Origin of the sequence: Cohnella boryungensis (assembly GCF_042651945.1) — a bacterium.
GTDB classification, from domain to species: Bacteria; Bacillota; Bacilli; order Paenibacillales; family Paenibacillaceae; genus Cohnella; species Cohnella boryungensis.
This window is the reverse complement of record NZ_JBHSED010000035.1, coordinates 287,905-343,755: the sequence shown is the minus strand read 5'-3', so window position 1 is coordinate 343,755 and position 55,851 is coordinate 287,905. Positions and strand designations below refer to the sequence as shown.

The following is a 55,851-nucleotide window of genomic DNA, read 5'->3' as shown; positions in this document are numbered from 1 at the left end:
CATCGTCGCATTTCGCGACTATACGCGCCCGCCTCACCTCTCCACGCGGCCCATCGTCGCATTTCGCGACTATACGCGCCCGCCTCACCTCTCCACGCGGCCCATCGTCGCATTTCGCGACCATGCGCGCCTCCCGCGCCTCTCCACGCGCCTCATCGTCGCACTTTGCGACTATACGCGCCCGCCGCGCTTCTCCACGCGCCTCATCGTCGCATTTCGCGACTATACGTGCCCTCAACGCCTCTACGCGCGCCTCATCGTCGCACTTTGCGACTATACGCGCCCGCCGCGCCTCTATGCGCTCCCCATCGTCGCATTTCGCGACTATACGCGCCCGCCGCGCCTCTATGCGCTCCCCATCGTCGCATTTCGCGACTATACGCACCCACCGCACCTCTTCGCGCGCCTCATCGTCGCACTTTGCGACTATACGCGCCCGCCGCGCCTCTATGCGCTCCCCATCGTCGCATTTCGCGACTATACGCGCCCGCCGCGCTTCTCCACGCGCCTCATCGTCGCATTTCGCCACCATGCGCGCCCGCCTCGCCCCATCGCAAATAAGAGATCGCGGAATCGTCTCGACCCCGCGATCTCTTATTTGCGATGCTATTGCGAAGATGGGCTCACGCCTCAGGAGCTCCGATCAGTAGCCGAATACCCGCCACTGCTCGATGCCCGTAGAGAAGCCGGATTTCGCCGTGATATTCAAGCGGATCTTGTTCGTCGAAACCGGCGTGAAGGTCGTCGTATTATACTGGTTGCCCAGCACTCCGAGACCCGAAGGATTCGCCACGTTCACCCAAGCGGTGCCGTTCCAGTACTGCAACGAGCAGGAGGCCGGCAGATCGATCCCTTGATCGTCGTCGAACCAATACACCTCGGCCTTCGACAGCGTCTTGTTGGACGCAAAATCATACTGAACCCACTGCGTCGTGCCCGGGTTGTTCCAGTTGCCGTATACCGGATGCCCCCGGTCGCTCGAGCTCGTCACATTGTACCCGTCGTTCAACCCGGCCAAGCTTTCCCAGGACGAGACGAACGAGGTCGATGCGGTCGCTTGCGATGCGATGTTCGTCGGCGTAGGCGACGTTGTCGCAGGATCGAGCTGAATGTAATCCAACTCGGCGTATCCGGTCGCCCCTTTGGTCAACCGAATCGTATTCGCTCCGGCGTTGAGATTCACCTGAACGACTTTATCGGCGAATTGACCCCAGCCTGACGTTACGGGATAGGAGACCGTCTGAGCCGCCCCCCCGTTCACGCTCAGGTTGTGCGTAGAGCTGCTGCCGCTTCCGTTCGCGTAACGAATCGTCATATCGTAGGCGCCCGCGCTCGGAGCCTGAACGGCGAATTGCACATAGCTCGTCGCGCTGTCGATGCCCCCGACATAAGAGCCCCCGGATGCGCTGCTGCTTGTCGTGACGTTCGCCGAGTTTACGGTCGCCGTTTCCGCCTCGTATTTGTTCGTGCCCGTCGAAGGTCCCGTATTGATCGTGAACGTCTTGACGACGGGAGAGCTGAAGGCGTCGTAATCGCGGAGCTGCACGCTGAACGTATAAGAGGATTGCGGCTGGCTGCTGGCCAGCGTTCCGCTGATCTTGCCGGTGAACCGATCCAGGCTCAAGCCGACCGGAAGCGATCCGCTCGTAAGCGTCCAATCGTAGAACGGAATGCCTCCCTTGACCTCCAGCTTCTGATTGTAGGCTTGACCCGGAGTTCCGGCAGGAAGCGAGGTCGTAACGATCGACGGCGCCAGAAACGGAGTCAGGTTTTTATTCAGCTTCCAGCCCGCGTTTTCCGCAATCAGCAGCGACAGCTTCGTGTGCATCCATCTCTTCGGATGGAATAGGTTGTTCCTTCCGCTGCCCATGCCGCTCAGCCGGTCGAAATTGGCCGGATCGGTGTCGGGAATATGATAGCTGCTGTCCAGCGGCACCGCATGTCCTTGATACGCGATGACCTCTGGGTCATTGGTTCCGCCGGCATTGACGTAAGCCCTCATGCCCTGCCAGTCGCTGTGGAAGGCGACCGCATGCCCGAATTCGTGCATAATCAAGCCCAGCACGTCCGTCTGGCAATTCGAGGTGCAGCTCGAACCCGGCATTTGCGTCAAATACCATTCCTCGTCGTTCAAGGAAGTGAACGGGGTGAAGTTCGGATAGAAGTCGAGAATCGTGCCGAGAGAACGGTGGATCGGTCCGGGCACTTGAACGCCGTTGCGCTTATGATAGTTGCCGTTGTTCGCCGGCCACCCGGTCGAGTAAGGGTCGTTAAGTCCCCTGAATACGATCCACATTCCGTTGTATGCCTGGTTGTTTCGCACGGTAATGTGATTTTGCCAGTTGTCCCCGGACACCGACATGCTTTCCGCATTAACCGGAACGGTATCGAAGGACTCCATATCGAAGAAATAGAACCAGTCCTTGACGGCCTGCTCGGCCGCTGCCTTAATTCCCGGGTTGCTGAAATAGCCGGTGATCGTATCGAAGCGATAATCGAATAGCAGCGGCATCGTCGGCTCCGCGTTATCGTCCTGATCCGTTACCCGAATCGGAATCGTCTGCACGTTCTGAGTTCCGTTGTTCTGGGCTACGGTTAACGACAGCGTATAGTTTTCGATTTCGTTCGGACCGCCTACCCGGTCGGGGTGAATCTCCAAGTAGAACGATTTCTGATCGTTCGCGTTGGCGAAGGTGAGCACCTTGGTCGCTCCCGTTGCCGAGAGCGTGCTGGGGCTGTCCATCATCAATCTGGACGTTCCCTGTGCCCGAAGCGTGATTGTGACTGGAAAAACGGCGCTAGATGGAGGCTTAACCGTGAGCTTGACGTGCGGATTCGCGAGATAGCCTTGCCAATCCAGCAGATCGATTCCGTAATCGTTGATCGTCCGGCCGAAATTATCCACGACTTCCGCGTAGTTGGCGGCCGCCTTGGCCGGCTGCACCGGTCCCAGTCCTATCAGGAAGCTCAGACCCAATGCCAAGCAGAGAACTACCGACATCACTCTTTTCATCGTCATTACCCTCCCATTCGAATTAAAATGCGGTTAATGCCGTGCCGTCTAGCCGTTCACTCGCAGCCAGGCATAGGCCTCACCCCCTTTCTGTTTCGTCTCCCGCCTCCATTCGGCCCCGAAGCGTAGAAGGAAGAAGCCTTTCTTCCTCCCGATACTTGGCTACGGTTCGGCGGGATATCCGCACCCCTTCCCTGCGCAAAACCTCCGCAAGCTCGCAATCCGAAAGCGGACAGTCCGCCCTCTCTGCCTTGATCAATGCGCGGATGCGATGCTTGACGGATCGCGAGGAAACGCGCTCTCCGTGCTCCGTATCCAGACCGACGGCAAGGAATCGGCTGAGCGGGGCGATTCCGAACGGCGTATCGACGAATTTGTCGCGCACCGCGCGGCTCACGGTGGACGGATGATAGCCGGTTCTTGCCGCGAGGTCCTCCAGCTTTAAGGGCCGAATTGCTTGCGGTCCGCGCAGGAAAAATGCCGCCTGCTCCTCCGCCAGCGCGAGGATGACGGCGTGCAAGGATTCGAGGCGAAAGGCGATCCCCTCCGCCAGCAGCCGGGCCTCCTTGCGTTTGCCCTCCGCTTGACGCCTCCACTCCGGTGTTGCGCCTGCTTCGTTCGTCCATGTCCGGGAAGCGACCCGGACTCGCGGCAGGAAGGCTCTATTCATGCGAATGCAAGGATGACCCCCCTCCATGCTCAAGCGCGCTTCGGGAACGACAAACCGCGAATCTTCGCCGAACCCGTAAGCGCTCCCCGGACGAGGCTCAAGCCTTCGCATATAACGAACGGCATCCTCAATCTCCCCGCTCGTCGCGCTCAGGCTTTGCCCGATGCGGAGCCAACGTCCCCTTGCGACATCCGGCAAATGCCGCTCGATCACCCCTTCGCATAAGCGGGGGGCCAGAGGATCGCGCCTTACCTGCAGCAGCAGGCACTCAGCCAGGCTGCGAGCCCCTACCCCGGCAGGCTCGCAGCTGTGGAGCAGCCGCAGTCCTTCCTCCGCTTGAAGCGTCGACACGCCTAGGCAAGCTGCGGCCTCTTCCAGTCCCAGAGCCAAATAGCCGCTGCCGTCCAGATTTCCGGCCAGATAGCCCGCAACCCGAATCGCCTCCCGAGAAGCGTTCGTCAGCCGCAATTGCGCAAGCAGAGCTTGCTCCAGCGTCTCCGTGTCCCGCGCGCGATGTTCGATCGTCCAGCGGCTTTCCCGCGCTTCGCCCCGCATACGCCCCGCGCTTCGGCCCCCTCGTTCGCGCTCTTCCGGCCAGATCACTTCCATCAAGGGGTTTTCGCTCTCCTGCTCCCGAATGTGTGCCGCCAAATCCACCGCCGGCATCTGCAGCAGCCGCAGCGACTGCCGAAGCTCGGGCGCAAGCACGAACCGTAGCTCCGGCTGCTGCACGAGCGTCATCGCTTGAAGCATGGCCATCCTCCTCGAATCTTGTTAGCCGTATTGAATGGAGCATGTTTTAAGCGCGGAATAAAAATCCAGCGCGCTCTGCCCTTGCTCTCTCGTGTGCGAGCTGGAGCCCTTCATCCCGCCGAACGGCGCTTGATATTCCACACCGGCCGTTTCCTGGTTGACCCGTACCATGCCCGCCTCCATCTCTTCGAGAAAACGGAAGGCGTTCGTCAGATTGGCCGTGAACACCGAGGCGCTGAGACCGAAGACCGAGCGGTTGGCCAGATCGATCGCTTCGTCGATATCCGCCGCCCGCTGCACGACCGCGATCGGGCCGAAGATTTCCTCGCGAACGAGCGCATGCTCCGCGCCGACTCCTTCGACAAGCAGCGGAGCAATGTAATATCCCTCCCCGGAATCCGGAGCGGCGGCGGTCGCAATGATCTTTCCGTCGGTTCTGGCCGACTCCGCGTAAGCATGGACGCTGCGGTATTGTTCCTCGGACGCGACAGGACCCAAATACGCTTTCTCGTCGAGGGCGTGGCGAACCTGCAGCTTAAGCGTCTCCGCAGCCAGCTCCTGCACGAACTCGTCGTAGATCGCGTTTTCCACGATGATCCGGCTCGTTGCGGTACACTTCTGCCCGGCGGAGCGATAGGCTCCGCTAAGCACGGCCTGAACCGCCGTCGAGACTCGCGCATCCTTAAGCACGACCGCCGCGTTTTTGCCGCCCATTTCCGTCTGGAATTTGATGTTTCTGGCCGCGCACGCCGCGCCGATGGCCAGCCCCGTCGCCGTCGAACCGGTAAAGCTAAGCGCATCGATGCCGCATTCCTCCAACAAGGCTTTCCCCAGCAAACGGCCTTTCCCGATGACCAGATTGATCGTGCCTGGAGGGAGCCCCGCATCCGCGAACAGCTCGGCGAGCTTCGCTGCCGTCAGGGAGGCGAATTCCGCCGGCTTCCATACGACGGTATTGCCGCAGATGAGCGCCGGAGCAAGCTTCCAGATCGGAATGGCTACCGGAAAGTTCCACGGCGTAATGAGAGCCACGACGCCAAGCGGGAATCTCTTGGCGTATTGCAGCACGTTCGACTGGGCCGAGGGGATGACATCTCCATCCGATCTGACTCCCTCGGCGGCGTAATACCGCAGCAGTTGAACACCTCTTGCCACCTCTCCGCGCATCTCCACAATCGGCTTGCCCATCTCGCTGCTGGCCAGCTGCGCCACGCTTTCCGCGCTTCGTTCAAGCAGGAGCGCCATCCGGTAGAGACATTCCCCCCGCGCCGCTCCGGTCATTTTGCTCCAGATGCGCCCTACCCGTCTGGCCGCCTCCACCGCCTGCAGCACTTCCTTCCCCGAGGACAGACGAAGCGTGCCTACGGTTTCGCCAATCGCCGACGGGTTCCGCACCTGCGTTTCACCGCTGCCCGGCGTCGACCATTCGCCTCCGATCCAGTTTCTCGTTTCCACCTTACTCTCCCCTTTCACTCCCGGCCTGCGGAAGCCAGCGGAGCCTTCGCGTATTCGTAGGCCTCGCGGATTTGACGCTTCTCCTCCGCGGTCAATGCCAGCCGCGGCGGCCGGGTATCTCCGACAGGTCTTCCGGCCAGCCCCATCACATATTTAATGGCCTGAACGAGACGCGGGCTGGAATCCCAATGGAACAGCGGCAGCAGCTTGCTGTATTGCGCCAGCGCTTCGGTTAACTTTCCTTCCTGGGCAAGCTTGAAGACGCTTTTGCTTTCCCTCGGCAGCGCATTGGCAAGTCCGGCAATCCATCCCGTCGCGCCGAGCAGTCCGCCTTCCATGGCCAGATCGTCAACGCCGATCATAATTTCCAGATCGGTCAGGCGCCGAATATCGTGAATCCGCCGGATGTCGCCGGAAAATTCCTTGACGCCCACCACGTTCTCGATAGCGGACAGCTTGCGCAGCAGCTCCGGCGTCAGATCCGTCGGGTAATCATGGGGATTGTTATACGCAATGATCGGCAGACCTACCTCCGACAGCCTCTCATAGTGCGCGATTATTTCTTCCTCGTTGGGGCGGTAATTGATCGGCGGCAGCGCCATGACGCCTGCGGCACCTGCTTTCTTCGCATGCGCGACCCACTCCGCCGCTTGCCGGGTGGAGGGCGCAGCCGATCCCACGACAACGGGAACGCGGCCGTTCGCGACATCTACGACCGTCTCGACGACGGACGCGCGTTCAGCCGGGGACAGCGAAGCGTACTCGCCCACCGATCCCGTCGGCACGATGCCGTCTACGCCTTCTTGAATCAACCAATCCACATGCTCTCGCAAGCCTTGCTCGTCGATATCCTGATTGGCATGAAAAGGAGTTACAATCGCTACGTATACACCGTTAAAACGGTTCATGGTCTCAACCATCCTCTCGCTATCGTTTTTTGCTAACGCTTCTTTTCTTCTAATAGACAGTCCTTTTATAGAACCAGCAGCTCCTTGGGTGAAGAGTTCAGCACCCTGTTCCCGCTGTCCGTGATCACAATGTCGTCTTCGATCCGTACGCCCCCGAATCCGGGCATGTAAATCCCCGGCTCCACCGTCAGCACGTTGCCCGGCTCAAGCACGGTCGACTCCGCGCTAACCGCAAGCCTCAGCGATTCGTGGATCTCCAGTCCGATCCCGTGGCCCAGCCCGTGACCGAAATATTCTCCGTATCCGCGAGCGGCGATCACGTCCCGAGCCAGCGCGTCCCCGACTTTCCCGTTAATGCCCGGGCCGAGGCCGCGCAGCGCCGTCAGATTGGCTTCCAGAACGACGCTATACAGCTCCCGGTGCCGTTCCGACGGAGTGCCGACGAACACCGTCCGCGTAATATCCGAGAGATAACCGTCCACATTGGCACCGAAGTCGAGCGTCACGAATTCGTTCCGGCCGATCTCCTTGCCGCTTGCGCTTCCGTGCGGGAGCGCCGAGCGTTCTCCCGAAGCGACAATGAACGGGTAGGCTCCGCAATCGGCTCCCAGCAGGCGCATCCGATATTCCAGCTCGGCGGCGATCCGACGTTCCGTAACGCCGGGACGAATCAGCCCCAGCGTCTCCTCGAACGCAGCCTCCGCGATTCGCGCCCCCTTCTCCAGACAGCCGATCTCGTACTCGTCCTTCACGCCGCGCAGCTTCTCGACCGTGTCGGTCATCGGCACGTAATCGAGCTCACCGAGCGCAGCCCGCATGCTATCGAATTGGGCGACCGTTACAAGGCGGCTTTCGAAGCCCAGCCTGCGGATGCCCAGCCTGCGCGTTTGCTCCGCCACGGTTTCCATCGCGTCCGTCGCATGGCGAACGACGTCGAAGCCGTCCGCCTGCTCTCTGGCTTGCGTCATATAACGAAAGTCCGTCAGCAGGAGCTGCTCGTCGGCCGTAACAAGCGCATAGCCGGACGAGCCCTTGAATCCGGTTACATATCTGCGGTTGGGCGGATGCCAGAACAGAAAGCCCTCCACCTGCGTCTTCTCCATCGCTTCCCGCAGGCGGCTTAATCTTGAAGGAATCATCCCATTGCCCTCCTAGCCTTTAATTCCCGTTAACGTGATGCCTTCGATGAAATAGCGCTGCCCAACGAAAAACAAAACGATAATCGGAGCCACCATTGCCATGGATGCCGCCATCAAATAGCCCCATTGCGCGTTGTACAGTCCCTTGAAGGTCGCCAATCCCAACGCCAACGTAAAGTGCTCCTCGCTGTTGAGATAGAGCACCGGCTCCAGAAAATTGTTCCATACGTCGATGAAGGTAAAAATGCCTACAACGAGCAGCGCCGGGGTCGACAACGGCAGAATGATGCGCCACAGCACCGTCATCGGCGTTCCTCCGTCCATGTAAGCCGCTTCGTCCAGCTCCTTAGGAATCGTCAGGAAAAACTGACGCAGCAAAAAAATCTGGAATGCGCCCTGTCCGATATAAGCGCCGCTCCCGAACCACGCGGGCACGATGAGAGGCACAAGCGAATCCAACGCGTTCAGCTCCCGCCAGAATACGAACAGCGGAATAATCGTTACGGCGCTCGGCAGCATCATCGAACCGAGAATTACCGCGAACACGACATTCCTGCCTCTCCATTGCAAGCGCGCCAAGCTGTAAGCCGTAATAACGCTGGTCAGCAGAACGCCGGCGAGCACGAACACTTCGATCGTGACCGTGTTCATCAAATATTTGCCGAACGGCACCGATGTTAGAGCTTCCGGATAGTTGCTCCACTGGAACGGGTCGGGAATCCATTGCGGCGGAAAAATAAAAATTTGCGAATTGTCCATCAACGAGCTTCGGATCAGCCATACCAGCGGCATAATCATCAAGCAGCTTCCCGCAATCAGAATGATGTAGGTCAGCAGCCGGGACGGTCTCCAGGCGAAGCCGCGGACGATTGCGGTCGGTTTGGCGGTTGCCGCCGTCGCGTTCGGCATTATCTGTGCCCCCCCTCGTAATGGACCCATTTTTTCGACGATTGGAATATCAGGAATGTCAGCGTCATCACGATAATGAACAAAATCCAGGCGAGCGCCGAGGCATAGCCGATCTTGGTCTCCGTAAACGCGGTGCGAAACAGATAATACACATAGAACAATGTGGAATTGTTAGGCCCGCCCTGCGTCATGACATACGCCTGGTTGAAGGCCTGAAAGGTCCCGATCAGCATCATGACCAGATTGAAAAAAATCGTCGGCGTCATCGTCGGGATCGTAATATGGCAAAATTTGCGCCAAGCGTTGCCGCCGTCGACCTCGACCGCCTCGTACAGATGCGAGGGAACCGCTTGCAGACCGGCCAGAAAAATAATAACCGTATTGCCCACGGACCAGGTGCTCATCAGCACGATGGAAGGGATCGCCGTCGCCTCGTCGTATATCCAGCGGCTGCCCGACAAGCCGACACTCTCCAGCATGGAATTCAGCAGCCCGAAATCGGGGTTAAACAGCCATAGCCAGAGCATGGTGCTCGCGATGCTAGGCACGATGCTGGGCAAGTAGAAGATCGTGCGAAAGATCGAAAGCCCCCGCACCTTCTGATTCAGAAGAAACGCGATGAGAAAAGCGATCGTCAGGCAGACGGGCACGCTGAACAAAGCATAATAAGTCGTCACGTACAGCGACTTGGAGAAGGTCGAATCGTCTGTCAGGATCGTGGCGTAATTGCTGAATCCGATCACGTTCATCTCCGAGCCGATTCGCCAATCGGTAATGCTGAAGAAGAAGGAAGCGATGACCGGCCCGATTGTAAATAGCAGCAGCCCCAGCATAGCAGGCGTTGCCAGGAGGATTCCCCAGTTGCGTTCCATCCGCAGAATCCCCGATTTCCTGCGTTTCATCCGCGTTCATCCCTTCATGGAGCCGATTCTTTCCTAATGCGGAGCAAAGCGCTGGAATACCGTCGCCCGCTCGGCGGACAATCTTCCCGGGCTTTGCTCCAAAGCCTTTACTCGTTCGGATATCTGCCTTGCACCAACGGCTGAATTTGCGCTTCGAGCTCATCCAGCGCTTCCTGCGCGGACTTCTTGTTCGTCCAGATCAGATCCAGTCCCGGAGCGAGCTTGGCATTGATCTCCGGCCAGTTCTTGAATTCCGTCGATGGCGATTTGACCGCGTAATCTTTCGTGTAATCGATGCCGGCCTGACGGAATTCGGGCGGATGAGCCTCATTGTCGGTCCACGACTTGATCGACTCCTCCTCGGAGTAGTACTTTTCCTCCGTGGGCATCCATAGGCCGGTCCGGTACAGATCCACCTGATCCGGATTGTTATGATAGAGATAGAACTCCAGCGCTTCCTTCGGATGCTTCGTGCTGTTGAACACGACGGTCGTTCCGGCAAGGATGACCGTTTTCGGCTCCTTCAGCTTGGGCAGCACGCCGATGCCCCACTTCAGCTTCTTGTTGTTCGAGAGATCCAGCAGGGCCCACGTTCCGTCAAGCACCATGGCGACCTTCCGCGTCTGCAGCCGAACGTGGTTGTCCGGCATATTCTGCTGCTGGATCAAATCGGGAGATACGTGGTGTTTGTAGATCAGATCCTGAAGCTTCTGGAATACATCGACGGCCTCTGGCGAATTCAGCGCGTATTTCGTGCCGGATTCGTCCAGCAAGTTCGCGCCGTTGCTGGCGAGCAGCGGTCCATACGTACCCCGATCGCTGCCGAACGAGAAGCCGTATTGGTCGATATTTTTCGGATCGAAGCCTTCTTCTCCGGCATGCTTGCCCTTCTTGTCCTTCGTTAGTTGCTGAGCGACGGCTACGAATTCGTCCCAGGTCCATGCCTTCGTCGGATCGGAAGGGGGCAGCGGTACGCCGGCCTCTTCGAAAATCTCTTTATTATAGTAGAGAACCATCACTTCCAACGCCGTGAAATTCGCCACGGCTTTGCCGGGCTCCGTGTACAGATAGGAGGCCTTCAGCTTGTTCTTCAGCGCAGGGTATTGGTCGTAATACTGGCTGAAATCCAGCAGCTTGCCCTCGCTGCCCCACTTGTTCGTCAGTCCGTCTCCCAGATAGGCGACATCGGGGAGCTGATTGGCCGCCATCAGCGTGTTCATCTTCGTGTTGTAGTCTCCCGGAACGTGCTCGCCTTTCACCGTAATGTTCGGATGGCTGTCATTAAACGCCTTGATCATGTTTTCCATCGCTTTTTTCTCGTCATTGCTGCCCCAGTACATAAACTTCAGATCGACGTGCTCGGCGGGCGGAGACTCCGAAGCGCTCTCCGGGGCAGCCTTGCTGCCGCTCGCTTCGGCCGGGCTCTCCCCGTTGCCGTTGCCGCTTCCGGAGCTGCAGGCGGTGAGTCCCACCAACAGCAGCACCATCAGAACTATCAGCCATCTGTTGTTGCGCAGGTTGAGCATGCTTTAATCCCCTCTCGATTTACGGTTATTGGGCCGTTCAACCTGATTATCGAACGTTGGCGGCAGACGAACCATACGAATCCGTCCTGCCCTCTTTGTTTTGGTTCGATCTTTTGCCGGTCAAAGCGATCTCTTGCGAAACTCCGTCGGCGTGTACCCGGTCTGCTTCTTAAATGCGATGCTGAAATAATTCGTGTCTCCGAAGCCGACCGCTTCGGCGATTTCCCCCACCTTCCTCCCGGGGTCCAGCAGCAGCTCCCGCGCCCGTTCGAAGCGGGCTCGGGTCAGAAAATCTCCGAAGCTCTCGCCCGTCACCTGCTTGAACCGGGAGCTCAAATACTTGGGACTTAGATGCAGGTGCTTGGCTAGCGTATTCAAGCTCGGGTCCTCATGCAGATGCTCTCGTATCCATGCCTTCGCCTGTTCGAACATGCGCGGTACGGTCGTCTCCCCCGCCTCCCGAATCCACCTGCCGACCTTCAGGAAGTAATCCGTGACGAAATGAATGATTTCATGGAAGCTGTTCATTCGGGACAAGGCGAGCAGAGGATCCTGACACACCTCCCCTTGCTCCCGGGGCCGGGCGCCTTGGCTTTCCAGAATTCGCATGACGAACAGCACAAGCTGTGTCGCCATCATCTTCACCTGCTTGCACGGCAATTGCTCCAGTTGCGCGGTCCATTCCCTTAATATCGCGTTTACGGCTCCGTCATTGCCCGCCCTAATTTCCGATATCAGCAGCAGCTCCTTCTCCAGCAAGGTCCGCTGCGCGATGTCGGTCGTACGGACGAGCTCGTAAGGAATGATCTGGCCGTTGCCGATCCAACCTTTGTATTCCGCCGCATGCACAGCCTCGCGATAGGCCTCCGGCAGCCGATGCACGTCTCCGACGACCCGGCTGATCCCCATCGTTGCGGATACGCCCAGATAACTCTTCAGGGCAGACCTGATCTGCACGACAACCTCCGCGATTGAAGCCGAAGAGGCGTTCCCGAGCACGACCGCCACGCGATCGGATGCGACTGCAGCGCCAAGCGTCCCCGCTACGGAAGAAGCCGCTTCGATGACCAGCTTGCCGAAGGCGTAGCCGTACAGCTGCTTGCCTCCGCCTTCCTCGACATGAACCGGCATGATATCCAGATCGCAGCAGACGACCGCGCAGCTGACGCCGGGCAGCAATCCCGTTCTCCCCGTATTGATGTCGCCCAGGGCATCGAGTATCGGGCGCCGCTGCAGCAGCAGATCAAGCAGGGCGTATTCCCGTGCGATGGAACGGTGCCGGGAATGCTCCCGCTCCTGCCCCTCCGCTTCCCGTCTGCGCCGCGCAACGCTGTCCTGCGCTCTTCTTAGCCCCTTGGCCAGCTCCTCCCGCTCAACCGGCTTAAGCAAATAATCGATTGCCCCCAAGCCGATCGCCTCTCGTATGTATGCCATCGACTCGTAGCCGGTTAGGAAGAGTAGCGGAATGGTTTCATCCTCCTCGCGAATTCGCCTGGCGACCTCCAGCCCGCTCCTATCCGGCAAATTGATGTCCAGCAGCACGATATCCGGCTTTTGCTCCTCGAAGAGCCGGATCGCCGTCTCTCCGTCCTCGGCTACAGCCGCGACTTCGATAGGAAGCCCGGTTTGAACCACCAGACGCCTCAAGCCCTCTCGGATATGGAACTCGTCATCCACGATTAGCAGCCGCAACATGTTTCCTTCCCCCTTCCGGTCGGTTCATCCACCAAGGCACGGTTAGCGTAACTGTCGTATATACGCCGGGCTCGCTCGTAATCTGCACTCCGTACTGCGGTCCGTAAAACCGCAGGCGGGCATGCACGTTGCGCAAGCCGAAGCCGATCGGCTCCCCCTCTTCTTCCCCTTCCAGCGCCCTGCGGATTTGCGCCAGTCGATCCGGCTCGATCCCGCAGCCGTCGTCGCTCACCGCCAGCTTGACCGCATTCCCTTCCAGCGTGCCGCTCAGCATCACATAAGCCACCCCTTTATGCTTCTTGACGCCATGATAGATGGCATTCTCCACCAGAGGCTGCAAGAGCAGCTTCGGTACGTAGCCCGACAGCAGCTCGTCGTCGACTTCCGAGATCCATTCGAACCGATCCCGGAAGCGGAACTGCTGGACCCGCACGTAAGCGTTTACATGTTCGGCCTCCTCAGCGATCCGAATGACCTCGCTGCCCTGACTCAGCGCAATGCGGAAAAACTTGCCCAGCGCCCCGATCATCTCGGACATTTCGCGCTGATCGTTGGCGAGCGCCAGGCCGTTCAAGGATTCCAGCGTGTTGTACAGGAAGTGCGGATTAATCTGCGCCTGCAGCGCCTTGAATTCAGCCTCCTTCCAGGACAGCATCGCCTCGTAGATTTGATCGTTCAGCTGCTGGTTCTCCTGCATCATCCGTTGCAGCCGTTCGCCGATCTGCCCGACTTCATCGCCCGTATCGAAGATCACCGCCGGAGCGGCCGTGCTTCCGCTGACGGTCATAAGTCCTCTAAGCTTGCGCAGCGGACGGCGGATCGCGTCGCTCATCCGGTAGGCCACGATCCAGCCAATGAGCAGAACGACAAGAAAAACCTGTATCGTCAGCCGTCCGATCCGGTTGGCGTCCTCGAACAGCGTCGCGCTGTCCACCCGATGCAGCAGCGTCCAATCGTTCAGGGCCAGCGGCGCGTAAGACACCATGGAAGACCTATCCTTCCAATTCAGCCAGGCTTTGTCCTGCTCGGGCCGTTTCCTGGCCTGCTCGGCGATTTGGCGCAGAGCGCCAAAATCGGCCTCGTCATTTTCCGGGATGCGATAGATCGGATTGCCGATGGAATCCAGAATCCAATATTGCGAATGGGAATCCGGCTTGAGAAAAGCCAGGCCGTGGAAGAAGCTCGATTTCTCGATCTCCAGCATAAGAAAGCCCAGCTCCTCGTAGTTGCCCTCCGTGCGCCGGAGCAGCTTGCCCACGTATAAATGATCGTCGGAAAAGGAGTAATCGGTACGGGCAAACGGTGAACCGTTGTGCCATAAGAGGCGATTGTCGCGGCGGAGCCGCCCGTAATAAGCTTCGGCTTCCGCTAACGTGGGAAGACCGCCGAAGCGGATCGAATCGTTCCCCTGGATGAAGGAACGGTCCGGTCCGCCGTTGGCGGCATATACAAGCGTGGATATAATGTAAGGCTTGGTCTGGGTTTGGGCGCGGATAATCTTGTTCACCCGCTCTACGCTTCGCAGAAACTCGTAATCGTCCGAAGAGGCCTGCGAGAGGATGAACTGTACCTCCGGATTGCCGAGAATCGCGTTCGTCAGATCGTTCAGGTCGGCAATCGTTCCGTTCACGAAATTCGTGCTCATCAGGCGCGACTGGTAAGCATGCTCTTCCGCTTTGTTGCCGAGAGAATGATCGGCGATGCGATAGAAGATGATGCTGAGAGCGATCATGGGAACGACTGTCAGCAGCAGCGTCATCATGAGAAATTTGCCCCGGATCGTCCGAATTTTGAATTTGTGCCGCATCGGCTCCCCCATCCAACCCTCTCCTTCCGTTGCGAATGATAGGCATCTTGCCCTGAGCGCCCAAGCCGCGATAAGTCATGTATGGCTTTCGAATTCAACTTCTCCGGCTTATCTCTCCCGTTCGCGGACCCATACGGTCATCTCGCCTTCCGAGCGGTTGGCCCAGGCATAATACGGAATGAAGCGAAGCGCGGCCGGAGTCTTCCCGTAGCGTTTGGCAGCATACAAGTCTTCCGTTACAGCGGAAGGCTCGGTTCTCCAGCCGTCTCCCGTATTCAGCGCGTATACGCCGCCAAGCAGCTTAGGTTCGAATCGTCCCTGGAATGACGCATCGGAAGATAGCTGGACGTCGCGCAGATTGCTTCCGTTATCCGCCTCTTCAAGACAATAGACGACGGGTCCTCTTTGTACCGCGACCTTTCCCGCCGCTTCCCGCAGCTCCGGATGGGCGCGGATGAGCTCGACCGGCATCGCCATATCCACCTCGACAACATCGCCGTCATTCCAGGTTCTTCTGATTTTCACGTAACCGTTCTTCGTCAGTGAGGCTGCATCGAGAGGTTCTCCGTTTACCTTCACGGCGAAGTCGCGGCACCATCCGGGCGATCTCAGCGCCAGCGTGAACTCGGTCGCCTTATCGGTACGCACGGATATGCCGACAGCTCCCTCCCAAGGATACTGCGTGCTTTGAGTCAGCGCGACCCGGCTTCCTCCGACAGCTTGAACGACTTCGCTGCCGATGTACAGATTCACGTACAGCTCATCGTCTGCGAAGGAGTACGCATAACCGCCGAGCGAGGCCAGCAGTCTGGCAATATTCGGAGGGCAGCAGGCGCAGCCGAACCATGGCTGGCGGCGCAGCGTCGCGCCGGGAATGTCGTCCCGCTTGCCGCTGATGACCGGCCAAACCTCAAGGGGATTCACATAGAAGTAGCTTCTTCCATCCAATGAAATACCGCTCAGCAGACCGTTGTACAGCGTTCGCTCCATCGTATCGGCGTATTCGGCGCGTCCTTCGATCTGCAGAAGCCGATGTCCCCAGTTAAAAAGACCGATCGCCGCGCACGTTTCGGCATACGCCCGTTCGTTGGGCAGGTCGTAATCGAAGGAGAAGGCTTCGTAGGCGTCAGAGGAGCCAATCCCTCCCGTAACGTACATCCTCCGCTTCACCGTGTTGTTCCATAACGTTCTGACGGCTGCCATCAAGGACTCGTCCTCGTATTCGTCGGCAATGTCCGTCGCTCCCGCGAACAAATAGACGGCTCGCACGGCGTGTCCCTCCGCCGAATGCTGCTCCCTGATCGGCGCATGCGCCTGAAAATACGACTGCTTGCGCGTTTCCACCCGCTCCGTATAGCCTGCAGCCTTGCGCTCCTCCAGCTCGATGTTGAAGTATTGAGGCTCCCTGCCTCTCTCTTCGACGAAAAATTTCGAGGTCGCTAAGTAGCTCTCTTTGCCCGTGAGCCGGTACAGCTTCACCAGCGCCAATTCGATCTCGGGGTGTCCGCAATAGCCGGGCTTCTGTCCCTCCCCGGGACCGAATACCTCTCCGATGTGGTCGGCGAACCTGCAGAGAATGTCCAGCACCTTCGGCTTGCCCGTCGCCTCGTAATAAGCGACCGCCGCTTCCATGAAATGTCCGGCATTGTACATCTCGTGATCGTCCCGCACGTTGGTCCATTGCTTGCCCGGCTTCTGAAGCTGATAATACGTGTCCAGATAACCGTCCGACTGCTGGGCGCGTCCCATCAGGTCGATCGCCTCGTCGGCCAACTGCTCCAGCGCCTCGTCCCGTCCCTGTTGGAGAACGAAGCCGACCGTCTCCAGCCACTTCGCCAGATCGCTGTCCTGGAAGACGAAGCCGTGATGCGCTGCGTCAAGCTCGCCTGCAGCCGCCTTGAAATTGGCGATCGTACCGCTAGGCTCGGCGCCCGGAACGCGATCGTTTAGCGCCTCCCATTGATAAGGAATCACGACGTCCTTCACCAATTGCTGGCGGGGCGACCAGAAGCTGTCCTGAAGACGTACTTGCGCAATTGGAACCGCATTCATTTTTCTCAGCATGCTAGATCCTCTCCTCTTGGCTAATCTTACTGCTTTATTAACAAATTATCATGGTCAAGTCTGTGCGGTCAGTCCTCCAAAACCCCACAATGGGTAGATAAAACTGACTTTTTCTCCAATCAAAGCTCTACTTTAATTCAGTAGTAAAGTGCTTTATACTTACATACAGATCAATTTTCGTTAAAGACAACTGAACCTGTCGGAGAACCCTGTAGAGGAGTACGATCATGACGCAATATCACCCGCTAAACGAGCAAGAGGCCATCGCCATTGCCCGGAATATTTCCGGCATTTTCGCCGCTGAAGGCGAATTGAGCTGCCGTGAAATCGGCGACGGCAACCTTAACCTGGTTTTCCACGTCAGTCAGCCCTCGACCGGCGCGAGCGTGATCGTTAAGCAAGCTTTGCCTTATGCCAAAGTCGTCGGAGAATCGTGGCCTCTGTCGCTGGATCGCGCCCGGATTGAAGGCGAAGCTCTGATCATTCAGGATAGGCTGGCCCCCGGACTTGTACCGACAGTGCATCAGGTCGATCACGATCTGGCGTTCACGGTGATGGAGGACTTAAGCAGCCACGTCATTATGCGCCAAGGCCTGATCGAGGGCGGAGTCTATCCGCTGTTCGCGGAGCATATTTCCGACTTTCTCGCCCAAACGCTGTTCTTCACGTCCGATCTCGGCATGAGCCAGCAGGAGAAGAAGCTGCTCTCCCGCTCCTTCGTCAATCCGGATCTGTGCAAGATTACCGAGGATTTGATTTTCGATCATCCGTATACGAATGCCGATACGAACAGCTTCGATGCCCATCTTCAAGGAGAAGCCGAGCGTCTCTGGGCGGATGCCGGCCTTCATCTTGAGGTTGCCTTGCTGCGCGAGAAATTTCTGACCCATGCTCAAGCGCTGCTTCACGGCGATCTCCATACGGGAAGCATCTTCATCACGGAGCAGTCGACGAAGGTCATCGACCCCGAGTTCGCCTATTTCGGTCCGATCGGCTTCGATATCGGCGCCGTTATCGCGAATCTGCTGCTCCATTATGCCGGCCAAGAGCATTGGTCCGCGGATGCGAAGGCCCGCGCCGAGCGCAGACGTTATCTGACCGACACGGTTCGCGACATCTGGATCGCCTTCGACCGGAAATTCCGCGCGCTGTGGCAAGAGCACGGCACGGACCGAATCGCCAAGACAGTCGGTTACGAAGACGATTATATGCGCAGACTGCTTCAAGACACCGCAGGCTTCGCAGGCGCTAAAGTCGTGCGCCGGATTGTCGGCTTGGCGCACGTCGCCGACATCGACAAAATTCCGGACCCGGCGGTCAGAAGCAAAGCGCAACGGATGGCTCTCGCCATCGGGACCGCTCTTATTAAACGCAATCGCCAAATCACATCTATCGAACAGATCATCGAAATTGCCGATTCTGTTTCAGAAGCCTGATTAAAGGGGAATTTTCTGGAGAGAATCGAGAGGAGCAAGCCTTATGAGCTTATTATCGCAGCCGCCATCGAACGAAGTGCTGCAGTCGTTAATTTGGGAGAACGATGCCCTGTCCTTGTTGGATCAGCGGCTTCTTCCGGAAGAGACCGTATACTTGCATCTGACGACGACGCAAGAGGTGTGGGAAGCTATTCGCGAGCTGAAGGTGCGGGGCGCTCCGGCCATCGGAATCGCCGCCGCATATGGGGTTGTGCTCGGTCTGACCGGCTTCGCAGGAGATTTGGCCGCCTGGCAGAGCGAAGTTCGGCGTCATGCCGATTACCTGGCTACCTCCAGGCCAACGGCCGTCAATCTGTTCTGGGCGCTGGATCGGTTGAAGGCGCGCGCCGAGACGCTGGGGTCCTCCAGCCTTTCGCCGACAGAGGCAACGGATGCGCTGCTGCAGGAGGCTAAACAAATTCATGCAGAAGACGAGCTGACCAACCGCAAGATCGGCGAGCACGCGCTGACGCTGTTCAAGGATGGGATGGGCGTTCTTACGCATTGCAATGCCGGCGGACTGGCTACAGCCAAATACGGCACCGCGCTGGCTCCCTTCTACCTGGCTTTGGAACAAGGCATTCAGTTAAAGGTATTCGCCGATGAAACCCGGCCGGTGCTGCAAGGAGCTCGTCTTACCGCTTTCGAGCTGCAGCGCGCGGGCGTCGACGTCACGCTCATCTGCGATAACATGGCCGGACATGTCATGTCCAAGGGCTGGATTCAGGCGGTTATCGTCGGAACGGATCGCGTCGCAGCCAACGGCGACGTCGCCAACAAGATCGGCACCTATAGCGTAGCCGTGCTGGCGAAGGCCCACAACATTCCGTTCTATGTAGCTTGTCCGCTCTCGACCATCGATCTGTCGACGCCGACCGGCGCCGACATTCCGATTGAAGAACGGCATCCCGACGAAGTGGCATTCGGCTTCGGCAAGCGCACCGCGCCAGAGGGTGTTGCCGTCTACAATCCCGCTTTCGACATTACGCCAAGCGAGCTCGTAACCGCGATTATTACGGAGAAGGGCATTGTCAATGCGCCTTATGATGAGACGCTGCGCCGGCTGTTCGAAAGCTAAGCGCTCAGTAAATCGCCTGCGCCATTCGGCGTATGGCCTCACGGCCCTGCATGCCCGCGACGATTCCCAGCGCTTGCGCCGCATCGGTTACGGACTCCAGAGGCGCATCGAGCAACTGCTCTATCGTCTTGACTCCAACTGCGCGGCCAGCCACGATTCCGCGTTCCCGCAGCTTTTCGTTGAGCAATTGCACATCAAGCGCACCACACATAATATAGCCGGGGCCGGCTGTGACCGCAAGAAGCGTTGTTTTCGGCAATAGCACCTCAACGCCGACCGCCGTGCAGTCTCCAATCTGCAGCGGAACTACCTTGACCATATCTGCTCCCTCCCGCCCTGCTCGCCGTAGCGTTATGAATATAACATATGCGTGTTAAGAACTATTTTTCAGGGCATTTTGACCTATACCTCTATATTGGGCTTTCATAAAGTGGTATATTGGGTAATGGGATAAATGAACTACGCTTTTTGATGGAGGCATCTTTAAAAATGAGTCAAACCTTTACACAAACCGATGGCTCCCACGCTTTCTTAGTCGAGATTAACATCTCTGCCCCGAACCGAGGCGCCGCTTTAAAGCAATTGCTCCAGGAGCTCAACAAAAACAATTTCGACGATTACCGCATTGTGACGGATACCCGACCCGCAGCGACGGAGAAGAAAACTAACCCGCCGCCCAAGAAAGCCGTATCTCAACCGACGGAATCCCCCAAGCCACCCAATCCTCCCGATCCGCTGGAGCTCCGTATCCGTTTTTTTATCGAGACCAGCAAGCTGATCCGGATCAATATAAACAAGGGACGCGGCGTCAAGCTGAGCATTCCTTGCCGAATTCTGAACTACGACTCCGACAAGCATCTCATCACCGTATACCACGTCGATGAAAAGCAAGTATACACGGTCGGATTGAACGAGATCGACGATTTTATCGAGTAAGCGCGGCGCTTCGCACCCGCGAACGCCAAATAAAAGAGGATTCGCTCAGGGCTTGGCCCTATCCGAATCCTCTTTTATTTTATTTGGAATCAAAATCAAACTGGAAATCGTCGTCCGTCATCGCTTCCACATGAATCGTTCTCACGTAGCCGTTGCCCTTCTTGGAGAAGAAATCGTGCTGCTTCGTGCGCGTGCTGATGCCGTTGAACACGATCGGATTGACTTCCTCTTCCTCGAACACCGGATCGAAGCCCATGTTCATGAACGCTTTATTCGCGTTGTAGCGAACAAACTTCTTAACCTCTTCCTCCAGACCGATCGCCGTATACAGCTCATCGGTATACTTCTCTTCGTTCTGGTGAAGATGCATGAGCAGTCCGTAAAGCACCTCGTAGACTTCCTTCTGCTCGGTCTCGTCCAGCTTGCCGTACACTTCCTGCGCAAGCACGCCCACGTACAGGCCGTGGATGCTCTCGTCGCGCAGAATAAGGTCGATCACTTCGCCGCTGCTTGTCATCTTCCCTTGTCCGGCCAAGTAGAGCGGGTAGAAAAAGCCGCTGTAAAACAGGTAGCTCTCCAGCAGCACCGAAGCGGCCATCGCCAGGAACAGGCTTTTCGGCGAGTCGATATTATTGTAATACTGCACAATCGTGTCGGCTTTCGTCTGAAGGCGCGGATTCGCTTCGACCCAGCGGAAGACGCTGTCGATCTCTTCGGTCGTCGCCAAAGTCGTGAAGATGCTGCTGTAGGACTTGGCGTGAATTTGCTCCATCATCGCCATGAAGCCCAATACGGCTTTGCGCTGCAGGCCGTCCACATGCTCGAGAATTCTCGGCATGCCGACTCCGCCTTGCACCGTGTCGAGCAGCGTCAGACCGCCCAGCACCTTCATATATAAATCCCGCTCCTGATCGCTGAGATTCATCCAAGCCATCTTGTCGTCAGACAGCGGAATTTCCTCATCCGTCCAGAACTGCATAATGTTCTGGTTCCAGAACGTAATCGTGAAATCGTCGTCCGGACGATTCCAGTTAACGGCTTTTAAAGCACACATCGAATCGATTCCTCCTAATGCCTATTGCTTCCTTACACCGAGCAGGTCACGCACTCTTCCACGGACAGTCTGTTCGTGCGAGTGTAATATAGAGATTTAAGGCCTTTCTTGGCCGCATAGACGTAATAGCGAGAGAGCTGACGGGTAGTCACGTCGCTGTTCACGTGAAGGACAGTCGAGATCCCTTGATCCACGTGAGGTTGAATTTCGGCAATCAGGTCGATGACCTTGAACTGGTCCATCTGATACGCCGATTTATAGAAGAAAATATTGTCCCGGCTCAGGAACGGCATCGGATAATACGTCGTCGAGTTCGCGTAGGTGCGGGTCTCGATCGGTTCGACGATCGGCATGACGCTCGAAGTCGCGTTCTGAATGTAAGAGATGCTCTGCGTAGGCGCGATGGCCAGACGATAAGCGTGATACAAGCCATGAGCGGCAACGTCGGCCTTCAGCAAGGCCCAGTCTGCCGGAGAAGGCACCTCAATGCCTGCGAACAACTGCTTGACCCGCTCCGTAGCCGGGCGGTAATCCGTCGACAGATAGCGATCGAAGTATGTACCCTTGGCGTATTCGGAACGTTCGAAGCCTTGGAAGGTCACGCCCTTGTCTCTGGCGATCTCCATGCTCTTCTCGATGGAATGGAAGTTCATCATCATGAAGAAGGTCCGAACGAAATCGCGCGCTTCCGCGCTCTCGTATGCGATTTTGTTCTTGGCCAGATAACCGTGCAGGTTCATGGCGCCAAGACCGACGGAATGCAGCTCGGAGTTCGCCTTGGCGACTCCCGGCGCGTTCGCCACTGTCGTCATGTCGCTGACGGCAGTCAAGCCGATAATGCCCTCGTGCACCGACTCCTTAATCTTGCGCGTATCCATGACATTCGCGATGTTCAAGGAGGCGAGATTGCAGCTGATATCCTTGCGGATGGTATCGGGATCGGAGTAATCGCCGATCTCCGAGGTTTCCTGCAGCTGGAAAATCTCCGTGCAAAGATTCGACATTTTGATGCTTCCGATATCTTTAAGCGCGTGGGCGCGGTTGGCGTTCGATTTGTTCATAATATAAGGATAGCCGGACTCCAGCTGGGTCGTGGCGATCTTGCCGAGCATATCGCGCGCGCTCATAATCGCCTTTTTCTTGATCCGATCGTCGGCGAGCAGCGTGTCGTACATCTCGTCCATATCTAGATCGTCCAGGTGCTTGCCGTAATTCTTGAACACTGTGTAAGGAGCGAAGACGTACAGCGTTTCGTTCTTCTCCGCCAGCTGATAGAACTTGTCGGGAACGATCAGGCCGATCGACAGCGTCTTCAGGCGCGTTTTCTCGTCCGCGTTAATCTTCTTGCTGTCCAGGAACTCCATGACGTCCCAGCCGAAAATATTATAGTAGCCGGCGCCCGAGCCTTTGCGCTGGCCCATCTGATCCGCGTAGGAGAAAGCGTCCTCCATCAGCTTCAGAACGGGCATAATGCCTTTGGCGGCTCCTTCTACCCCTTTGATCGTTTCGCCGCGTCCGCGCACCTTGGACAGGTTTACCGCCACGCCTCCGCCGATCTTGGAAAGCTGCATGCATGTGCCGATCACGTAATTGATCGAATTAAGGGAGTCGTCCATCTCCAGCAGGAAGCAAGAAACCATCTCTCCCCGGCGGCTCTTGCCCGCGTTCAGGAACGTCGGAGTTGCCGGCTGCAGCCGCTGCTCCATCATGGAGGAAGCGAGCGCGCGCGCTACGTTGAAGTCCCCTCTGGCCAGATGCAGCGCCACGATGGCGACCCGATCCGGAAAGTGCTCCAGATATTGCGTTTTGTCATCCGTCTTGACGGCGTAATCGGTATAAAACTTGGAAGCGGCCATGTAAGACTTGAATTGAAACCCGTATTCATGCGTCAATTCATAGACTTGCGCAACCTCGCGCTCTGTATAGTGACGATAGACATCTTCGTAAAAGTCGTTATCCACCATGTACCGGACTTTTTCTCCCGCGTTGGCGAATTTCACGCTCTTGCGGTAGACGTCCTCCATGAATTCGGCTACGGCCTCGCGGTCCTTGTCCAATTGGAAGAACCCTTCCGTATCTCTTTGCATAAGCAAGTTGTTCAGCTCAATATGACGCAACTGCCTGCACCTCCTGTACAAATTTCTCAACATCCCGCTTTGTCCCGGACAATTCGAACTTGCTGATGACGGGCACCCCGTACATCTCCGAAATTCGGTCGGCGCTGAGCGCGAACCCGTCCCCCCAGTTGCGGTTCCCGCTGGCGGACACTCCACGCAGCTTCTGATGATGTTTCTTCAAGAAGGAACTGACCTTGTCCGGCACCTGGCCGAACCCGGTCGTATAGGTAACGAGAATGAAAGGCTGGTCGAGATCTAGCGATTCCTCGATTTGCACCGCAGGCAGTTTTAACTTCTCTACGAACCTCCGTACGTTACCTGTCTTGGAATCATAGACGACCAGCATGCTTTCATTCTCCTTTCGCGTTCTCAACACAATATGTATAGCGACTTTATTCAATTTATATCAATATATTGTGTGTGTCAATGAGAAAGTTGACCTATAATCCGACCGGGAAGAAGCCCGTTTTTTAAAGCAAAAAAAGAAGAGAAGCCGCCAAAGCGCTCCTCCTCCTCAGCCTTCACGCAGCGGGTGAAGGCTAGTGGTATGCAGGTAAAGCAGGTCGGTTAACCTTCTCCATGAGCAGCGCGTGAGCGCTGTTGCTGGACAGGGGAGGACTGCCGAAATAGCCCTGCATTTCGTCGCAGCGATGAGAACGGAGGAAATGAACCTGATCCTTCGTCTCCACCCCCTCGGCGACAACCTGCATCTGCAATTTGTGCGCCATGGAGATAATCGCCGCCACGATTGCGGCGTCGCTCGGGTCCTGCTTAATATCCCGGACGAACGAACGGTCGATCTTCAGCCGCCCGATCGGCAGGGTTTTCAAATAATGGAAGGAGCTGTAGCCCGTCCCGAAGTCGTCAATGCTAATGTGGAGTCCCATCTCCGTCAGCTCGCGCAGATCCTGCGAGGCGCGCTCCACGTCCATCGTCATGCTCTCCGTAATCTCCAGCTCCAAATAACGGGGATGCAGGCCGGTTTTCTCCAAAATGCCGGAAATTTTCGACGTCAGGTTTTTTTCCGTAAATTGCCTGAACGACAGATTGACGGATACCGGAATGCGAAGCAGCCCTTCGTCCTGCCAAGCCTTGTTCTGCCTGCAAGCTTCCTCGATCACCCATTCTCCCAACGGCGCAATAAGCCCGCTCTCCTCGGCTGCGGGAATAAAATCGCCGGGGAAGATCATTCCCCGCTCGGGATGCATCCAGCGGATAAGAGCCTCCATGCCGACAATCTGGCCGGAAGCGAGGTCGTATTGCGGCTGGTAGTAGAGCACGAACTCCTTGTTTTCCAGCGCTCTGCGCATTTCATGCTGAATCGTCAGCTTCTCCATCGCGACATGATCCATGTCCTCGGAATGCTGCAGGTAGCCGTTCTTGCCGTTTTCCTTCATCCGGTGCAGCGCAGTATCGGCCCTCTTGAGCAATGTAGCCGCATCGTCCTCGCCGCCGCTGCAAGCGACTCCGATGCTGACCGTAATATGTACGGGAACGCCTCGCAGCTCGAACGGCTCCTTCAGAACGGACAGAATCTCCTGCAAGCGTTCCTGCGCCTCCTCCGCGCTGCTCAGATTGTCCAGGCAGGCCGCGAATTCGTCCCCCTCCATGCGAGCCAGATCGCCCGGCTCCGACAAGCTTCGGCTAAGCCTCTCGGCAATCTGCAGCAGCAGCATATCCCCGAAGTCCCGTCCGAAAGACGCGTTCACCAGCTTGAACTGATCCACGTCGATATAGCACACAGCGAGCATCGAGCCCCTCATCCGGGCCGACGCCAGCTTTTCCTCCAGCCGTTTCTTGAAGTACTGACGATTCGGCAAGCCGGTCATATCGTCGTAATAGGCCATATACCGGATTCTCTCAAGCGAGCGCCTGCGTTCGCTGAAATCCTGAATAAACGCAAGTATGCCGATCGTTCTGCCCCTTCTTATGAGCGGAGAGGTTTGAATAAACAAATCTATCGCGTGTCCCTGCTTATGCTTCACTTTGATTTCCTGCGAGATTTGCTCCCCTTGCAGCGCACGCAGAAACAGCCCCCGAACCGCCTCCTGCATGTCCTCGGCGATCAGCGACAGGAAAGGCTTTCCGCTCACTTCATGCTTACCGTAGCCGATCATGTCCGCGGGATCCCGATTAATATCCAGGAAGCGGCCTTGGCGATCGATCAGCGCGAAAGCGATCGGGCTATGATGATAAAGCGACTCCAGCACTTCCGGCGGATAGGAAGAATCAGGCACTGCGGCCCGGTAGCGATTGCGCGAGAACAACCAGCCCAATGAAGCGGCGCTTGCGGTCAATCCAGCAACGGCGGCAATACCCGCCAGCCAAAGTCCATCGTTAGACCATGCGTTCACTCGGCTCCATCCTTCCTCCGATTGGGAATAGTTGTGTCAACGCAGCTTCTCTATTATAGGGTATTGGGCGAACGGGGAGCGATTTATTTTGCCTGTTTCTTGGGCTGACGAGCCGCCAGGGCCATGCAGATCCAGCCCGAGATGAACGCGACGCCGCCGATCGGGGTAATCGCCCCAAGTATCTTGATTCCGCTGAGGGCAAGAATATAGAGGCTTCCAGAGAACAGAACGATGCCCGCGACAAGCAGCCTCGCCGCCCAGACGGCAAGCTTGGGCGAGGGCAGGCGGTCCATCAGCAGGGCGAGAAGCAGGATGCCGATGGAATGGAACATCTGGTACTGCACCGCGGTATCGTAGACATCAAGAGCGTCGGCCGTCAGGCGTTCCTCCAGAATGTGCGAGCCGAATGCGCCGAATGCAACAGAAAGCATAGCGATAAGGGCCCCAATTTTTGTATACTGATTCATGTAGAGTATATCCTCCTTGTGAACAGGGAAACGATTTACTATCTATCATATCGCGAATGAGGTGGAAAGTCATGAACGACCCCCATGAAAAGAATGAACAATTTGCAAAACCGTACGGTTTCACTCCGGTGCAGCACCCGAACAACGAGCCTTTGAAGCACAGCGGGCTCGGAATCGCCTCGTTCGTTCTGGCGCTCGTGAGCATCGCATCCTTCGTCATCCTGTCCATCGTGTTCGTCGGACTCTTGACCGACGCAGTCGATTTTACGCAGATCGTCGATGCCAACGGCAATCGGCTGATGACAGACGAAGAGCTGGTAGAGAAAATTCAGCCGCACATCGGTTTTCTGGCATTCTATCCGTTTCTCTTGCTGATGGTGCTGGTCGGGCTTATTCTGGGAATTGTAGGCCTGGCGCGTCCGGGACGCAAAAAAGTATTCGCGATCCTCGGAACCGTCTTTAACGGTCTCCCTTTGCTGTTCGTCCTGCTGCTTCTGGTTGTCGGCCTTGGGGCGGGGGCGGCATAACGGCAGTCGCGAAGGCTCTCCGAACCCGATTACAACGACTTCGCTGCTCGGCCGGAGGCAGACGTTTTGTATCGCGCCATCTTCTTTCCGATCGTTCAAAAAAACCGTTCTTCGGCAAGCGGCGGGCTCGTCCCTCCGTTTGACCCAAGAACGGTTTTTGCCGTTTTCCATCACAGGGAAGGCTGCGAAAGGGCGCTTCAACGACTTGCATCCGCAGCCCTTCCCGTCCGAATTCTTTACGCTTCCTCCGGCACGACAGAGAAGGCGGCGCATGCCCCCGGGCTCAGACGGACCTCGTAGAAACGTTCTCCCGTCTGGCCGTCCATTCGGCTCAAGCGCGGAGGACGGGATCCTGAGAGCGGCGCAAGCGTACAGCCGCCCGGCACGCGAATTCGCCAGACTTCCGGGTCGGAGCGGAACGACTCCACAACAAGCGCGTCGTTGTCGTACAGAAACAATCCTGCGCCGCCAACCCCTTCCAGACGGCACGTCAGCGAACCGGAAAGCGCCTTGCGAATTTCGTTCAGAACGGCTGCGGGGAGCTTGTCCAAATCCGCGAAGTTGTCGGGGACGACCAGGGTTTGAATCGTTCCTTTGCCGTAATGGTCGTACATCAGCACCGGAAAGTTGTTGTCCCCGTTAAAGCCGACGATTCTCTGCCATGTCCCGTTCGTAGAATAGTCGAACACCGGAAACGAGATCGACTCCCCGTCCGCGAAATCGCGGAAGGTGCAGGACTCCGTTACAATGCCGTAGCGGCCTGCGGCAATCCGCTTGCCTGTCGGCTGCAGCGTGGTCAGGTGCTCGATTCCCCTCCCCTGCATCGCTTCGATGAAGCCGGAGGTCATGACCACCTCGCCGCCTTCTCTGGCATAATCCTTGATTTTGACCAGCACGTCTTTATCCTTCGCGGAAGCGGCCGTTACGAGTACCGTTGCGCCCTCCCCCGGCTCTGGGAAAAAGGGCGACGGCTCCATCGGCAAGCCCAGCATGCCCAGGTAATTGACAAGGTGATCCTCCCCGCGGGCATGATGAGGATCGTAGGTCCGAATGCCGACCGGCGTGCCAAGCTCCCCGGCTCCTCCGTCCAGCTTGTCCAATTGGAAGCCGAGCGCCGGCACGTAGACGGAATCCTTCAGGAGACCGTAGCAGAATAAGGTTAGCTCGCGGGCTTTGCCGAATACCGTTAAATTCGCCTGCTCCAGATAATAGTCGATATACGTGCAATCGAGGCTGTCAAACCAGCCGCCGCCGTTGGCGCCCGGCTTGAGGTTGTCCATCCAGCGTAAGAGCGAATACGAGGCGTAGCGGGGGATGCGCTGTTGGCTGTTCGCCGGATTCCGCGTCTCCGTACCGGTGTAGATTCCGTCGAACAGATCCGGCTGCTCTTCGGTATTGTAGCCCGTCGCTTGGTAGGACTCGATCCAGTTCGGGTATTTAATGACCAGCTTAACCTCGGGATTTACCGCCTTGGCCGGTCGGCGGATCAATTGCTCGGAGACGTCCCGCATCAGCTCCAGCCGAAATGCCTCCCAGCTCCGGTCGCCCTTTTGCTCCAGGCAACCGTCGCAGGCGCAGTTCGTAAAGAAAAAATCGTCAAAAATAATTTCGTCGAACACCGAAGCGGACAGCTCTACCTGCTCCTGAAACTTGGCGCGTGAGGCCGGATCGGTGTAGCAAATCGAGCCGAACAGCCGAGGATAGCCCTCGCGATAGGAAGCGGGAAGCGTCGGCGTTATGCCGCCGGCGGTCTGAAGCCCCCGGCTTTCGAACAAAGCTTTAAGCTGCAGCAGGCGTTCCCGCGACAGACTGATTTCGTGGCGGTGATTTTCCAGATACACCTTGGACAGCTTCAGATGTCGCGTCATGAAGTCCATATCCCTGGCCAGCTGCTCTTCCGTTAAATGAAGCAAGTCCGGGGCGGGGCAATAAAGCGCAAGCGCGAAATGCTCGTAACGGTTTTCCATCGCCATGCTTATTTCCTCTCCTTCTGCTTTTCTTGCTCAAGCGTATCCATTATAGGAGAGAGACGGGCTTTAGACTACATACTGGAGTGACCGACTTGGCACTTTGGTGACGTTGCGAGCAAATTCGCCCGGCTCGAATTGTAATGCTCCCAGCCCCCCGCTGACAGAGTTTAATTAGACTAATCAGTACTACTGCTCTCCACACCGAGTCCCGGCAGGCAATTAGTTATGCGAATCAGCACTACTGCTCCCCACACCGTCTCCCAACTGACAATTAGTTATGCGAATCAGCACTACCGTTCTCCATACCGACTCTCGGCCGGCAATTAGTTATGCGAAGCAGCACTACCGCTCTCCATACCGACTCCCGGCACACAATTAGTTATGCGAATCTGCACTACTGCTCCCCACACCGACTCTCGGCAGGCAATTAGTTATGCGAATCTGCACTACCGCTCTCCTAACCGACTCCCAGCAGGCAATTAGTTATGCGAATCTGCACTACCGTTCTCCACACCGACTCCCGGCAGGCAATTAGTTATGCGAATCTGCACTACTGTCCTCCACACCGACTCCCGGCAGGCAATTAGTTATGCGAATCTGCACTACCGTTCTCCACACCGACTCCCGGCAGGCAATTAGTTAGACTAATCAGCACTACTGCCCTCCACACCGACTCCTGACAGGCAATTAGTTATGCGAATCTGCACTACCGCTCTCCATACCGACTCCCGGCACACAATTAGTTATGCCAATCCACACTACTGCTCCTCACACCGACTCCCGGCAGGCAATTAGTTAGACTAATCAGCACTACTGCCCTCCACACCGACTCCTGACAGGCAATTAGTTATGCGAATCTGCACTACTGTCCTCCACACCGACTCCCGGCAGGCAATTAGTTATGCGAATCTGCACTACCGTTCTCCACACCGGCTCCCGGCAGGCAATTAGTTATGCGAATCTGCACTACCGCTCTCCATACCGACTCCCGGCAGGCAATTAGTTATGCGAATCTGCACTACTGTCCTCCACACCGACTCCCGGCAGACAATTAGTTTGACTAACCCGCACTACTGTCTATTTCAGGATAAACCTCGTTCGGCTGTGGCCCTCTTTCGTCTTGCTGACCTCCAGTACGGCCGGGAAAGCCATTTTAAGTTCCTGCACGTGAGAGATGACGCCGATCGTTCTGCCCGACCTCTGCAGATCGACGAGTGCGGCAATCGCCTTATTCAGCGCATCCTCGTCCAGAGAGCCGAAGCCTTCGTCGATAAACATCATCTCGATCGATACGCCGCCTTGATAGGCCTGGATGACGTCCGTCATGCCAAGCGCCAGACAGAGAGAAGCGTTGAACTTCTCTCCCCCGGACATCGACTTCACATCGCGATTCTGGCCGGTATAGGCGTCGTATACGTCCAGTCCCAGCCCGCTTTGCTTGCCCCTCGTCTCCAGCCGGTCGCTGCGCTCAAGCTTGAATTGGCCGTTGGAGAGTTCGTCCAGCCGAGCATTCGCCGCCACGAGGATCTGCTCCAGAAATTCAATCAGGATGTAACGCTCGAACGACATCTTCAGCGAATTATCGCCTTTCAGCATTTGATAGATATCCGCTACCCGCTCCTGCTTCCGCTCGAGCTCGCGAAATTCGCCGGCAGCGGCGACAAGGGCGTCCATGAGACGCTTCGCCTCGCGTTCGTAACCCTGAGCCTCATGCAGCTCCGCCGCGACGCGCTCCAGCCTTTCCTTGCCTTCGTCCATCGCCGCTTGCTGCGCCGCCGTGTCCGGCTGCTCCCTGCCTTTCAGCTCAAGCTCCAGCTCGACCAGCTGCTGGGCCAAGGACGCGAGCTGAAGCTTGTACTGCTCGATCAGGCTCGCCAGCCGGCTGCGTTCCGTCTCGGGCAGGCTGGCCGCCCGGTAGGCTTCCGCAGTTCCGAAGCCGGATCGCGCCAGCTCCTCGCCGAAGCGCGCATCGACCTGCTGGCTGTGCCGCTCCGCCTCCTCGCGCTGGCTGGCGGCTTGCACGGCGTTTGTCTTCTCCTCCACAAGCCTCGTCTGCGTCCCCTGCAGCCGCTGCTGCGCCGCCTGCCATGCATCGTTCATCCGCCCGACAAGCGCGAGCTGCTCGCGGTAACTCGCCTCAAGACGCTCCGGCAGCCTCAGTGGCTCCGGTATGCGGCTCAGCTCGTTAGCCAGAACGGATTGCTTGGCGTGCAGCTCCACGGATAGCCGATGCTGCTCCGCCAGCCATCGCTCCCTCTCGACCTGCCCGCGCTCCATCCGCGCATCCAGCTGCTCCGCTTCCTGCTTAAGCGCCTGAACGCCCTCCGCTTCCTTTTTCAAGCGGTCCGTCTCCTGGCGAAGGCGCTTGCCATCCAGCTCCGCCCGGGCCAACTGCTCGGCGAATGGCTCTTCGCCGATTGCGAACTCCGCGATCAACTCCGCTCGCCCGCTGCGCCCCGCGTTTGCCGCGGCGGCTTGCGCCCTTGCCTCGCTCAGCTCCGTCTCCGCTGCGCGGAGCTTCTCCTTCGCCGCCTGCAGCTCCTCCCTGCTCGGAAGGCTGCCGCCAGAGGCGGCTTTGGCCGGGTGCGATTCGCTGCCGCATACCGGACAAGGCTTGCCATCGTGAAGGTGCAGAGCCAGCCAACCGGCCTGCCCCTCCAGCCAGAGCGTCTCCAGCCGATCATGCTCTTCCTTAAGCGCCGTCGCCGACCGGCCCAGCTCGTTTTCCCGCTTGGCAAGCTCCGATTGAAGCCTGTCCCACTCCGCCAACTCCATCAGCAGCTTGTACTTGCCGCGCATCTGCTCATAACGCTGCAGCGCGTCGGGAAGACGCGCCGCCTCCGCCTCCGCAAGCTTCAGGCGCTCGGCCAATGCCCGTCTCGCCTCGCGCCAGCCTTCCAGCTGCTGCTCCGCCGCTTCGCGCTTCGCCTTGCTCGCGCGCTCATCCGCCTCCAGCCTCGCCGCCTCCAGCCTTCGCTCCGCCAGCGTCTGCACGATCGGCTTCAGCTCGGCCAGCCGCGTCAGCTCGCGATCGGCCTCCTTGCGCGCCTCGCTCCGCGCCTCCTCCTGCCGATAGCTCTCCTGGGCGGCGGCATAACCGCGCTCCGCCTCGGCCGCATCCTGCAGCTTACGCTCCAGCACCGCGCGCTTCAGCTCCAGCTGCCGTGCCGCCTCCCTGGCCTGCTCCTCATACGGAAGCAGCCGCGCCGCTTGCTCCGCCAGCCGCAGCAGCCGCTCGCTTTCGGCGAACTCCGCCTTGCGCCGCTCCAGCTCCCCGTGCTGCGCGCGCTTCTCCTCGCGCTGCGCGAACCGCGCCGCAAGAGCGAGCGCTTGCCGCAGCGCCTGCTCCCGTTCCGCCAGCTCCGTCTCCAGAACGGCTTTGCTCCGCTGAATGTCGCCCGCGCGCTGCTCGTAGAACCCCGCTTCATGCTCCAAGCCCTCCGTGATTTGCGCCATGCTGCGGTACTCCTTCGCGATGGCCGCCGCCAGCAGGCTGCCCTCTCGATGCGGCAGCGCTTGCTCCGCCTGCCTCGCATACACTTCCTGCGCGGCTCTCGCTTGCTTCAAGGCTTCTTGAAGATCCCGGTTCTGCCGGTAAAAGCGCTCCTCGATTCGCCGATACAGCCCCGTACGGAATATTCGCCGCAAAATATCTTCCTTATTCTCCGTGTCCGACGTCAGCAGCTTGCGGAATTCTCCTTGCGGCAGCATGACGATCTGGCCGAATTGCTCCTGGGTCAAGCCGAGAATCGACTCGATCTTCGCATTTACGTCCGACACGGTGAAGCGATCGACGCAGGGCACTTCCTTCCCCCCGGTCGTCTCGTACAGCTCGGCCTTGCCTCCTGTCTCGCTCTTGTTCGTCCCCCGACGATGCGGCATCTGCCTGAACACCCGGTAAGTCCTTTGACCGACGGCAAAGCGATAATCGACCGCCGTCGCGATCTCGTCCGCCGCAAAATGGCTGCGCAGCATGCGAATTTCGGCCCGATCCTCGCCGCTGGCTCCCCCGTACAGCGCATAACAAATCGCATCGAAGATCGTCGTCTTTCCCGCTCCGGTATTGCCGGAGATCACGAACAGTCCCCGATCGCCGAGCAGGCTGAAATCTATCGTTTCCGTGTCCCGGTAAGGACCGAATGCCGTCATTCGAATCGTAATCGGTCTCATTCCGTTCCGGTCTCCTCTCTCAATGCATCGGCGTAGGTCTCGGCGAACAACAGCCGCTTTTCCTCGGAGAGGGGCAGCCCCTTCACTTCCTGGTAGAAGGCCGAGAACAACGCGACCGGATCGGCCTCGCGCCGATCCTTCTTCTCCCGGACCGGCGCCGACTCCGCTCCGGCCGAAGCTGCCCTCCGCTCGACGTGAAGCGCGTTCGGGTACACCGCACGCACCTTCTCCATCGGGAATAGCACGGGGTTATCGTTCAGCAGGGTTACGAATACATAATCGTCGCTCGCCGCATGGCGCTCGATTTCTTCCAGCGGCGCGACAACGCGCCTCATGTCGCGAAGCGGCTTCAGCTCTCTTTTGTCCACGACGACGCGCCCCGCCTCATCGATTTCCACAACCAGATAGCCCTTGCGGTGGTTTTCCTCGGAGATTGAATATTTAAGAGGAGAGCCGGCGTAGCGAATACTCTCGCTGGAAACGTGGTGAGCCTGATGCAGATGGCCTAACGCCGTGTAGTGGAACACGCCGAAGTGCTCGGCATTCACATACTCCGCGCCTCCAATGGACAGCGGCCGTTCGGACTGACTCGTATTTTCCTCGGGTCTCGCTCCGGGCGTAACGAAAGCATGACCGACGAATACGTGCCGGGCAGCGGTATCCAACTCGGCCGCTATTCGACCGACGATCGCCCGCATCGCATCATCGTGCGTACGAATCGTATCGTCTCCGTATATGTAACGAACCTGCGCCGGGTCCGCATAGGGAATGAGATGAAAGTGAACCTCTCCATGCTTGTCTTTCAGAACGACCGGCTTATGTATCTCCTTCAGCTGTCCGACCAGATGAAGCCCTCTCGCTTCCATGATCGCCGTGCCGAAGGACAATCGATCCGGGCTGTCATGGTTGCCCGATACGGCCAGAAGCGGCGTATTCAATCCGATAACGATGCGCTCGAACAGCTCGTCCAGCAGCTCGACCGCCTCAGTCGGCGGAATCGCCCGATCGTACAGATCCCCGGCCAGAACGACCGCATCCGGCCGTTCCGTCTCTATCGCCTCGACCAGCTGCCGGAGAACCCATCGCTGATCGTCTGTCATATACACGCCCTGCACCAGCTTGCCTAGGTGCCAGTCGGCGGTATGGATAAATTTCATAATATCCATTCCTCCTTCGTCTCGCGGATAAATCTGATCCTTCTTATTCTAATCTATCGGGGATACGTTGGGGAGACTGCGAGAATGGGAAGTCTTCCCTTAAGAGCCCAAAAGCTGTTTTCATAGCGTATGCTCCCGATCTTTCGCCGACTTGTCCGGGATACCTATACACATCGTTTGGCCGAACGTGAATATATTGATTAATACATTCTTTAAATAATTAAGCGACAGGGGGTTGCCCATGAATCATCCCTCGTTTATTTTATCCCGCGAAGATTGGTCGCTGCACCGCAAAGGTCACCAGGATCAAGCGCGACATCAGCAGAAGGTCCGCGAGGCGATCAAGCAGAATTTGCCCGATCTCGTCTCGGAAGAAAACATCGTCATGTCGGATGGGCGCCAAATTATCAAAATTCCGATTCGCAGCCTCGATGAATACCGCTTCGTGTTCAACACGAACAAGAAAAAGCATGTCGGCCAAGGGAACGGCGACAGCCAGGTCGGCGACGTGCTTGGCGTCGATCCGACGCCGGCGGGCGGCAAAGGCGAAGGAGCGGGCTCGGAGCCCGGCGACGACGTGGTGGAAGCGGAAATCTCGATTGCCGAACTGGAAACGATGCTGTTCGAGGAATTGGAGCTTCCCTATCTAAAGAAGAAAGACAAACAGCAGATCGAGGTCAAGGACGTTCGATTTACCGATGTGCGGCGCAAAGGCATTCTCTCCAACCTCGACAAGAAGCGTACGATACTGGAAAACCTCCGACGCAACTCGCGGGAAGGCCGCTCCGCCATTGGCGGCATCTCTCCGGACGACCTGCGCTTCAAAACTTGGGAGGAAATCGTGAAGCCGCAGAACAACGCCGTGATTCTCGCGATGATGGATACGTCCGGCTCGATGGGCTCCTTCGAGAAATACTGCGCGCGCTCCTTCTTCTTCTGGATGTCGCGATTCTTGCGCCGCCAGTACGAGAAGGTCGACATCGTCTTCATCGCCCACCATACGGAAGCGAAGGAGGTCACGGAGGAGGAGTTTTTCACGCGGGGTGAAAGCGGGGGCACGATCTGCTCGTCAGCCTACGTGAAGGCTTTGGAGATTATCGACAGCCGTTATCCTCCGTCGCTGTACAACATTTATCCGTTTCACTTCTCCGACGGGGACAACCTGACAAGCGACAACGAACGCTGCGTCCGGCTCATTAAGGAGCTGCTGGATCGCTCCAATATTTTCGGCTACGGCGAAGTGAACCAGTACAACCGCAGCAGCACGCTGATGTCGGCTTACAAGCATCTGGATCATCCGCAATTTCTCTATTATGTCATCAAGGAAAAGGGCGAAATTTATAATGCCTTGAAGACTTTTTTCCGGAAACGGGAGGCTGTGGTGTAACTCAAAAACAACAACCCTGCCTTCCACTTGGAAGCGCAGGGTTGTTTGCGAGCCTCGGAAAACCTTGTATTCAATTCATACCATTGATTTGTATTGTTCGCTTATAAAGGGAGCCACATCTTCAATTGTAAGCTCCCGAGGACCAATGCTCACGCAGCGCACTTGAATCCCCTTGCTAGTGTCTGCCAATAACGTTCAGTTCTTGTTCGGTCTTTGAGGTGCTTGTTTCTAATTGGAAAGAATTTTCCTCAACAGCAATTATTAAAGTATCCATTTCCAATATCCACGGCATCGGTTATAGCTACCAGATTAGAAAATCTTGCCCTCTCAACCTGAGCACGGCTTCAATAAAGAAATAGTCGCCGTAAATGATCGGCACCGCAAAATCTCCGTTTCTTCCATGATAAGAGCCAGTGCCGTTCGCTACGATCGAATCTTCGCCGATATTCCAATTGCAGAATCGACGATCCGTCGCCCGCAAAATGTTGATCGCCGCGTTCAAGTAAAGAGGCTTTTCCAATTCCCCCGCTGCATCAGCGATTTCCAACAATCCGCAAGCGGCGCAGACGCCGGCCGTCGTGTCCCAGAGGACAGGCTCCGCAGGCGCGCGGAAATCGACCAGCGGCACGAAATCGGTCGTCGCTACGTTAGCAATGAAATAATGGGCGATCTGCTTCGCCGCGGCCAAGTACCGTTCTTCTTTCGTATGCGTATAGCTGAGCGCATAGCCGTACAAAGCCCAAGACTGGCCTCTCGACCATGACGAACCCGACTCGTAGCCTTGTCCTCCCGGGGCTTCCGCGAAATCGCCGTTCTCCGGATTCAAAACCACAATATGGTTGCAAGACCCATCCGGGCGCACGGTTCGAACCAGTGTCGTGTCCGCATGGTCTTTCGCGATATAAGCAAATCTCGGATCCCGGGTCTGCTCGCTGGCCCAATAGAGCAACGGAATATTCATCATGCAGTCCACGATCGTCCAGCCTGTGCAATCGTCATTCCATGCGCGGATAAACTTGCCTCTCGGATTGTATCTTCCGGCCAGCAGGTTCGCGGCATGCAAGCCGCGCGTTCTCGATCTCTCGTTCCCCGTCAGCCTATAATTGGCAACCGCGCTATGAAGCCACATGAAACCGACGTCGTGGTGCAGCCCATCATATCCGTCGAATGCCTTATCCAGACGGACCTCTACGCCTTCGGCGGCCGATCTATATTTCTCTTCTCTGGTCGCATGGTACATTTGCCATAACATACCCGGCCAGAACCCGTTCGTCCACCAGTAAATATCGGTTTCTCCCTTGTCTTCCCGATAGTTTCCGTCTACCGGGATGTAAGGAATCCGGTCCCCTACCCGATCGACTTCGGCGGACATCTTCGCTTGCACCTTGTTCCATACTTCGTCCAACCACGCTTTGTTCTCTTCGTTTAACGAATAGGCCATTTTCATTTTCCCCTTATCCTTTAATCGCTCCGGCGGCGACGCCTTTCACGAAATATTTTTGCAGCAGCAAGAATACGATTAGAATCGGCACGACCGACATCGCGGTTCCGGCGAAGATCATATCCCAACGGGAAGAAAACTCGCCGATATAATAGAAAATTTCGACGACCATCGTCTTCGGCTTGCCCGAAGGAAGCACCAGCATCGGCATCAGAAAGTCGTTCCAGATGCCGAGTCCTTGCAGAACGACCATGGAAGCCGTACAAGGTCCAAGCAACGGGAATACGATTCTCCAGAAAATCCCGACTTTCGTGCAACCGTCGATTTCCGCCGATTCTTCGATCTCGCGGGGAATTCCCTTTAAGAAACTGGTGTACAGAAGCACTCCGAAACCGACGGAACCTGCAATGTAGATCAGAATCGGACCGGTTAAGCTTCCGTACATCCCGAACATCTTCAGTTCCTTGAATAACGGAATCATATAGGCTTGAAACGGAATCATCATCCCGGCCAGGTAGTACACGTAGACCATATAGGTCCATTTCTTATTCGTTCTTTCAATGGCATATGCCGCCATGGGAATAAGCAAAATCATGAAGAGAATCGAACCTGCCGTTAAGATGAAGCTATTGCCGATAGCGGCGGGAAAGTCCGTCTTGAACAACAGATGCTTGAACGATTCTACATAAAACCCTTTAGGGAAAGCGATCGCATCTCTCAAAATTTCTCCATTGCTTTTGAAGGCGGACATCAGGTTGAAGAAAATAGGGAAAAAGAAAATTGCGGCCAAAAACAGAGTAACGGCGAATACGAGGATGTCGTTCCATTTTTTCCGTTTCCGCATTATAGCTGCACCTCTCTTTTGCGAAGCACTTTAATCTGGATGATCGAGACGATAAGAATCAGCAAGAAGAGAACGAGAGCCATCGCCGTGCCGAAGCCTTGCCTTAGTTCCCCGAAACCGACTTTATAGACGATGTAGGTCAACGTTTCCGTCGCGAAGCCGGGACCGCCATCGGTCATGACGGCGATTTGGTCGAATATTTTAAGCGATCCAATCATGGAAAGCATCATGCACACGGTTACCGCACCTGCCAGCAGCGGGAAGGTGATATGACGGAATTGTTGCCATTTATTCGCGCCGTCAATGCTTGCCGCTTCGTTTAATTCGGGAGGAACGCCCTGCAAAGCAGCCAAATAAATGATCATGTAATATCCGGCAGCCTTCCATACGGTAGACAAGATAATGGATACAAGAGCAAAATCCGGATTGCCGAGCCAATCGGTCTTCAGAGAATCTAAGCCTACTAACTCCAGTAACCGATTCAGAACGCCGAAGTTATAATTCAGAATGATCGTCCATACGAAACCCATAACAAGCCCGCTCAGCAACACAGGGAAATAAAAAATGCTGCGGAATAAATTTTTGAACCAGCGTACTTGATCGACGAGCATGGCCAATGCCAATGCCAAAATGTTTTCCAGGATGACCAGCGCGATCGTAAGAAGGATCGTATTCTTCAATGCGTTGTGAACCCGTTCGCTATTCCAAATTTCCTCGAAATTCGCCATTCCGATATATCGGACCTCGGAGCTGACGCCATCCCACGAGGTAAAGCTTAAATAAAGGCTGCTGATCGTCGGACCGATTACGAATAACGTATAAATAAGCAGCGACGGCAGGATGAATAAAACCGAGTAGGATACCCACTTTTTCTTTTTCTTCTTGGGCGCTAATGCTGTTGTCATGCTCTCACTCCCTCGATAGAGGCTCTATAAAAGCAGAACCTCCGCCATTCGGCGGAGGTTGCTCCTTTTGTTCCGCGGTTCCGGCGTTATGCCTTATGAATTACTGCTGGTTTGCCTTGACTTCAACGTCGTATTCTTCGTCCGCTTTTTTCATGAACTCGGCCACTTCGCCATTTTTAACTACCAAATCCTGCATGAGCTTATAGTACCAATTGCGGAATTGCGGAGGAATTTGGTTCTCGCCCCACCAGTTGTTGATGGCAAGGGATTTGGTAATGCTTGGGTCGGCCATGATGTCGAGCACGGTTTGCATTTGTTCCGTAGCCTTGTAGCTGATCGGCTCCTTCGTCGAAGGAATGCCGTTGGATACTTCAAGGAATTTGGAATACTGCTCTTGGGCAAAGAAGAAACGAATGAATTCGTTAAAGGCTTCGACCTTGTCCGCGTCTTTGGCCGCTTCCGCGGACAGCGACCATCCGGCAGGAGACGGCAAGCCGATGACGCTTAATTTACCTTGACGATCCGGCAATGCATAGAAGCCGAATTCGAAGCTAGGATCCGCTTCTTTGATTTGCGTGAACATCCAAGGTCCGGAGAAGAGCTGTGCCGCTTTGCCGGAAACCAGAATGGATGCGGTTTGGTTGTCCGCCGTGCTGAGCCAGCCCTTGTCCACGTATTTCGTGAACAGCTCTTTGTAATCCGTCATCGCGGCAACGACGTTGGCATCCGTGAAGCTAACGGTTTTCGCCGTACGCTTGGAGTTCCAATCCGGATCGACCGCATACACTTGATCGATCAGGAACTTATTAAGCCAGAAACCCATATGGAAAATGTCTTTGCCGCCAACGACGATCGGGGTAACGCCGGATGCTTTCAGTTTTTCCTGAATCGCCAGAAACTCGTCGTACGTTTTAGGTAGCTCCGCAACTCCTGCATCGGCATAAGCTTTTTTGCTGTATATGATCCCTTGAGGAGCATTTAGCGTAATCGGCGCGTTATATTTTTTGCCGTCAACCTCCGGAAGAGTGCTGAATAGCTCCGTCAAATCCGCCGGAAGTTCGGAGATTTTACCCGCATCGGCGAATACTTTCGTATCTCTCATCTCGACGATATCCGGGAACTCGCCTACCGCGTCTTTCGTTTTCAACCAGTCGAGGTACGAAGATGAAGTCCCCTCGCTCGTGTCGACGATTTTAATGTTAGGGTTTGCCGCGGTGAATGCCGCAATCGTATCGCTTATCGCTTTCTTGCCCGCAGGATCTCCCGTAGCATACCCGATCGTTAGCTTAACTTCTTTGCTCGCTTCGGACGGGGAAGCGCTTTCGGTTCCCGCAGGTTGAGATCCCGATGCGGAAGGTGATGCGTTATTATTATTATTATTGCCGCCGCAAGCGGACAAAACGAGAGATAGTACGAGCATGAGAGAAAGCAGTTGAAGCACCGATTTCTTAGCCATGTAAGATGAACCTCCCTTTGTATGTTCAAGCCTATCGGAATTGCCGTATGATGTGCGCATCATCATCGATTCCACATTTCCTTGGTTCTAACTGTAGCATCGTTGCTAAATCCGATGAATGAAGTTTTTTAAGTCCCGTATGCTAGTAATTTAAGATGTGTTGATCCGGGGGCGAGAATACGGCATCGGACCGAAAAAGACCGGTTTCCCGGTCTTCTGGCTATTTTCTAAGAGCCTGTTTATACTCCATCGGCAACTTGCCGTAATGCTTCTTGAACATGTCGCTGAAATGCCTCGCATTGTTGTAGCCTACTTTTTCCGCGATTTCATACACCATCAGATCGGTTTGGTTAAGCAGGGAAACGGCTTGCTTCATTCGAATCTCCGTCACGTATTGCTTGAAATTTTGTCGGGTGTGCTTCTTGAAGAAGCTGCTAAAGTAGTAAGGATTCATAAAAGCGATGGCCGACACCGATTCCAATGAAATCTCTTCGCTGTAATGCTCCTCGATATATTGCTTGATCTTGGTCAGCAGCAGCTTCTCCTTGTTGCCGCTCTTATCGTCGATCCGTTGATATAGCTCCTCGACGATTTGGTATACCCCTCTTTCCATTTCGTCGAATGTTTCATAATTCTCCAGCAAGCTCTGCAAACCGTGAAGGTCGAAGCCCCAGTCAGGCAATTGCACGCCTGATTTCTTGATTTCCTGGACGATAAACAGAATTGAGGAAAAACATGTCGATACCGCTAACGAGGCATTCCCGATCGTCGCCGATCGAATCTCCCGCAGCAGCGGAGCGAGACCCGACATCGCGTCGTTCCACGACTGATTCGTTAATCCGCGAATGATCTCCAACTGCAGGGCGTAAAGCTCGCTTTCAATCGAAGCTTTCAGGGTATGCGATTCGGAGACAATTACCCGATTTAATCCGAAAAAGTATTTCAATTGCAGCGCCTGCTCGGCTTGCGCGTAGGCTTGGGACAGTTCCGCCCCGGTCGCGACCGGCTTGCTGAGACCGATGGACACGTTAAGCTTAAGGAACGAACCGATCTTCTGCTTCACTTCATAAGCGATCTGCACAGGCTCGTCGGGCTGCACGTGTTCCAATAGAACGACGTGCAGCTGATTTATCGTGAACACCTGTCCCCTGCCCGTGCCCGCAACGATTTCATTCAAAATATTCTCAATGGCAAAGGCAATCAGCTTTTGCTGTTGCCCGGGCCATCTGTCCGATTCCGCCTCGATACGGTCCAGTTCAACGAGGCCGACCGTAAATAACGGACCTTGAAGCTGGGCAATCAATTGCCTATATGCATCGGTGCTTGTTGGCAAAGAACCGTCTATTAACCTAATGAAACGGTCCTTCGTTTCCTCGTTTTGCTTAGCCTTCTCGAAGCGTTGCAGATCGATTTTGCTTCTCGACTGCTCGCTCTCTTCCTGAATCAAGGAAGCCGCTTTACGCAACACGTCCTCCAGCTGTTGCTTGACTACCGGTTTGACCAAATAATCGACGGCCCCGAATGCGACCGCATCCCTGGCATAAGAAAACTCCTGATAGGCGCTAATGAAAATGACCTTGATCGCAAGACGCCTGCTGTTGATTTCCTTGATAATATCAATGCCGGATAAGAACGGCATACTGATATCGCTAATGACGATATCGGGCGAATGCGAGTCGATAGCCTCTATAAGTTCCTGACCGTCATAAGCTTGGGCAACGATTTCCATTCCAAGGGCTTCCCAATGAATGAGCTTGCGAAGCCCTTTGATAATAAGCGGCTCGTCATCCGCCAGAATGACTCGAATTCCCATGTTCTTCCGCCCCTTTCCGGATCGGGATCAGCAAGCGAACCGAGGTTCCGACATGCTCCCGGCTGCTGACGTTCAGCCCATAGGGCTCGCCGCACGCTGCCCTGATCCGTTCATGCACGTTTTTCATTCCCACGTTCTTGGACGGCGCTCTCGGATCATGAAGCATCGAATGAAGTCGTTCCAGCGTCACCGGATCGATACCGACACCGTCGTCGTAAACCGTTATTCCCAGCATATCCTCGACGGTCTCTATCGTCACCCACACGGTTCCTTTGCCGCCCTTCGGACGTATTCCGTGCTGAATGGCATTCTCCACGATAGGCTGCAAGCTCAGCTTCAGCATAGACCAGTCTAAATCGACTTGATCGGCCACATCGCAGCGCAGCTCGATCCGGTTCTCGAAACGGACTTTAATAATATAAAAATAATCTTTAAGGTGCTCCAGCTCCCGGCGAATCGTGACCCATTCCTCGCCGTAGTCGATGACGTATTTCAGTTGGTTCGACAAAGAAAGAATCATGTCGGCAACTTCATTATCGTCGTTATGAACGGCATTCATCCGTATAACCTCTAAGGTGTTATAGAGATAATGCGGCCTGATCTGGCTCTTCAGAGCGTTCAGCTCGGCCTGCTTCTGCTTGATTTCGGCCACGTAGGCATCATTAATAAAGCTCTTTAATCGCTCCACCATCCGATTAAACCCGTGCGCCAATCGTCCGATCTCATCCTGAGTCTTAACGACGAGGTCCGATTCCAGATTGCCCGACTCGACTCTGATCATCTGTTTAATGACGCTCATGATCGGCGAGGACAATCGGCGCGAGAACCAGATCCCCATCACGATGAGCGCCAAAGCGCAGATTACGATAGCCATATATACGGTTGATCTTATCGAAGTCAATTGCTCGTATAGATCGCCTTTGGACACCCGAACGACAACCTGTCCTTTTAAGAAAGGAACCTCTTGGCTTAGGACGAGCGATCGACGGTCGGACGTTTCCGGCAAGATTACTTTACCCTCTTTGATCTCCTTGTTCGAGTAATAGACCGAATTGTCCGCATCGAGTACGAATAATTCGTCTTTATCGCCGAGTCGCAATTCCCGGAACAGATTCTCGAACACGGCAACATCCACATCGAAATACAAGGTGCCTACGATTTTCGGAGTTGCCGTAATAAGGCCTGAAGTATCGATCAAATTCCTTCCTACCGTCATCACGCGGATTTTGGAATTTTTGTAATACGTCTCCTCGTGCACCGGGAATGTGGCCAGATGTTTGGGGTTTTCCTTTAGAGGAATCGCCCAATCCGCAAGCGGAAGAGTCTCGGGAAGGAAGGACTTATTATCCTTCGTTTGAGAGTACAGCTTGTTATCCATGCTTCTCACGAAATAAGCGTTGCGAATAAACGTATCGCTGTAAAGAACCGTCGTTAGAAAATCGTTGATCGACATTTCATTAATGCGTTCATCCACATTCACGCTAATGGTTCGGTTGGAGGAAGCCCCTTGGGTTTCCAGATTGGTGCTTCCGTAATACATCAGCTTGGAAACTTTGTCGTAATCCGAAAATAGATTGTCCAGATTGTACCCCATGAAGAGGACCATCTGCTCCAAATTGTTATTCGTATTTCGCTCTACGTGATCCGTGAAGGTACGGAGCGAGAAGAGACTAAGCGCAAACAAGGGGATTAGCCCCACAACGATGAACGCGGCGGAAAATTTTGCGAAGACGCTTCTCCAAATACGTTGCCAGCCGCTCATTCGCATGACCTCCAATCGATGAAGAAGCCTTCTTGCTTGTGGAGGCTTCTTTATAACTATAGGGGATCAAATCCTCGTTCGTCCACCTTGCGTCTATAAATACGATACCTCAAAATCATGCCCGTACGACTGCTGCATATTGCACAATCTACCGTTCTTTTTTTAGAACTTTCGAACAAAACAGGGATATCCACGAGCGTTTACGCTCGTGGATATCCCTAATCGCGGTGTTATATTTATCCTTTAACTCCGGTCATCGCAATCCCTTCCACGAAATAACGCTGCGCAAATAGGAAGAGAACGAGCGAAGGAAGAACGACCAACGAAACGGCAGCCATCATCAAATTCCATTGCGCGTTATATTGGCCTTGGAATAGAGTCAAACCTAACATTAGCGTATAATTTTTCTCCGAGCTTAAATAAATGACGGGCGCCAAGTAGTCGTTCCAATTGGCTAGAAAGGTAAACAATCCGACAACGATTAGAGACTGTTTGCCGATCGGTAGGATAATTCTGGAAAATACCCGCAGATGGGATGCTCCGTCTATGAATGCCGCTTCGTCAAGATCCCGGGGAATCGTCATGAAAAATTGCCGCAGCAAAAAGATGTTGAACACGCCTCCTCCGAGAAATGCCGGCACGATAAGCGGAGCGAACGTATCCGTAAGACCGAGATAATTCCAGCCCACGAAATGAGGGATCATCAATACCGCATACGGGAGCATAAGCGCCGTGAGCAATAGTCCGAACACTTTATCTCTGCCGGGCCAATCGAGCCGCGAAAAACCGTATGCGCATAAGGATGCCGTTAATAGAACGCCTGCCAGATTCGCCCCGGTAATGATCGCAGAATTGAGGAAAAAGCGATCGAACGGCTGCGCCCCCATGGCATCGCGGAAAGTATTCCAATTGAAAACGGCGGGCAGCAGCGCTGGATCCGGCTGAAACAGTTCCGATATGTCGGCAAGCGCCGTACGTAGCATCCAATAGAACGGGAATAAACAGACTAATGCTCCGAACGTAAGAACGGCATAGGTCAGCAGCTTTCCGAATGCACCGCGTTTGTTCATCATCTTCGCCCATCCCCTTCATAATATACCCATGATTTTCCGAATCTGAAGATGAGCAGGGTAAATACCATCGCGATCAGGAATAGGATCATTGCGCCCGCGCTTGCCATTCCCATATCGGAGAAACGGAATCCATTCTGAAAAATGTAAGCTACGATGAGCAGGCTGGAATTGTTGGGTCCCCCCATCTGGCCGAGACCGCCCGAACCCCCGCCCGTCATGATCGCAGGTTGTACGAAAGTCTGAAGGGCATTAATGAATCCCATTACCAAGTTAAAGAAAATTACGGATGAGCTCATCGGAATCGTAATGTAACGCAGCCTGTGCCACGCATTGCCTCCATCTATCTCGATAGCCTCGTATAAATGGGAAGGAATGCTCTGCAAGCCGGCGAGGAAAATGACGATCGTACCGCCGCTAATCCATAAGCTGAATAGGATGAATGTCGGGATGACCGCATCCTCGGAAGAAAGCCAGCGAGGCCCAGGAACTCCAACGCTCTCCAGAGCAGCGTTGATGATCCCGAAATCAGGCTGGAGCATCCACATCCAGATGACGCAAGAGGAAGCTAACGGAATAACGACGGGAAGATAGAAAACGCTTCGAAAGAATCCCCGGAGAGCTATTTTTCGATTCAACAACACTGCGATAAGAAAAGATACCGTAATCCCCAGCGGCACACTTACGAGCACGTAATATCCTGTCGCCTTCATGGAAGGCCAGAAGAAGTTATCCTTCCCCGTTAACATATCCTTAAAGTTGGATAGACCGATAAAATGGGTTTGATTCGCCCCGATGGAATAATCCGTCATACTTAGGTAAAGAGTCATGATCAAGGGAACGACGATAAAAATGACGTAACCGATCAAAACCGGCGATATGAATAACAGCCCAATTCTGAGGGGCGATGTTTTCTGTTTTCCCATAAGATCACCTTTCTTTCTTATTGCCGACTATCGTACAAGAAAGCCAGGAGGGACTCCCGGCTTTCTCTCGGCAAGATTGATTTATTGCTTAACGTCGTATCTTCCTTTGATTTCCGGTTTAACCTTTATGGCGATTTCATCCAGCACTTCTTGCGCGGTTTTGTTTCCGAACCATACCTGATCCAAGCCGGAAGTGACGATTGCGGTAATCTTCGCTTGGTTCTTCATGTAGAAGGTCGTGCTTGGCTTGCTTCTCTCCAGCATTTGATTCATCATAGCGTCCTTGAATCCAGGAGGATGGGCGGCCGGATTAACATCAACCCACTTCGCCACTAAGTTAGAATCGGTATACCATTCTTTCATCGTAGGCATCCAAAGCCCACTGGAATATAAATCGATAGCCCCTTCAGGATTGGACATCCATTTGAATAACATCCAGGCTTCTTCCGGGTGCTTGGAGCCCTTGAACACAACGGTTGCTCCGCTTGTCGCGACCGTTAGGCTTTCCTTGAGCTTGGGGAGTACGCCGATATCGTAATTCACTTTGGCATTGCCAAGATCGAGGTTCATCCATTGCCCGCCGATAGCCATCACGACTAAACCCGATTGCAGAGCGACGCTCATGGCAGGCATCGACTTGATGTCAAGCGGCGATGGCGCTACGTGGTACACGTTAACCAAGTCGGCCAGCTTCTGAATCGCTTCGACGCTTTCCGGCTTGTTCAGAGTGAAGGTTTGCCCATCCGGCGAAAGCCAATCCCCTCCATTGCTGAAGATCACAGTATTCAGAGGATCGTGCCACGTTTCAAACATGACGCCGTATTGCTTAATATTTTTCGGATCGAATCCGGCTTCGCTCGCGTTTTTCCCGTTTTTATCCAAAGTCAACTTTTGCGCTAGCTTCACGAAACTATCCCAATCTAGCGCCTCCGACGCTTTTGAAGGAATGGTCACGCCCGCTTGCTCCACCAGATCCTTGCGGTAAAACAATCCGAACGCTTCTCCGGCGGTCATGATTCCCCAGGCGTTGTCCGGATTCGTTTGATAGAACGCGTAGTCCAAGAAATCATCCCGCTTAATGTCGGGATCTTTATCCAGCATTTCGTACAAATTCACAAACCGGTCTTCGTTCGCCCAAGTTTCTCCCAGGTCGCCCGTGATATAGCCGGTGTCGGGCATTTCGTTTCCCGCCGCCATCGCCGTAAGCTTCGTATTGTAATCGGCGTTCGGAATCTGAACGGTTTCGACCGTAATCCATGGATATTTGTCCGTGAATTTTTTAGCCGCGCCTTCGATCGCCTTCTTCTCGTCCGCGCTGCCCCAGTACGTAAATTTGAGCTTAACCGGTTCTTTGTCCGCCGACTTCGAGTCTGATACCGCCCCCGCGGAAGACGAGGGCGACGAAGATGCTTGATCGTTGCTTCCGCCGCAGCCGGACAAGACTAATGTCAGCGCGAGCGAAATGCCCATCGCCGCCATTCCTTTGCGTCCCAACCATTGTTTCATTCCATAACCTCCCTTTATTTACGAACCGTATTGCTCTTACACATCGATTATAGGAAAGGGCAAACGTCCGAAAATAAAAATAACCTTGGAATATAGCACTTTTTTTGTGCTCGAATCCTTGCCGCGATCAATCGGCCGGAAGCCGGATCGTCACCTTCGTTCCTTTACCAAGCTTTGATTCTATGAGTATTCCATATTGTTTTCCATATAGAATGTGAATTCTCCGCAGGACATTTTGGATACCGACAGAGCGAGCAGCGGGTTCGTCCAATTGTGAAAGCGTGCTTTCATCCATCCCTTTGCCGTTATCCTCGATTCGAAACACGCATTCCTTGTCTATTAGTCTCCCGGAAATGATAAGTACACCATGGGATTGCATAGATTCGAAACCATGCACTAATGCGTTTTCAACGAACGGCTGCATGAAAAACTTAGGGACTCCGTAAGCGTACAAAAGCGGATCTATGTCGTACTCGATATGGAATCTGCCCTCGAACCGTTTGGTCATAATGAGAATATATCCTTTCAAATACTCCAAATCCCCTCCGAAAGGTACGATGTCCTTGTTCGTTTTGACCGAGTATTGCAACATAACGGATAGATTCTCGATCATCTCGCTGATTTCGTCTTGGTCGTTGTCCAGAGCGATCAGATTGATTAGATTAAGCGTGTTATACATGAAATGAGGATCCAATTGAAGATTTAAGGCCATAATTTCGGCTTCTTTTTCTCGGAGCGCGATTTCATAGTTTTCTTCGATCAGCCTTTGGATCTTCTGATTCATTATGTTGTATTTATGAGTAAGCAGCTTGAACTCCTTGGCTCCCGTCTCCTCGATATGAATCTCGAAGTTGCCGCTCCCTGTTTTATGGATGGCGCTTGCTAATCTGCGGATAGGTTTTGTTATTCTTCCCGTCAAAAAAATAGAGAGAAAAATAGCTAGAGGGATAAGTAACAACGCGGAGAGAATCAAATTGGATTTGAACGTTGCGGGAATCTCCCCGAGCATATTCTTCGCGGGAATGACCATGACCGAGGTCCAGCCGGTAATTTTAGACGTAACGAAACAGACTACGACATCTTGCGTCCCGATCTTCATTCGTTTCGTACCGTTCTCTTCGCTAGCCAAGCCCAACAAAGCCTTGTCCGTGATTTTCGAGGCCAACATACTCGAGTCCTGATGGGAAACGATCGTACCATCGCGGCTCATGACGAAATAATAACCGCCCTCCACCGGGATGCTGTTATCGAAAGCTTTGCGGTAGAAATCTTCCTTCAGGTTGATGATCAGAACTGGTTTCTCCACGTCATCGGGAAGCGAGAAGAAGTTGCGACCGTCCGAATAGGCGCCTCGTATCCGTTGAACAACGGAAAACATATATTTGAAATCCAGGCTCACCCCTTTCAAATAATCGGCATGGAACATGTCCGAGAACTCGTAGGTCGGAACCCATACGGGGCTTGAATCGCCGGTAACAGCCGCTCGATAAAGCTCCGTGCTCGTGAAAGTGTTTTTCGGAATGAAGGGTTTGCCTCCCGAAAGACCAGAAGAAGCGCCGAAAGCATAGTAACTCGTCGCGAGCTGGGCGGAATAAATATCCGACGGACGAGTGAAATGCTTTTCGATGATGGGCGTGAGTTGATCGTCAAGAAGTTTTATTTCGTAATCATTCGAGGGATTGTGTCCGTTGAACGCGTCGAAAACGTCCTTATCCACGGTGAAATTAATCATGTTCTCCATGATGACGGAGAGCTTACCGTCGATATTTTCGTTGTTCTTGACCAACATTTCGTAAGTGTTCGTCCGAACGATATCGGAAACGAGCTCTTTGCTTGTCCCGTAATACCGAACGCTTAGCAGAGCAAGAGGGATGGTAATCAACGCGATATAAGCGAAAACTAGGCGGAATCGGATGCCCGTCTTATTTGCCAAACGCAGCATGTTGCCTTTCCCCCTTATGCGAGCCTGTTCATATGTCTGAATTTGTAAGGAGAGACGCCGGATTCCCGCTTAAAAATCCGAATGAAATAGGAGGCATCCTTATAACCGACATGATGGGCGATATCGGATATGCTATCGTCGGTCTCAAGCAGTAAACGCTTGGCTTCCTTCATTCTTCTCTTCGTTATATACGCGGATAGACTGATCCCCGTACGTTGTTTGAACAAGCCGCTGAAGTAGGAAGAATTGAAATGAAAGTACGCGGCGATCCCCTCCAAGGAAAGCTCTTGGGTGTAGCGTTCATCGACGTAGGACAGACATTGTCGGACGTATTCCTCGGCCGGATCGGTCGTTCCGTATGCATAAACGTCAGCCACCCGTTCGATCGCCCTTTTGGAGCGGATTCGGAGTTGATGGCCGTTCATGCATGCCATAACGCTTGCTCGGATCTCTTTTTCCAAACCTGCAAACCGCTCGTCCGAATAGGAGCGAATAAGGCTTTTCGCCACTCGGACGAGCATGTGTGCCATTTCATGCTTGATTAATTCGGGAGGCCTATCCAGCGAAAGGCGAAGCCGTGCCATGCAATCATTGATGGCACGGCTCCATTTATGGGCATCGGATTTTTTGATGGCATCCGCGATACGGCTTTCAACCTCGTGCCAGTCCGGTATGGCATCGAGAACAGGAGTAGTTTCCCTATAAATGACCGTTCGGTTATCCGGTTCGTAAAATCCTCTTGCTAACGCGATTTCAGCTTGCCCATTGCACTTCTCAATGTTGTCGAATAGGGGATCGAACTTTTCGCTAAGTCCGATTTGTATCGTCCGTCCCGTATCATCCTCCGCCTCTGCGATCCACTCATCCAGAGTCCGGGCCATATTCCCGAGCATGAACGGAGCTGGAGGTCGGAGGTGAAGGAGAAATACGAAGCCAAGTTTGTTGTTCGCACCGTCTAATCGAAAGCCGTACACACTCTTGATGCCCGGTATCGAGTGGTTCTCCAATCGTTTCTGAAGCTGCTCGTCGATGCGTTCTGCTCCGCTGGGACGCTCATATTCCAAATGACCGATGATCCCCGCTCCGTCAAGCGGAATGATCTCGGCCAGCCCCTCCCGTTCTTCACCATTCAAACGGCCTTGGATCCATTTATTCAGTAAATGGGTCTGATAGACGGGAAGCGACAAGTCGAGCTGTTTGGCCATGCGCATCATGGAGTTCTGTTCCTTGCTAGCTATGGAAAAACGATCGTCTAACCGCTCCAGCAAATTCTCCAGCGCATGCCGGCTTATCGGCTTGACGATATAATCCATGATGCCCCAGCCGATAGCCTTCCGCGCATATTCAAAATCCTTATATCCCGTTAATAAGATCGATAGAGCGTTATATTGCCGCTGAAAAAGGGCCTCCATTAACTCCAAGCCGTCCATCTCGGGCATCCGTATATCCGAAACCACTGCATCGAAAGCATACGTTTCCGTCAAATGCAAAGCTTCCCTTCCGCTATGGGCTACCGACACTTCATAATGGGGACGCAGCCGGCGGATAATCGCCGCCAAGGTGCGCAATTGCCTAGGCTCATCGTCGACAAGCAATATTTTGTGCATCGCGGTTCACTCCGTATGGCTCACATGATCGACCGGAAAATAAACGGTATAGGCTTCATCCTTCACTTCGTATAAGGGAATAAATCGAATTCCGCGTTCCTGGTCAATCGTCCGGTAATAACCGGGGTTCCACCAGCTATGGTTTCTTTCTCGATCGGGGATCAAAAAAGTACCCGGATCCGCCGGGTTGCCGCGAAGCCGTATTTCTTCGCCGACCAGACCCGCCAATGCGATCGGCCCGTCCATGAAAGCTACCTGAACCGGAAGACCGGGCAGCGGTTCGGCCGTCAACGCCTTCGGCAATTCGATGGTTAACCGGTCTCCAACGCTCCATGTTCTGCGGATTTCTACGAATGTGGACGGGCGAAACGTACCGCTAATCGGAACATCATTAACCGAAATGACGGGCTGCCCCGTTACCCACCACGGCAATCTCAGTTTTAGAGTAAATTCCGTTTCCTTCTCGCAAGTTACTTTTATGGTGTATACGAAACTATCCGGACGGTGGGCAGGGATTGGCGGAGCATTTACCTTCGTTATCGCGCTCATACCCTCTACGTTCCATCCATTCAACGGATATACGCCATTTTGTCCGTCCTGCTGCAGATCGAGGTCAATCAGAGCGCCTCCATGCCTGAACTTGATGCCGGATGGAATCCACTGGTTGATGGCAACTCCCGATTCATCCCGCATATAAATTTGTTGCTCATAGGAAGCATTGGCTTGAACGAGCGTGCCGTGGCAGCACCAAAAGTGCTGCGTCGCAGATCCCCATTTTTTGCGGCTTCCGGCTCCTATTCCGAGAAAATAGGAGATCATTCCGGTGTCGCCGTGTTGGTGGGCAAGCACACCGTTATAAAACCTTCTTTCCCAGTAATCCGCGTATACGGGATCCCCCGTCCAACGGAACAGAACATGGGCTAGCCTCATCATGTTGTAGTTGCCGCAATGTTCCTGGCCTACGCCCATCCTCTTGGCGAATTCACCTGGCGGCATCCACAGCTCGGCGTCGTCTCCCGCGCCGGTGCATAACATTCCCCGTTCCGTGACGGCGCTCCTCCAGAAGGCTTCGACCACTTCCCGATAACGTTTGTCCCCGGTCAATTCCCAAGCTCTGGCCGCTCCTAAGATTTCTGGAATCTGAGTATTCGCGTGTTTATTGGTAAGAACGTCCTCCCCCCTTAGGAGTGCATCGAAAAACCTCCGTCTGTCGTATCTCTCGATCAGCTCGCGATGCTTCGGATCGCCGGTAATGCCATATAAATCCGCCCAAGTTTCCAGCATCCCGCCGGTTTCCATATCGAGCAAATCGTCCATCTGTTGCCGAGTGAATCGGCTTGTCCAACGATGGAACCATGAGGCCATCCCATTCATGATCATAAGCGCTGTTTCGTTCTTGGCGATGGCGTACATCTCGCCTAAACCCATGAGCAGCTTATGCACGGTATAATGCGGCGCCCATACCCAGTTGCCGTTCGCCATTCTGTTCATATAGGATTGCGGGAACGCCGCAAGCCATTCTCCCCCGCCTGCCTCCTGGCAACGCGCAAGTTCTTGCACGATGTAATCGGCTTTCGCCTTAACAAGATGGTCGTCAGTCTGCGCATAGATTCGCGCGGCTGCGGACAGCCAATGTCCCATCATATGTCCCCTAAGCTCGCAAGTAGGAGACTCCCAGCCCCAGTGCCAGCTTTCCGGGCCGTCCATGCTCGTCGTCGTGGCGCTTGTCGTTCCGCCATTGCCGCTATAGCTCCAAAGTCCGGCTTCCAAATAAAAATTGCGAAGCAGGTTATCGTTCGTCAAGCTCATCACATACTGCTTGTTCAATGCAAATCGCGCTTTCAACGGGCCTTCGGACAATCTGATCTGACCCCATGGAAATTCGGACAACCGTATCGCATTCATATTGACACCCTCCCAATTATTGCTTTCGGGGTTTATTCTAATCCCTGACAGGGAAAGGATAAATGCACAACAGCGTATGTTACATATACTTTTTTTAGGTTATAATCGAAATTAGGCTTACTGCTTAGAGAGGGGGAACTTTCAGTGCATGCAAAGGATTTTAGCGTCTCTCTCACCGCCGATCGTTTTCCTCTCGTCAGAGATATCGGTGCGAACCACACTGAGGGGACTTATACTCATCACGATCGCGTTCTTGATTTCGACGTATTTCTATTCGTAACGAAAGGGAGAATGCAGGTTATCGAGGAGGGGACAGAGTATTTCGTAGGCGAGATGGAGCATCTGTTTCTCAAGAAGGGGGGCCATCATTGGGGACTGCCTTTGACGCTTCCGGGAACGACCTGGTACTGGGTGCACTTTAACTCCGTCGTCGACGAGCGCGTCTCGTACAGCGATTATTGTCCGATGCCCGAACTGGATTACTACTTTCCCGATCAGTACCAATATCGATTCGCGATGCCCAAGCACGGAACCTCCGCCTTTCATCTAACATTGCCGAACCGGTTGCAAAGGCTATTGGAGGACTACGGCAAACAGAAGGATAACGGAATGACGCTGATAAGCCTTCAAGTATACCAACTTTTTCTGGAGCTTCGTCAAGCGGAGTTGTCTCGAATAGCCAAGAAAACAGCAGGCAAAACGGATACGGTTGCGGGGAGAGTGATGGAATATCTGACCAAACATATGGAAGAGGACTTTAGCTCCAAACAATTGAGCGATTTCGTCAACATGAATTACAGTTACTTATCCGCTACCTTCAAGAAGCTTACGGGGCAAAGCATCATCGAAGCCCATACGAAGCTTAGGATGAATAGAGCCATCCATCTTATGAGAAGCACTCCCCTGAACGTGTCCGAGATCAGCGAACGGCTCGGTTACCGCAACCCCTTTTATTTCAGCAGGGTATTTAAGAAAGTGTTCGGGGAGCCGCCTTCTACTTATATGAGCCATTTCTACAAACCGTAAACCCGGGCCCAATTCCCTCTACCATAAATACAAGTCGTTGCCTTTGAGTTTGAAAGCAGCCTCCATGAAGTAATAATCGCCGTAGATAATCGAGTGATGGTGTTTATTCGTAAGATAAGCTGCCGATCCGTTCTTCAAAATGCAGTCGCAGTCCTTAGTCCAGTCGCTGCGGAATCGATCCAATGTTTTTAATAGCTTCAATGCCGCTTGGAGATACAAGTCTTTCTCGTGCTTGCCTGCCGCCTTGGCGATCTCGATCAATCCGCAAGCCGCGATAGCGGCGGCCGTATCATCCTCCAGCTTAGGCTCCGCAGGCTGCCTGAAATCTATCGGGATAACTCCATCATCGGGAATATTGGCCATAAAATAATGGGCGACGCGCTTGGCAGTCTGCAAGTATTCTTCCTTCCCCGTATGGAGGTAGCTCATCATAAACCCATATAACGCCCACGTTTGCCCTCTTGTCCATGACGAGCCTTCTTCGGCGAAGCCCCGTCCTCTCAGTCGAGTAGCCCAAAGGAGTTTCACCTTTCCAGTTGCTACTTAGTAGAGAAAGCTTATCCTCTGATCCAAATTCGCCGCCCTTCCTCTGGTGCAGAAGGTATGTCCGACCAGGATTGCGCCTAATTTACGGTTTGCATTTTATTTTTAGTAGCGTAGTAGATAATACTTTCAATAATAAAAATGATTAACACGGATAATCCAAACAGAGGCATTAGCACACCTAGTACCAATAGAGTAAGAATAGCTCCTATTGACCAAGGTTTATTTATTCGTTTCGGCCCGCTCAGTCTTCCTGATTTTATTTTTTTCATCCATGAGATGAATCCCATAACTATTGACGAAATGAATGCGAGACATACAATCAGGTTCAATATTTTATTGGCAAGCCCAAATAAGTGTCCTTCATGGAGAGGAATCCCCCATGTAAACCACTTTCCAATAATTCCATAGTCGTCAAAGTTTATTCTGGCAATTAATCTACCGGAATATTGATCGAAGTAGGCAGTTGTTTCTTTATAAGGGCTAACATCCAGCCCGGTAACGCCTGTATTGCTGCTTTTAGAAACAGTAAATACCCCAGATTCATTTGAGGGGTAGACGACTGAAAACGGCATTGCAATCTCTTCATTTTTGGCTTCAGCTAATATGGATTCCATGCTTTTCTGACCAGGATTGCTTATAGTTGCATTTGCCGCAGAGTGATGGTCGCCATGAGAGGTAGGATTCGAGGTAGGTTGATCCAAGCTTCTAGTTGCCCAAGGAATCTCACTCACATCTGATTGCGGGGGATTATACCGTAATTCGGTTCGTCCCAGTTCAGGATGCTCTTGGCCAAATTTACTAATGTGACTTCCCATAAACACTGACCAAGGGATTCCAGTTAGTACGATTACAAATAAAGGAAATGCAATTACAAGACCCAGAATGGCATGAATTTTCTGGAATTTAAGCTGCGTTCCTTGTTTCGATTTAATTGAAAGCAACTTCTTCTTAATTGTCATATAAATACCTGAAACAATCAGAAAAACTGTCCAACAAGCAGTCAATTCGACTAAGTACCGTATGAATGTACTCCCTGTAAAAAGGGAACTGTGAAAGTTTCTCATAAAGTTAGCATAGGTGTACTTCGTATTTTGAACAGCGACTAATTGGTTATTGGTGTCTAGAAAAAGATATTTAGAATCGCCTATGTCGTTACTGATCGTAACCCTGTTATTAAAAGGCTCCTCCAAGATGCTTATTTTCCCAATCTTGTAGTCGGGGTATTTGTCGCTTATTTTCTTGATTGCTTCATCGATGCTTTGCTTTACTGCTATGTCGCTTTTTCCGAAGAATTCTTTCTCATACACGTATTTTTCAACATCTGTATAGAATAGATAACCGATGCCTGATATGGTTAACGTTAATAACAAGGGAGTAATAAACCATGCCGCATAAAAATGAAGTCTTCGAAAAGGATTGAAAGTGTTCTTGTTATTCATATAAGTCCCCTTTAATTATAAATTAGTTAAGTATCACTCTATTTTTCCGAATAGTCACATTGACAAGAAGCAAAATGGCCATCAATTCCCCCCTTCTTTCTTTTCTTCCTTAAAGGTTTACGACTGAATT

At 54.3% G+C, this 55,851-nt stretch carries 41 protein-coding genes; 6 read left to right on the top strand and 35 right to left on the bottom strand.

Features of this window, described 5'->3' with window-relative positions:
- The 12 genes from ACFO1S_RS17005 to ACFO1S_RS16950 form a co-directional block, all read right to left on the bottom strand.
- On the bottom strand, positions 1-532 hold a 532-nt coding region (locus ACFO1S_RS17005; protein WP_378127187.1), incomplete at its 3' end, for a hypothetical protein.
- A 111-nt stretch (positions 533-643) separates the two neighbouring features.
- Positions 644-3,013, bottom strand: a complete 2,370-nt coding sequence (locus ACFO1S_RS17000; protein ID WP_378127186.1) for a CBM35 domain-containing protein — start codon at positions 3,011-3,013, stop codon at positions 644-646.
- A 79-nt stretch (positions 3,014-3,092) separates the two neighbouring features.
- Positions 3,093-4,436 carry an RNA polymerase factor sigma-54 gene (gene rpoN / locus ACFO1S_RS16995; RefSeq protein ID WP_204606298.1) on the bottom strand — a complete coding sequence of 448 codons (1,344 nt, stop codon included), beginning with the start codon at positions 4,434-4,436 and terminating at the stop codon, positions 3,093-3,095.
- A gap of 21 nt (positions 4,437-4,457) precedes the next feature.
- The gene (locus ACFO1S_RS16990) at positions 4,458-5,891 is read right to left on the bottom strand and encodes an aldehyde dehydrogenase family protein (protein ID WP_204606297.1); all 1,434 of its coding nucleotides are present in this window, start codon (positions 5,889-5,891) and stop codon (positions 4,458-4,460) included.
- A gap of 14 nt (positions 5,892-5,905) precedes the next feature.
- On the bottom strand, positions 5,906-6,799 hold the full coding sequence (locus ACFO1S_RS16985; RefSeq protein WP_204606296.1) for a dihydrodipicolinate synthase family protein: 894 nt from the start codon (positions 6,797-6,799) through the stop codon (positions 5,906-5,908).
- Positions 6,800-6,864: 65 nt separating this feature from the next.
- A complete protein-coding gene (locus ACFO1S_RS16980) occupies positions 6,865-7,938 on the bottom strand; it encodes a M24 family metallopeptidase (protein WP_204606295.1) in 1,074 nt (357 codons plus the stop codon).
- Positions 7,939-7,950: 12 nt separating this feature from the next.
- Positions 7,951-8,847 (bottom strand): carbohydrate ABC transporter permease, encoded by an 897-nt coding sequence (locus tag ACFO1S_RS16975; RefSeq protein WP_378127185.1) that lies wholly within the window; start codon positions 8,845-8,847, stop codon positions 7,951-7,953.
- The gene (locus ACFO1S_RS16970) at positions 8,847-9,749 is read right to left on the bottom strand and encodes a carbohydrate ABC transporter permease (protein WP_204606293.1); all 903 of its coding nucleotides are present in this window, start codon (positions 9,747-9,749) and stop codon (positions 8,847-8,849) included. The genes ACFO1S_RS16975 and ACFO1S_RS16970 overlap by 1 nt, the downstream gene beginning before the upstream one ends.
- Before the next feature lie 107 nt (positions 9,750-9,856).
- Positions 9,857-11,275 carry an ABC transporter substrate-binding protein gene (locus ACFO1S_RS16965; protein WP_378127184.1) on the bottom strand — a complete coding sequence of 473 codons (1,419 nt, stop codon included), beginning with the start codon at positions 11,273-11,275 and terminating at the stop codon, positions 9,857-9,859.
- A gap of 120 nt (positions 11,276-11,395) precedes the next feature.
- Positions 11,396-12,970, bottom strand: coding sequence for a response regulator transcription factor (locus ACFO1S_RS16960; RefSeq protein WP_204606292.1), 1,575 nt, complete (start codon positions 12,968-12,970; stop codon positions 11,396-11,398).
- Positions 12,945-14,789: a sensor histidine kinase gene (locus ACFO1S_RS16955; RefSeq protein ID WP_204606291.1), complete on the bottom strand. Its 1,845-nt coding sequence runs from the start codon at positions 14,787-14,789 to the stop codon at positions 12,945-12,947. The genes ACFO1S_RS16960 and ACFO1S_RS16955 overlap by 26 nt, the downstream gene beginning before the upstream one ends.
- A gap of 96 nt (positions 14,790-14,885) precedes the next feature.
- Complete coding sequence (locus tag ACFO1S_RS16950) at positions 14,886-16,841, bottom strand: glycoside hydrolase family 127 protein (RefSeq protein ID WP_204606290.1); 1,956 nt, start codon at positions 16,839-16,841, stop codon at positions 14,886-14,888.
- A gap of 227 nt (positions 16,842-17,068) precedes the next feature.
- Between ACFO1S_RS16950 and mtnK the strand changes: the two genes are divergently transcribed.
- Together mtnK and mtnA are read left to right on the top strand one after the other, a co-directional pair.
- The gene (gene mtnK / locus ACFO1S_RS16945; protein WP_204606289.1) at positions 17,069-18,277 is read left to right on the top strand and encodes an S-methyl-5-thioribose kinase; all 1,209 of its coding nucleotides are present in this window, start codon (positions 17,069-17,071) and stop codon (positions 18,275-18,277) included.
- A 43-nt stretch (positions 18,278-18,320) separates the two neighbouring features.
- Positions 18,321-19,394 (top strand): S-methyl-5-thioribose-1-phosphate isomerase, encoded by a 1,074-nt coding sequence (mtnA, locus tag ACFO1S_RS16940; protein WP_204606288.1) that lies wholly within the window; start codon positions 18,321-18,323, stop codon positions 19,392-19,394.
- A 4-nt stretch (positions 19,395-19,398) separates the two neighbouring features.
- On the opposite strand, the gene ACFO1S_RS16935 is transcribed toward mtnA, so the two are convergent.
- A complete protein-coding gene (locus ACFO1S_RS16935; RefSeq protein WP_204606287.1) occupies positions 19,399-19,713 on the bottom strand; it encodes a YunC family protein in 315 nt (104 codons plus the stop codon).
- A gap of 170 nt (positions 19,714-19,883) precedes the next feature.
- Between ACFO1S_RS16935 and ACFO1S_RS16930 the strand changes: the two genes are divergently transcribed.
- A complete protein-coding gene (locus ACFO1S_RS16930) occupies positions 19,884-20,330 on the top strand; it encodes a hypothetical protein (protein ID WP_204606286.1) in 447 nt (148 codons plus the stop codon).
- A gap of 79 nt (positions 20,331-20,409) precedes the next feature.
- Here ACFO1S_RS16930 and nrdF read toward each other — a convergent pair whose 3' ends face one another.
- The 5 genes from nrdF to ACFO1S_RS16905 all read right to left on the bottom strand — a co-directional run bounded on the left by nrdF (position 20,410) and on the right by ACFO1S_RS16905 (position 26,322).
- Positions 20,410-21,384, bottom strand: coding sequence for a class 1b ribonucleoside-diphosphate reductase subunit beta (gene nrdF / locus ACFO1S_RS16925; protein ID WP_204606285.1), 975 nt, complete (start codon positions 21,382-21,384; stop codon positions 20,410-20,412).
- Between the two features lie 32 nt (positions 21,385-21,416).
- Positions 21,417-23,501, bottom strand: a complete 2,085-nt coding sequence (gene nrdE / locus ACFO1S_RS16920) for a class 1b ribonucleoside-diphosphate reductase subunit alpha (protein ID WP_204606284.1) — start codon at positions 23,499-23,501, stop codon at positions 21,417-21,419.
- Positions 23,488-23,847, bottom strand: a complete 360-nt coding sequence (gene nrdI / locus ACFO1S_RS16915) for a class Ib ribonucleoside-diphosphate reductase assembly flavoprotein NrdI (RefSeq protein WP_204606283.1) — start codon at positions 23,845-23,847, stop codon at positions 23,488-23,490. The genes nrdE and nrdI overlap by 14 nt, the downstream gene beginning before the upstream one ends.
- Positions 23,848-24,040: 193 nt before the next feature.
- The gene (locus tag ACFO1S_RS16910; RefSeq protein WP_378127183.1) at positions 24,041-25,855 is read right to left on the bottom strand and encodes a putative bifunctional diguanylate cyclase/phosphodiesterase; all 1,815 of its coding nucleotides are present in this window, start codon (positions 25,853-25,855) and stop codon (positions 24,041-24,043) included.
- 83 nt (positions 25,856-25,938) lie between these two features.
- Positions 25,939-26,322, bottom strand: coding sequence for a DUF423 domain-containing protein (locus tag ACFO1S_RS16905; RefSeq protein WP_204606282.1), 384 nt, complete (start codon positions 26,320-26,322; stop codon positions 25,939-25,941).
- A gap of 71 nt (positions 26,323-26,393) precedes the next feature.
- Here ACFO1S_RS16905 and ACFO1S_RS16900 point away from each other — a divergent pair, with 71 nt between their 5' ends.
- Positions 26,394-26,849 (top strand): hypothetical protein, encoded by a 456-nt coding sequence (locus ACFO1S_RS16900; protein ID WP_378127182.1) that lies wholly within the window; start codon positions 26,394-26,396, stop codon positions 26,847-26,849.
- 236 nt (positions 26,850-27,085) lie between these two features.
- Here the strand turns inward: ACFO1S_RS16900 and ACFO1S_RS16895 are convergent, their stop codons facing one another.
- The 3 genes from ACFO1S_RS16895 to ACFO1S_RS16885 form a co-directional block, all read right to left on the bottom strand.
- A complete protein-coding gene (locus ACFO1S_RS16895) occupies positions 27,086-28,822 on the bottom strand; it encodes a permease (protein WP_204606280.1) in 1,737 nt (578 codons plus the stop codon).
- Between the two features lie 1,074 nt (positions 28,823-29,896).
- On the bottom strand, positions 29,897-32,989 hold the full coding sequence (locus ACFO1S_RS16890; RefSeq protein WP_204603436.1) for an AAA family ATPase: 3,093 nt from the start codon (positions 32,987-32,989) through the stop codon (positions 29,897-29,899).
- Positions 32,986-34,146: an exonuclease SbcCD subunit D gene (locus ACFO1S_RS16885; RefSeq protein ID WP_204603437.1), complete on the bottom strand. Its 1,161-nt coding sequence runs from the start codon at positions 34,144-34,146 to the stop codon at positions 32,986-32,988. The genes ACFO1S_RS16890 and ACFO1S_RS16885 overlap by 4 nt, the downstream gene beginning before the upstream one ends.
- 241 nt (positions 34,147-34,387) lie before the next feature.
- On the opposite strand from ACFO1S_RS16885, the gene yhbH reads away from it, so the two are divergent.
- Positions 34,388-35,533: a sporulation protein YhbH gene (gene yhbH / locus ACFO1S_RS16880; RefSeq protein WP_204603438.1), complete on the top strand. Its 1,146-nt coding sequence runs from the start codon at positions 34,388-34,390 to the stop codon at positions 35,531-35,533.
- Between the two features lie 301 nt (positions 35,534-35,834).
- Here yhbH and ACFO1S_RS16875 read toward each other — a convergent pair whose 3' ends face one another.
- The 12 genes from ACFO1S_RS16875 to ACFO1S_RS16820 all read right to left on the bottom strand — a co-directional run bounded on the left by ACFO1S_RS16875 (position 35,835) and on the right by ACFO1S_RS16820 (position 52,710).
- Positions 35,835-36,974, bottom strand: a complete 1,140-nt coding sequence (locus ACFO1S_RS16875) for a glycoside hydrolase family 88 protein (protein ID WP_204603439.1) — start codon at positions 36,972-36,974, stop codon at positions 35,835-35,837.
- Positions 36,975-36,987: 13 nt separating this feature from the next.
- The gene (locus ACFO1S_RS16870) at positions 36,988-37,818 is read right to left on the bottom strand and encodes a carbohydrate ABC transporter permease (protein WP_204603440.1); all 831 of its coding nucleotides are present in this window, start codon (positions 37,816-37,818) and stop codon (positions 36,988-36,990) included.
- A complete protein-coding gene (locus tag ACFO1S_RS16865) occupies positions 37,818-38,723 on the bottom strand; it encodes a carbohydrate ABC transporter permease (protein WP_204603441.1) in 906 nt (301 codons plus the stop codon). Before ACFO1S_RS16865 ends, ACFO1S_RS16870 begins: the two co-directional genes overlap by 1 nt.
- Positions 38,724-38,823: 100 nt before the next feature.
- Complete coding sequence (locus ACFO1S_RS16860; RefSeq protein ID WP_204603442.1) at positions 38,824-40,179, bottom strand: ABC transporter substrate-binding protein; 1,356 nt, start codon at positions 40,177-40,179, stop codon at positions 38,824-38,826.
- 220 nt (positions 40,180-40,399) lie between these two features.
- On the bottom strand, positions 40,400-41,992 hold the full coding sequence (locus tag ACFO1S_RS16855) for a response regulator (protein WP_204603443.1): 1,593 nt from the start codon (positions 41,990-41,992) through the stop codon (positions 40,400-40,402).
- Complete coding sequence (locus ACFO1S_RS16850) at positions 41,964-43,754, bottom strand: cache domain-containing sensor histidine kinase (RefSeq protein WP_204603444.1); 1,791 nt, start codon at positions 43,752-43,754, stop codon at positions 41,964-41,966. The genes ACFO1S_RS16855 and ACFO1S_RS16850 overlap by 29 nt, the downstream gene beginning before the upstream one ends.
- Positions 43,755-43,990: 236 nt before the next feature.
- Positions 43,991-44,827, bottom strand: coding sequence for a carbohydrate ABC transporter permease (locus ACFO1S_RS16845; protein ID WP_378127177.1), 837 nt, complete (start codon positions 44,825-44,827; stop codon positions 43,991-43,993).
- Positions 44,824-45,750 (bottom strand): carbohydrate ABC transporter permease, encoded by a 927-nt coding sequence (locus ACFO1S_RS16840; protein WP_204603445.1) that lies wholly within the window; start codon positions 45,748-45,750, stop codon positions 44,824-44,826. Before ACFO1S_RS16840 ends, ACFO1S_RS16845 begins: the two co-directional genes overlap by 4 nt.
- A gap of 81 nt (positions 45,751-45,831) precedes the next feature.
- Positions 45,832-47,256: an ABC transporter substrate-binding protein gene (locus ACFO1S_RS16835; RefSeq protein WP_378127175.1), complete on the bottom strand. Its 1,425-nt coding sequence runs from the start codon at positions 47,254-47,256 to the stop codon at positions 45,832-45,834.
- 127 nt (positions 47,257-47,383) lie between these two features.
- The gene (locus tag ACFO1S_RS16830; protein WP_204603446.1) at positions 47,384-49,198 is read right to left on the bottom strand and encodes a sensor histidine kinase; all 1,815 of its coding nucleotides are present in this window, start codon (positions 49,196-49,198) and stop codon (positions 47,384-47,386) included.
- A gap of 14 nt (positions 49,199-49,212) precedes the next feature.
- The gene (locus ACFO1S_RS16825) at positions 49,213-50,805 is read right to left on the bottom strand and encodes a response regulator transcription factor (RefSeq protein ID WP_204603447.1); all 1,593 of its coding nucleotides are present in this window, start codon (positions 50,803-50,805) and stop codon (positions 49,213-49,215) included.
- 6 nt (positions 50,806-50,811) lie between these two features.
- Positions 50,812-52,710, bottom strand: a complete 1,899-nt coding sequence (locus ACFO1S_RS16820) for a beta-L-arabinofuranosidase domain-containing protein (protein WP_204603448.1) — start codon at positions 52,708-52,710, stop codon at positions 50,812-50,814.
- 144 nt (positions 52,711-52,854) lie between these two features.
- Here ACFO1S_RS16820 and ACFO1S_RS16815 point away from each other — a divergent pair, with 144 nt between their 5' ends.
- Positions 52,855-53,736: a helix-turn-helix transcriptional regulator gene (locus ACFO1S_RS16815; protein ID WP_204603449.1), complete on the top strand. Its 882-nt coding sequence runs from the start codon at positions 52,855-52,857 to the stop codon at positions 53,734-53,736.
- Positions 53,737-53,754: 18 nt separating this feature from the next.
- Here ACFO1S_RS16815 and ACFO1S_RS16810 read toward each other — a convergent pair whose 3' ends face one another.
- On the bottom strand, positions 53,755-54,168 hold the full coding sequence (locus ACFO1S_RS16810; protein ID WP_378127173.1) for a hypothetical protein: 414 nt from the start codon (positions 54,166-54,168) through the stop codon (positions 53,755-53,757).
- Positions 54,169-54,359: 191 nt separating this feature from the next.
- A complete protein-coding gene (locus tag ACFO1S_RS16805) occupies positions 54,360-55,721 on the bottom strand; it encodes a PepSY-associated TM helix domain-containing protein (protein ID WP_204603450.1) in 1,362 nt (453 codons plus the stop codon).
- Between the last annotated feature and the right edge of the window lie 130 nt (positions 55,722-55,851).

Bases quoted from the DNA above. Each gene is read 5' to 3' on its own strand.
- ACFO1S_RS17000 (WP_378127186.1), bottom strand. From the start codon at position 3,013: ATGAAAAGAGTGATGTCGGTAGTTCTCTGCTTGGCATTGGGTCTGAGC.
- rpoN (WP_204606298.1), bottom strand. From the start codon at position 4,436: ATGCTTCAAGCGATGACGCTCGTGCAGCAGCCGGAGCTACGGTTCGTG.
- ACFO1S_RS16985 (WP_204606296.1), bottom strand. From the start codon at position 6,799: ATGAACCGTTTTAACGGTGTATACGTAGCGATTGTAACTCCTTTTCAT.
- ACFO1S_RS16980 (WP_204606295.1), bottom strand. From the start codon at position 7,938: ATGATTCCTTCAAGATTAAGCCGCCTGCGGGAAGCGATGGAGAAGACG.
- ACFO1S_RS16975 (WP_378127185.1), bottom strand. From the start codon at position 8,847: ATGCCGAACGCGACGGCGGCAACCGCCAAACCGACCGCAATCGTCCGC.
- ACFO1S_RS16970 (WP_204606293.1), bottom strand. From the start codon at position 9,749: ATGAAACGCAGGAAATCGGGGATTCTGCGGATGGAACGCAACTGGGGA.
- ACFO1S_RS16965 (WP_378127184.1), bottom strand. From the start codon at position 11,275: ATGCTCAACCTGCGCAACAACAGATGGCTGATAGTTCTGATGGTGCTG.
- ACFO1S_RS16960 (WP_204606292.1), bottom strand. From the start codon at position 12,970: ATGTTGCGGCTGCTAATCGTGGATGACGAGTTCCATATCCGAGAGGGC.
- ACFO1S_RS16955 (WP_204606291.1), bottom strand. From the start codon at position 14,789: ATGGGGGAGCCGATGCGGCACAAATTCAAAATTCGGACGATCCGGGGC.
- ACFO1S_RS16950 (WP_204606290.1), bottom strand. From the start codon at position 16,841: ATGCTGAGAAAAATGAATGCGGTTCCAATTGCGCAAGTACGTCTTCAG.
- mtnK (WP_204606289.1), top strand. From the start codon at position 17,069: ATGACGCAATATCACCCGCTAAACGAGCAAGAGGCCATCGCCATTGCC.
- mtnA (WP_204606288.1), top strand. From the start codon at position 18,321: ATGAGCTTATTATCGCAGCCGCCATCGAACGAAGTGCTGCAGTCGTTA.
- ACFO1S_RS16935 (WP_204606287.1), bottom strand. From the start codon at position 19,713: ATGGTCAAGGTAGTTCCGCTGCAGATTGGAGACTGCACGGCGGTCGGC.
- ACFO1S_RS16930 (WP_204606286.1), top strand. From the start codon at position 19,884: ATGAGTCAAACCTTTACACAAACCGATGGCTCCCACGCTTTCTTAGTC.
- nrdF (WP_204606285.1), bottom strand. From the start codon at position 21,384: ATGTGTGCTTTAAAAGCCGTTAACTGGAATCGTCCGGACGACGATTTC.
- nrdI (WP_204606283.1), bottom strand. From the start codon at position 23,847: ATGCTGGTCGTCTATGATTCCAAGACAGGTAACGTACGGAGGTTCGTA.
- ACFO1S_RS16905 (WP_204606282.1), bottom strand. From the start codon at position 26,322: ATGAATCAGTATACAAAAATTGGGGCCCTTATCGCTATGCTTTCTGTT.
- ACFO1S_RS16900 (WP_378127182.1), top strand. From the start codon at position 26,394: ATGAACGACCCCCATGAAAAGAATGAACAATTTGCAAAACCGTACGGT.
- ACFO1S_RS16895 (WP_204606280.1), bottom strand. From the start codon at position 28,822: ATGGCGATGGAAAACCGTTACGAGCATTTCGCGCTTGCGCTTTATTGC.
- ACFO1S_RS16890 (WP_204603436.1), bottom strand. From the start codon at position 32,989: ATGAGACCGATTACGATTCGAATGACGGCATTCGGTCCTTACCGGGAC.
- ACFO1S_RS16885 (WP_204603437.1), bottom strand. From the start codon at position 34,146: ATGAAATTTATCCATACCGCCGACTGGCACCTAGGCAAGCTGGTGCAG.
- yhbH (WP_204603438.1), top strand. From the start codon at position 34,388: ATGAATCATCCCTCGTTTATTTTATCCCGCGAAGATTGGTCGCTGCAC.
- ACFO1S_RS16875 (WP_204603439.1), bottom strand. From the start codon at position 36,974: ATGGCCTATTCGTTAAACGAAGAGAACAAAGCGTGGTTGGACGAAGTA.
- ACFO1S_RS16870 (WP_204603440.1), bottom strand. From the start codon at position 37,818: ATGCGGAAACGGAAAAAATGGAACGACATCCTCGTATTCGCCGTTACT.
- ACFO1S_RS16865 (WP_204603441.1), bottom strand. From the start codon at position 38,723: ATGACAACAGCATTAGCGCCCAAGAAGAAAAAGAAAAAGTGGGTATCC.
- ACFO1S_RS16860 (WP_204603442.1), bottom strand. From the start codon at position 40,179: ATGGCTAAGAAATCGGTGCTTCAACTGCTTTCTCTCATGCTCGTACTA.
- ACFO1S_RS16855 (WP_204603443.1), bottom strand. From the start codon at position 41,992: ATGGGAATTCGAGTCATTCTGGCGGATGACGAGCCGCTTATTATCAAA.
- ACFO1S_RS16850 (WP_204603444.1), bottom strand. From the start codon at position 43,754: ATGAGCGGCTGGCAACGTATTTGGAGAAGCGTCTTCGCAAAATTTTCC.
- ACFO1S_RS16845 (WP_378127177.1), bottom strand. From the start codon at position 44,827: ATGATGAACAAACGCGGTGCATTCGGAAAGCTGCTGACCTATGCCGTT.
- ACFO1S_RS16840 (WP_204603445.1), bottom strand. From the start codon at position 45,750: ATGGGAAAACAGAAAACATCGCCCCTCAGAATTGGGCTGTTATTCATA.
- ACFO1S_RS16835 (WP_378127175.1), bottom strand. From the start codon at position 47,256: ATGAAACAATGGTTGGGACGCAAAGGAATGGCGGCGATGGGCATTTCG.
- ACFO1S_RS16830 (WP_204603446.1), bottom strand. From the start codon at position 49,198: ATGCTGCGTTTGGCAAATAAGACGGGCATCCGATTCCGCCTAGTTTTC.
- ACFO1S_RS16825 (WP_204603447.1), bottom strand. From the start codon at position 50,805: ATGCACAAAATATTGCTTGTCGACGATGAGCCTAGGCAATTGCGCACC.
- ACFO1S_RS16820 (WP_204603448.1), bottom strand. From the start codon at position 52,710: ATGAATGCGATACGGTTGTCCGAATTTCCATGGGGTCAGATCAGATTG.
- ACFO1S_RS16810 (WP_378127173.1), bottom strand. From the start codon at position 54,168: ATGATGAGCTACCTCCATACGGGGAAGGAAGAATACTTGCAGACTGCC.
- ACFO1S_RS16805 (WP_204603450.1), bottom strand. From the start codon at position 55,721: ATGAATAACAAGAACACTTTCAATCCTTTTCGAAGACTTCATTTTTAT.